This is a genomic window from Rheinheimera sp. (genome assembly GCF_037442525.1).
In the GTDB taxonomy this organism is placed as follows: Bacteria; Pseudomonadota; Gammaproteobacteria; order Enterobacterales; family Alteromonadaceae; genus Pararheinheimera.
The window spans coordinates 56131-112685 of sequence record NZ_JBBIQD010000004.1 but is presented as its reverse complement, the minus strand read 5'-3'; the positions used below and the strand labels follow the sequence as shown (position 1 = coordinate 112685).

Sequence of the window (56555 nt, the reverse complement as noted above, 5' to 3'; positions counted from 1 at the left end):
GATGGATCTGATACTGACCACCCCGTGCGGTAAAATAGCGCTCTTTCAGACCTGCCGGGCAACCACGGAACGAATAATCCCGAAACAGCCCCTGCTCAGCCTGCGCCAGCACTTTGGTGTTGATATCCAGGGCATCAATCTGAAACTGATTCGGCTGATAGCCCTGCTGCATCAGGGTGATCGCCAGTGAATAGGGTTCTTCGCCTGTGGAACAGGGTAAACACAACACAGCCAACCTGGCTGACGACTGGCGGGTCAGCAGATGAGAGGCCAGCTCAGCAACCAGACGAAAGGATTCGGGGTAACGGAAAAACCAGGTTTCAGGCACCACCATGGCTTCTACCAGCGAGGTCCACATCGGCTCTGACACGGGCAATTGGTGCTGGTAGTCTGCCAGATTACAGCTGAATTTTTGCAATTCAGCTGACAGCACCCGCTGCAGGGTCTGCCGCCCGACAGAGCGGATATCCATGCCAATGCGTTGTTGCAACAGTTGTTCAATCAGCACTGTCATGGCCACAACCTCAGCGCTGAGCTGGTGGGAATAGCACCTGCTGGACATCGACAGGCAGCAGATCAGCCAGCCGCACCTGCTGGATCAGCCCCAGTCCGTCATGCTGCTGCACCTGTCCCAGATACTGGTGGTCCGGCAGCAGCAGCCTGCTGTCCTGCCACAGCTGGTCCGTCAGACGCTCAAAACGATGCACCTGCTCCAGCAGCAAGCCTAACAACTGCTGTTTGTAATGCACTAACACCAGCCGGGTGCTGGTTTGCCAGCCAGCTTCCCGCTGCAGCAGCCGCTGGTACAGGTCCAGTACTGGCACAGTACTGCCCTGATAATGCAGCAGTCCGGCCACCCAGTGTGGCGCCGCCGGGCATTGTTTCAGCGCAGTCCGGCGCAGCACCACCTGGATCTGCGCGGCTTCAATGGCATACAGATCATGCTGCAGACGAAATAACAAATGCAGACTGCTGCTTGTGGCCGCAGGGGGGATCATGAATCACACCTTAAATCTGTTGACGCCGGAGCGTAATTTACTGGCAATGTCGGTCATATTGTCGACCGTGGCCGTGGTCTGTACCAGAGATTCCACGGTTTGCGAGGTGGCATCTGTCAGTTGGCTCAGCGCCAGGTTAATTTGCTCTGCCCCTTCGGTTTGCTGGCTCATGCCTTCATTCACCTGCTGGATATGGGGGGCCAGCTCCTGAACCTGTTCAATAATCCGCGACAGCTGTTCACTGATATGCACCATATCGGCGGAACCCCGGCGTACTTCTTCCGAAAACTTGTCGATACCCATGACCCCGGCGGCCACTGCAGACTGAATTTCACGTACCATCTGTTCAATATCAAAGGTCGCTATGGCGGTCTGGTCGGCCAGGCGCCGGATCTCGTTGGCCACCACGGTAAACCCTTTGCCATACTCGCCGGCTTTTTCCGCTTCAATAGCCGCATTCAGTGACAGCAGGTTGGTCTGGTCTGCCACTTTCATAATGGTGATCACCACCTGATTAATGCCGGTCGCCCGTTCGTTCAGCAGTGCCAGTTTGCCGGAGACCATCTCTGCGGCAGACGATAACTGGCGCATCACATCATCCATATTGCTGACGGAGGTCTGGCTGGTTTGCGCCAGCCGGGCTGTTTGATCGGCGGTTTCGGCGGTTTCATTCACTGTTTGCAGCAACTGTTTGGCGGTAGCGGCAATTTGTTTGGACGTGGCGCCAATTTCAGCTGTGGTGGCAGCGGTTTCGGTGACTGTGGCCTGTTGTTGTTTCGAGGTGGCAGCCAGCTCGGTAATGGAGGTGGCCAGTTGTACCGCCGAGCCCTGGGTTTGCAGTACCAGCTCTTTCAGTGATTCGGCCATTGAATTAAAGCCTTTGATGATGGTGCCAAATTCGTCGTTGTTGTGCTCTGCAATACGGTGAGTTAACTCGCCTTCCCCCATTTTCTGCATACCGGACAACACAGAGGCGATAGGGGCCATAATGGCGCGGCGCAGGAAAAAGCCACAGGCTAAGGCGATCAGTATGGCCATGAGGATGCCGCTGAACACCACATAGACATTACGTGTAATGCCTGCCTGCAACAAATCCAGATTGGTGTTAAAGCTGTTTTCATTCAGGTTCACCATCTCATTCAGGGTGTCACGTACAGTAAACCAGGCTTGTTTCCCTTGGCTTAATGCGTGAGTGAGTGGTTCATTTGTGACGGCTTCAGTTTGTTTCAGAGTGGTTTTACTGAGCTCAAAATACAGATCCAGCTGATTTTGTAGTTCTTTGTATAGGACACTGTCCTTTTCCAGCGTGATGGTAGTTGCATACTCTTGGTAAGAGGCATGAATATTTTTTTCCATCGACTGGAGCCTGGTGCTGCCACTGGCTAAGACTTGCGCGCTATTTTCAGGTGCCAGTTTCACATCGAGCACAATCTGGTTTAGCTCAGTCCAGTGATCGGCCGTTTCGCGTCGGATATCTCTGGCCATATCCATGCCTTTAAAATCAGATTGTTCAATGGACCTGACATTCGCTTCGTTAATTTGTGCTCTTTGGTAAAACAAAGCGCCACAGAGCATAATGGCACCTACAATCAATAAAAAACTCAGGTAAATACGTTGGCTCAGACTGACATTTTTCATCTGTATTTCCTTTCACAACCTATGTGAATACTCTAAGCAGTTCAACCTGGGATTTCCACATTTATCAGATTAGCGGGTGCAACTTGGGCAAAGAATAGACTGTTCCCGTGCAGGTAACACAGATTTGACCAGGGCCTGCTGTCCGGCACATACTGGACTGAAGGAATAAAAACCGGGAGTCTACTGTGCCACTTAAACTTCTGATCACTGATTTAACTCAGGAAAATTCTTGTTCAGAGGTGGAAGCCAAGCTGCAATCCGCCGGTTACAAAACCACCTTGGCAACCAGCCTGACTCAGGGCGTGGAGTTGGCGCTGGTGAGTCATTTTGATGCCATGTTATGCCTGGCGGATGGGCCCCAGCCAAGCCTGAACGAAAATCTGCACCTGATCCGGCAGGCCGGTTACGATATTCCGCTGGCGATCTTGTGTTGGGAACCCTGCCATGTGCCTGCGGCCACCCAGCATTATATGGCGCCCTGGAACTGGGCTGAGATCCACGCCTGGCTGGGCTCGCTGACCCGGATTAAACTGCAGAAAATGTCGGTACCGGATGATTTGCAGCAGCTGTTTTTGAAATCGCTGACTCAGGCGGGCATTGAGCTGGAAGTGGCCTTGGTGGCCGACGACTGGTTGACCATCAAACATATTGTGCACCGGCTCAAAGGCAATGCCGCCTGTTTTGGTGAAGGCGAAGTGACAGCTCTGGCCAACGAGCTTCAGCTGTTATGGGAAGAACAAAAAATTCAGCCGCAGGCTGAACAGCTCGGGCCTTTGCTTGCCGCCCTGAAAAGCAGGGGTACTTTATGAGGCGTGAGACCCACACCGTATTATTGGTGGACGATCAGGAGTTTACCCGCCAGCTGTTGCAAAATAATCTGACGCATCTGAAGCTTGAAGCCCGGCTGGAAAAGTACATCTGGAGTTTTCAGCATGCGCACAACGCTTCCTTGGCCCTGAAACTGTTTAACATGTATCAGCCAGAACTGGTGTTTCTGGATATTGAGCTACCTGATCAGTCAGGTTTGCAGTTATTACGTCGTTTTAAGGAAATTAACCCGGATTGTTTTGTGGTGATGGTCAGTGGGGTGAGTACGCTCAACAATGTGAAAGAGAGTATCAGTAGCGGCGCTTCCTCTTTTGTAGTGAAACCTTTTTTTGGGGAAAAGATTTTGTCGGTGCTGAGCAAATTCAAACAGCACTGCGCCAAAGCCTGACCGCCTTCACGACTTTCGCCAAAGCGCTCTATACTCGTTTTATAGTGGATGCGGAGGTGGGTATGTTAGTCACTTTTTATTCAAAAAATTCAGCCCCTGTCACCATGTTTGGTCAGGTTGCTGTCCAGTTGCTGCATATGCTTGGCCACAGCGGTAAAGTACCGGGCGCGTTTTACGCAGAAGATGTTGCTGCTCATTTAGCCAGCCTGCAAGACAAACTGCAGCACTGGCCGGAAGAAAGCGCCATCGCCAAAACCGGCCATGAGCCGGATGCGCCTGTCAGTTTACGCCACCGTGCTGTGCCTTTGATTGAACTGCTGCAAAGCGCTGTGCAGGGCGGCAATAATGTCAGTTGGGAGTAGACAAAGGTAACAGAAGGTAATTTTTTGTTGATACCGGTATCAATTGACCTGGAATAGTGCGCAACAACACCCCTCCCGCTAGCCGTCAGATCAGCGCCCTGTGAGGGGTTAGTTTTTTGCGGCACAGCAAAAGGAATGCAGTTCACAAAATCTCCTCTCCTGAATGCAGAACTAAGCCTGCCTGGTCCATCGCCGGATACGTTCTTTTTCTTTTTTTACGATCTCTTTACGCCCTGAGCCCAAAGCCCTCTGGAGACTTTACGGCCGGTTTTTTTAAGCTTGATGTGATGTTGTTTAACTAAGGATCAGGCGTATGAGCTGGTTGTTATTGCTGTTGGTGGTGGTGCTGGGTGCGCTGCTGTGTTACGCCATGATGGCTCCTGAAAAGTTTTAAGGAGCCATCATGGAAATTCTGTTGATTCTGACGCTGGCGTTACTGCTGGCCTGGCCTTTGGGCCTGTATATGACCGGGATTTTTTCCGGCCAGGCGCATTGGTCGGACCGGTTGTTTTTACCGCTGGAAAACGCCCTCTTTAAGGTGCTGGGCGTCAACCCGCTGCAGGGGATGAACTGGAAACAGTACGGGGTCGCTTTTTTGCTGACCAACCTGGTGCTGGGTCTGATTGCCTTTGTGCTGTTGCTGGTGCAGCACCAGTTACCGCTGAACCCGGATGGTGTGGGCCCGCTGAGCTGGGATTTAGCGCTGCATACGGCGGTATCCTTTTTAACCAATACCAACCAGCAGCACTATTCCGGCCAGGCGCAACTGACCCTGTTCAGCCAGTCGGTGGTCCTGGTGACGCTGCAATTTGTCACCCCCGCTTTTGGCCTGGCGATTTGCCTGGCGGTGCTGCGCGGTTTAACGGGCGGCCGCAATCAAGAGCAGGCCAAAGAAGGTGATGAACGGGACCTTGGCAACTTCTATCAGGACACTGTGCGTTCTGTGCTGCGCCTGTTGTTGCCTTTGGCCGCTATGCTGGCGCTGGCGTTAGCCAGTCAGGGGGTGCCTGCCAGTTACAGCAAAGCACAACAGGTGGAGTTACTGCAGCCCACCGGGCAAATGCAGCAGCAACACATTCCGCTGGGGCCTGTGTCGGCTATGGTGGCTATTAAACAGCTGGGCACCAATGGGGGCGGTTGGTATGGGCCGAACAGCGCCAACCCGCTGGAAAACCCGACACCGGTCAGTAACGCGTTGCAAAGCATTGCGATAGTGCTAATCCCGATGGCCGTGGTCTTTATGGCCGGGGGGTTGCTGCGTAACCATGGTTTTGCCCGGATGAGCCTGGGGGTGATGGGTCTGCTTTGTGTGCTGGGTATTGGGGCTGCCGTCTGGAGTGAACAACAACAGAATGCCGCTTTTGTCGGTCTGGCTGCAGAGCAAGGCAATATGGAAGGTAAAGAGGTGCGTTTTGGCACCGACTTGTCGGCGCTTTGGGCCAACCTGACCACCCAGACCTCCAATGGCTCCGTCAATGCGATGCATGATTCACTGAATCCTGTGGCAGGGCTGGTGACCCGCGCCAATATGCTGATCAATGCCATCTGGGGTGGGATTGGCTGTGGTTTTGTTAACTTTATGGTGTATGTCTGGCTGGCGGTGTTTCTGGCGGGCCTGATGATTGGCCGTACGCCGGAAATCTTTGGCCGTAAGCTGGAAAAAACCGAAATCAGCTGGCTGGGTGTGTTGTTGGTGTTGCCCAGCCTGGTGATCCTGACCTTTACCGCTATCACTGTGGCTATTCCTGCGATTACAGGCAACAGCAACCCCGGCCTGCATGGCATCAGCCAGGTGTTTTATGAGTACACCTCTGCCTTTGCCAACAACGGCTCTGGTTTTGAAGGTTTGGGCGACAACACCTTGTGGTGGAACCTGAGCACAGTGATCACCCTGATTCTGGGCCGTTACCTGCCGCTGTTGATCCCTCTGCTGGTGGCTGGCCGTCTGGCCAGTAAACGTCTGGTTCCGCAAAGCGCGGCGACCTTACCGCTGAACAGCCTGGTGTTTGCGGTCACCCTGGTCACAGTGATCCTGGTGCTGAATTTCCTGTCGTTTTTACCTTCTATGGTGCTTGGCCCAATCGGCGAAGCGCTGCAATAACGCGGAGTTATCTATGAGTACTGCAGTTTTAGTCAGTAAAGATCAGCTGAAACAGGCCAGTCGGGATGCCTGGGTACGGTTGCACCCCAAATGGGCCGCACGTAATCCGGTGATGTTGCTGGTCTGGGTCGGCACCCTGGTTGCTTTGTTATTAACGGGCAAAACGCTGGTACAGGGCAGCAACGCCGGCTTTGAGCTGGTGTCCAGTCTGGTGCTGTTATTTACCCTGTGGTTTGCCAATTTTGCCGAGGCCATTGCCGAAGCCCGTGGCCGGGCTCAGGCGTCCAGCCTGAAAGCCACCCGCCGCGATTTAATTGCACTGCGCCTGCTGGACAATGGCCAAATCCATCAGCAAAACGCCAGTCAGCTGAAAGCCGGTGATCTGGTGCTGGTCCGGGCCGGTCAGCTGGTACCGGCCGATGGCGAAATTATCCAGGGTGTGGCCACCATCAATGAATCGGCCCTGACCGGGGAGTCTGCCCCTGTGTTGCGTGAAGCCGGGACCGATCACTCCGGGGTGATCGCCGGCACCACAGTGCTGACCGGTGAAATCAAGGTTCAGGTGACGGCAGAAGCCGGTCATAGCTTTCTTGACAAAATGATCAGTCTGGTCGAAGGCAGTAACAGACAAAAAACACCGAACGAGCTGGCGCTGACTGTGTTGCTGGCGGCACTGACGCTGGTGTTTCTGATTGCGGTGGCGACTCTGCCTGCGCTGGCTGGTTTTGTTGGTATTGAACTGGACCTGCTGATGCTGATTGCGCTGTTGGTCTGTTTAATTCCGACCACCATTGCCGGATTATTGCCCGCTATTGGTATTGCCGGGATGAACAGAGCGCTGGCCGCCAATGTGCTGGCAAAATCCGGTAAAGCGGTGGAAGTGGCGGGTGACATCGATACCCTGCTGCTGGACAAAACCGGCACCATTACCTTTGGTGACCGTCAGGCCACCGCCTTTTTCGCCCTGCCTGGTATCAGTCAGTTGGAACTGATGCAGGCGACCCAGCTGTGTTCACTGCAAGACCCGACCCCTGAAGGTAAATCTGTGGTGCGGCTGGCGCAGGAGCTGGGGGTAACAGCGCAGAGTCTGCCGGACAATGCCGAGTTTATTCCGTTCAGTGCCCATACCCGCTTGTCCGGCGTGCAGCTGGATAATGGCGACGCCGTGATGAAAGGTGCCGCAGACGCAGCAAAAAAATGGGCACAAAGCCGGGGGTTGGCAGTGCCAAATGCACTGGAGCCGCTGGTCAGCAAAGTAGCCCGTCAGGGGGCCACTCCCCTGGTGGTGGTGAATCAACGCCATGTTCTGGGGGTGATCCAGCTGTCGGACGTGATTAAGCCTGGGGTGGCCGGACGTTTTGCCAAACTGCGGGCTATGGGGGTGCGCACTGTGATGGTCACAGGCGACAACCCGGTGACGGCCGGCGCTATTGCTGCTGTGGCCGGGGTGGATGACTTTATCGCCGAAGCCAAACCTGAAGACAAACTGGCGCTGATCCGCAAAGAACAGGCTGCTGGCCGGCTGGTGGCCATGGTTGGGGATGGCACCAACGACGCGCCGGCGCTGGCTCAGGCGGACGTGGGTCTGGCGATGAACAGCGGTACTCAGGCCGCCAAAGAAGCAGGCAATATGGTGGATTTGGATTCAGACCCGACCAAACTGCTGGCTGTGGTGGAAGTGGGCAAACAATTGCTGGTAACCCGTGGCGCTTTAACCACCTTCTCCTTAGCCAACGATATTGCCAAGTACTTTGTGATTGTGCCGGCTGTATTTGCCAGTGCGCTGCCGGGGATTGGCGCTTTGAACATTATGCAGCTGCCCGACCCTGAACTGGCGGTGCTGTCGGCACTGATTTTTAATGCGTTAATTATTCCAGCCTTAATACCGCTGGCGTTAAAAGGCGTGACGATAAAGGCGAAGTCAGCCGCACAGCTGCTGCGTAACAATATGCTGGTGTTTGGTCTGGGCGGTATTCTGCTGCCATTTGTGGCGATCAAACTGATTGATATGTTCCTGAATGTTCTCTGGTGATGGTCATGACAAACTCAATGAAAACGGCGCAAATCAGCCAATCTTTCCAAAGCACGCACTCTGCTTCCAACTGGCGGCCGGCACTCACCTTATCTGCACTGATGTTATGGATTTGTGGTGGCTTGTACAGCGCCAGCCTGACTTCTGTGGCAGGGCTGCTGTTTCCACAGCAGGCGACGGGGTCCATACTGCAGCACAATGGCAAAGCCGTGGGGTCGGTTCAGGTGGCACAGCCCTTTACTGCGGCCACTTATCTGCACAGCAGACCCAGCAGTGTGGGTTATGACCCTATGGCGACGGGGGGCAGCAATATGGCGCCGGACAATCCGGCGTTGCGTGAACGGGTGGCGGCAGAGTCACAGCGTCTGACCGCCCTGTATCAGGTGAGCGCGGCAGAGTTGCCGGTGGATTTACTGGCCAGCTCCGGTGCTGGCCTGGACCCGCATATCAGCCCAGCAGCAGCGCAACTGCAACTGGCGCGAATTGCAGAAGCCCGCGGCCAGCAACTGTCAGTGCTGCAAGCGCTGCTGACGAAGCAGACTGAACAAAAACAGTGGGGTTTTTTTGGTCAGCCCAGGGTCAATGTTCTGCAATTTAACCTGGCATTGGATCAGCAGTTTCCGCTCGCAGCCAGCCAACCCTAACCCGGTTTTCGCTGCAGGGTAACGGGAAGCTGCAGCGCTGCCTGGTCTTGTGCTGGTCTGGAACAAGGCCGGGCAGGTTTTTCCCGGCAATCAAGGATAAATCATGATGTTGAAATCAATGTTGGCAGCCGCTTTGTGTTCTGTGCTGCCTGTTGCTGTGTCGGCAGCCCCGGTGCAAAGTTCTGGCAACCTGACGCTGGTGTCGGACTATCTTTACCGCGGTATTTCACAAACCAACGAAGGGCCAGCCCTGCAGGGGCAACTGACCCTGAATCAACAGGATGGCTGGTACCTGACAGCCTGGGGCTCCAATATCAAATTCGGCGATGGCAGCCTGGAGCTGGACCTGTCCGCTGGCCGCACTTTTGCACTGAACGATGAGTGGACGCTCGACCTGGGGTTAATGAAATACTTTTATCCCAAAGGCCATAACAGCAGCAATGGCTATAACTTTGTGGAGGCCTATGGCAAGCTGATTTATGGTCAGGCCAGTCTGATGTTGGCGGTGACAGACGACTATTTTGGCACCGGCGTGTCGTCTTTCGCCTACCTGAGTGGAGATTACACTCAGGATTTAACTGACCATCTGCAGCTGGTCTGGCATCTTGGCTACAACCATTTTGACAGCGCTGACGATTTTCAGTTGTTTTTAGGTGCTGCAGAGCCGGATGACTCTTCCTATCTGGATTGGAGTCTGAAGCTGCAAACCAGCTGGGCTGATATGCAATGGGCTGTCGCTTATGCCGACACCTCGGTCAGCTCAGCGGCCTGCAGCGCGCTTTGCGATAAGCGCTGGGTACTCAGTGCCAGTAAAAGCTTTTAATCCGGAGTCAGAATAATGAATGCCGATCCGCGCCGCCAGCAAGCCGACGCGCTGCTGAAAAACCTGCAGCAGACACAAGGCGGGCAACTCAAAATATTTCTGGGTGCAGCGCCTGGTGTAGGTAAAACCTGCGCCATGCTGAATGCGGCGCGTGAGCGGCAACAACAAGGCTGCAAGGTGGTGGTGGGGCTGGTGGAAACCCATGGCCGTGCCGACACTGAACAGCTGTTGCAAGGCTTTGAATTATTGCCACGGCGTGAGCTGAATTATCAGGGCCAAAGCCTGACCGAATTTGATCTCGATGCGGCGCTGGCACAAAAGCCGGAACTGCTGCTGGTGGATGAACTGGCACATACCAATGTGCCGGGCAGCCGGCATAAACGCCGTTATCAGGACATTGCCGAATTACTGGCGGCGGGCATCGATGTGTACACCACATTAAATGTGCAGCATATTGCCAGCCTGAACGACCTGTTATTGCAAATTACCGGTATCCGGGTACGGGAAACGGTGCCGGATGCCTTTATCGACAGTGCCCAGCAGCTGGTGTTTGTTGATTTGGCACCCAACCATTTGCTGGAACGCCTGGCTCAGGGCAAAGTCTATCTTGCTTCTGTGGCGGCTCAGGCGCAGCAGCAGTTTTTCCAGCTGGAAAGCCTGACTGCGTTGCGTGAACTGGCGATGAAAAGGGTGATGAACCATGTGGACAGCCAGCTGAAAACTGAACAGCAGGCGAAAGCCCGCCATAACGATTACCTGCTGCAGGACAAGCTGCTGGTGCTGATCTCCAACCGGCGTGACCATGAGTACCTGATCCGGGCCGGGCGGCGGGTGGCGGAAAAACGCCAAATTCCCTGGCTGGTGGTTTGGGTCGATACCGGCGCCTTGCAAACTCCTCAGGCTCAGCAGCGGCTGCAATCGGCTTTTGAGCTGGCACGGGAGCTGGGGGCTCAAACGGACATTTTGCGTGGCCCTTCAACCTACCAGATGGTGTTGCCTTATATTTCTGACCAGCGCATCAATACCGTCTTGGTTGGCGCCGGTCAGAAAAGACGTTGGTTGCCCTGGCGCCAGCCTTTGTATCAGCAACTGATCCGCAGTGGCTTGCCACTGGAAGTATCGGTGTTTCGTGCCACTGAACGTGACAAATCGGCGGTGACGCCGCCTGCGGCGCCGCTGTTCGGCCAAAAAGCCGGTTACATGTTTGGTGTATTGACCACAGCGCTGGCCAGTGTGGTCAGCGTCGGACTGCAGACTGTGTTGCCCAGCGGCAACCTGGTGCTGATTTATGTGCTGGCTGTGGTCAGCTGTGGCCTGAAATACGGCGCCCGGCCAGCGCTTTTTACTGCCTTATTGGGTTTTGTCAGCTTTAACTTCTTTTTGACGGAGCCTTATTTCACCCTGAATGTGAACAAAGGCGATGACGTAGCCACCCTGGTATTTATGTTGCTGATTGGCCTGGTCTGTGGCCCGGCGGCTTCGCGTATCCGCCAGCAGTTGCTGTTGCTGAACGCCGCCAACAGACGCAGTGAACTGCAACGGGATTTTGCCCGTCAGCTGACACTGGTGCACCAGCAACAGGACTTATGGCGTTGTCTGGCCAGTCAGCTGAAACAGGCGCTGGGCTGCCCTGTTCACCTGCTGTACTGGCCGGATGAAAGCGCTGCTATTGAGCCGGTGCCGGAGCAACCTCTGCTGGCGCTGGACTGGGCGGTAGTGGACTGGTGCCGCCGCCATCAGCAAACGGCAGGCCGCTTCAGTCAGACGCTGAATGCCAGCCGCTGGACAGCACTGCCGCTGCAATCTGACCAACAAACAGTCGCGGTTATGTTGGTTGATTTTCCGGCCTCCGTAGCGGTTCTGCGGCCAGATGAGCACGACTTAATGCAGAGTTTTTGCCAGCAGGCCGTGCAGGTCTGGCAACGCCTGCAAATCAGCTCAGAGCTGGAAAGCTCCAGAGTCAAAGCGGAGATGGAGCAACTGCGCTCAGCCTTGTTGTCGTCGGTGTCCCACGATTTACGGTCGCCGCTGGCGGCCATGATGGGCTCAGCCGAAAGCCTGCAGATGCTGGATGGGCAGTTATCGCCCGACGACCGGCATGAACTGCTGCAGACTATTTTGCTGGAGAGTCAGCGGCTGGATCGCTATATCCAGAACCTGCTGGATATGACCCGCTTGGGCCATGGTGGCCTCAAGCTGCAACGGGACTGGGTGGCACTGGATGATATTATTGCCAGCGCCCGGCAGCGGCTGAAACGTTTTTTCCCGCAGCAGGAGTTGTGGTACCAGACAGAAACCGACTTGCCACTACTGTATGTGCATGCCGCATTGCTGGAGCAGGCGCTGTTTAATATTCTGGAAAACGCTGCCAAATACAGCCCGCCGGATCAGGCCATCAAAATCTGGGCCCGCGCCAACAGCGAACAGCTGTGTATTGAAATTGAAGACAGCGGCCCGGGTATCCCGGCGGCACTGCGGGAAAAAGTCTTTGATATGTTTTATGTGGTGGCTGACGGCGACAGCAAAAGGCACAATACCGGCATGGGGCTGGCGATTTGCCGTGGTATGGTGGGCGCTCACGGCGGCTCCGTGGTGGCCACTGCGGCCCGGTCCGGCAGCGGTTCGCGTTTTGTGATTGAACTGCCGCTTTCCAGTAACAGTAAGAGTATGGACTAGTTGAACGCACGAATTCTGATTATTGATGATGAAGCTCAAATCCGAAAAATGCTGCGTATTGCGCTGAAAAGTGTTGGATATGAGGTGATTGAGGCAGAAACGGCTGAAGTTGGTCTGGCCGCTTTAGTGCGGCAGCAGCCGGAGCTGGTGATCCTGGACTTAGGCCTGCCGGACGGCGATGGTCAGCAGTTGCTGGCCGAGATCCGTACTTTCAGTCAGGTGCCTGTGATGGTGCTGTCGGTGCGGCAGTCTGATACCGATAAAGTCAAGGCGTTGGACCATGGCGCGCAGGACTATGTCACCAAGCCCTTCAGTATGGAAGAGCTGCTGGCGCGGGTGCGGGCTCAACTGCGCGACCGGCTGCCCACAGTGGTGCAGAAAAGCCTGACTGACGGCGTGCTGGAGATTGATTTAAGCCGGCGGCTGGTACTGCTGCGCCAGCAGCAGGTGGATTTAACCCCGAAAGAATATGCGGTACTGGCCATGCTGGCGCGGCATCCGAATTGTGTGATAACCCAGACACAACTGCTGGAGCAGGTCTGGGGGCCCAGCCACAAGGAAGACAGCCATTATCTGCGGATAGTGATTAGCCATTTACGGCAAAAACTGGGGGATGACCCGACTGAACCCCATTACCTCAAGACCGAAGCCGGTATTGGTTACCGGCTGGTGCTGGGTTAGTTTTGCGCCTGCGGATAGAGCGGAAACCACAAAATAAAGGTGGTGCCGACACCGATTTCTGATTCGAAATCGATGCGGCCCTGCATCATTTCCACCAGGGTTTTGCTGATATTGAGCCCAAGGCCAGAACCCTGATTACTGCGGCTGTCGGAGCTGTCAGCCTGGGCAAATTTGTCGAATATTTTGCTGCGAAAGGATTCGGCAATACCACAACCTTTGTCCTGCACCCGGATTTCAATGCCTTGCCCGGCCCGCTGATAACTTAACCACACAGTGGCATGGCTGGGAGAAAATTTCACCGCATTGGAAATCAGGTTCGACAGCACCTGCAACAACCTGAATTTGTCCAGATACAGGTGGGATCTGTGTAATTCCGGGCCTGTTTTCAGGCTTAGCTGCACCTGATACTGATCGGCATAGGCCTGGTTTTGCTGCAATGCTTCACGCATCAGCTCGGTAATATCCACTGCAGTGGTTTGCAGCTTTAACTGACCAAACTCCAGTTTTTCAATATCCAGAATGTCGTTGACCAGCCGGGTCAGCCGGTCGGTATTCAGTTTGGCGATTTGTACCAGTTGCGCGGCCTGGGGCGGCAAGGGACCAGTGACGCCACCAGCCAGCAAGCCCAATGAGCCTTTGATGGAGGTCAGTGGTGTCCGCAGTTCATGGCTGACGGTGGAGATAAAATCGTTTTTCATCCGTTCCACTTTTTTGCGCTCGCGCAGGTCGTGCAACATCAGAGTGAACAGATGTTTATCGGCCAGATCGACCCGGCTTAAACCGAGTTCTAACGGCAACTGATCGCCATTCTGATGCAGGCCTGTCAGCTCATGCATTTGCCCTACCCATTGCTGCAGTTGCTCCAGGCGCAAGGGTTGCAGCAACTGATGCTCGTTGTGCTCGGGCAAGGTGGCCAGCAGCTTACTGACCGGTGCCTTGAGCAATTCGGCAGCCGGATAACCAAATAAAGCCGATGTTTCCTTATTGACGCGCTCAATCAGGCCCTGATGGTCGACGATGATGATGGACTCGTTTGCATTGTCCAGGATGGAGCTCAGCTCTTTGGTACGTTGCGCGATCAGATGCTCTGTACGGGCAGAACGACCGGTCAGGATCAGTAAAAACACCCCCAATAAACTGCACAGAACCAGGCCGCCCGCCAGCACATACCAGCTGTGCATGCCGGAGTGTCGGTCCAGAAACTGCTGGCTGGGTTGCAGCCGCAGTTCCACCGAACGTCCGGCAAAGGACCAAATTTGATTCCAGTCCAGGTAGCGGGCATAAGCGGGCAGGGCCGCGGGCTGGTTGTGGTAATAAAGGTGGCTGGCCAATTCTTTGAGCGTCAGATGAAAGTTGTAGGTGTCAAATTGCTTCAGGCTGGCATTCACCAGTAAATCGGTACGAAAAACCCCGCAGATAAAGCCAGACAACTGCTGCCAGCGCTGCTCCGGGGTGAGCAGCGGACGGCCAGCTTTGAATATCGGAATAAAGATCAGTGCTGCAGGTTCGCCGGTCAGCAACTGAACCGGAGTGGTCATGCTGACCTGCCCTGAGAACACTGCGTAGTCCATGGCTTCTCGGCGTTGGGATTCTGACCACATATTCAGGCCTATCCTGGAGGTTTCTCCTGTGATGGTGGCGGTCAGCCGGATAATGGCGGCATAAGGCTGGGAGTCATCCGCACCGAAATTGCGCAGCACAATGGATGCGGGTAACTGACTGAGCTGGTCCTGATGCAGCCACTGCAGATAATCAAAGGACAGCACTCCGGCTTCGCTCCAGTTGTACCCGGCTAAAAACTGGCTGAACTGCTGTTGGGTCAGTTGTGGATTTAATGCCAGCAAGGACGACAGGGCCTGCATCTGTTGCAGTACCTTGCTGACTCTGAACTGAAACGAGCTGCTGACCTGCTTGGCCTGTTCAAAGAATTGCTGCCGGGTATTGTCCTGATGCTGTTGTTGCACCCTGCTGAACAGCGCTGTCACCAGCAACATGCTGATGAGCAGAGGCAGGCCCAGAGTCAGCATACGGGGTTGCCAGATACTGCGGGGTTTAGCCAGCAGGACAAAAACCAAAGGGACAAACAGCGTGACACCAAGTGCGTCACCGATCCACCAGGTCAGCCAGGTGATACTGAGCTGGCCAGCACTGATTTGGTTCCCATACAGCAACAACAGGGTGGACAGGCTGGCGCTGAGCAGACAACTGACCGGGCCTGCCAATACCACCAGCCCGAGAATACTGCGCTCAAAGGTCAGGGCCGGGTGGAAACTGGCGTAACGCCGCACCAGAAAGACGGCAAGGGCCACGGTCAGGCTGGTGCTGCAGGCGATGCCACAGGGGATCCACCATGTCAGAGCCGGCGCCGTGCTGAAGTTTAATAAAAAGGAACCAAGCCAGACGGCTGGCAGAATGCGATAGCCCCATAACAACGTCAGAGCCACGGCTACACCCACAGGTGGAAAAATCGCAGTGGCAAAACCTGGAGCAATAGCCAGCAATAAAGCCGCGTGCCCCAGCGCCAGATAACTCAGCACCATGGCGGCAACCTGGCCACAGGCACGCAATAAATTGGAGTTCAGCAAAGGCAAGGTCATCAGGCGAAGGTGCTATCTGGGTTGATCGGACTGCAGTTTTCAGCTTACTCCGCTTTTACAGGAACACAACAACTGCATTTGCAATTCGTGCACTGTTCACGCTGACCGCAAGCGGTTCAAACTCGTGATTAATTGTAATTTAGCTGGAATTCAGACAAAACCCTGGTTTAGAGTGCGACGTTTTTTTTGTTTGGGAATGCAACATGACATCAGTAGTAAAACAAAGCCTGCTGGGCCTGTCTTTATTGGCCGCCAGCCAGGCAGCTCACGCGACCATAGTTCTGGTGGAAACCAATATGGGTAATTTTGAAATTAACCTGCTTGATCAGAGCACCCCTGCCACAGTGCAGAACTTTTTAAGTTATGTAAAAGATGGCTCTTACGATAGTTCCGTCATCCACAGAGCGGAGAAAGGCTTTATGGTACAGGGGGGCGGTTACAAGACCAGCGGTAACAATGATGCATCACTGTTGACTGTCACTGCCAAAGCGACGGTAAAAAATGAGCCTAAATGGTCCAACGTGCGTGGCACCATTGCAATGGCGAAACGGGAATATTTACCAGACAGTGCCAGCAGTCAGTGGTTTATCAACCTGGTTGATAACAATGACCCGGGCAATAAGCTGAATCTGGACCGGCAAAACAGTGGTTTTACGGTATTTGGTATAGTCACTGGTTCGGGCATGAGCGTCATTGACCCGGTTGCCAGCCTGTATCAGCCAGGGACCGGGACTTTACCGAAATTCCCGCTGCGTAATTACAGTGCCGCAGATGCAGCAGCCAATGTGCCTATTACCCCAGCCAATATGGTGGTGATTGAAAAAATCACTGTGATCAATGATGCGCCAGACACTGCAGCAAGTCTGACTCTGAAGGCGAACACCCAGTACCATCTGGATGCGGAAGAGTCTGGCTCTTCAGGTTCCACCGGTTCTTCAGGGTCCTTGTCCTGGTTGTGGTTAATCAGCGGGGCTGCTCTGCTGGCTGGTCGTCGTCTGTTCCAGCGCCGTTAAGTGCTGAACCAGCAGCTGGCCTGCCTGCGCTATATGTGAGTGCAGCAGCGTCAGCGCCTGCTGGCTCTGGCCGTCGCGCAGCAACTGCAATAACTGCCAGTGTTCGGTGGCGCTGGTGTCGGTGTAGTTCAGTGCCAGCTCCTGAAACCCCAGATAACGTTCGACCTGCTGATGCACTCTGTGCAGCAGTTGCAGCAGTTGTGGGCTTTGGTCGCCCGCCTGATACAGCAAGGCATGAAACTGCCAGTTCATCGCGCCGCGGTCTGCCGCGGATAAATGCTGTTGCTGTTCAATCTGCTGCAATAAATCTTCAGCCCGCCCTAATTGATGAAAGCTCAGTGCTGGCAGGGCGCGCTCCAACGCCAATGGCTCCAGCGCCAAACGAATTTGGTAAAGCTCTTCGGCTTCGGCTGCAGAAAGCTCCGGCACTTTCAGGCTGGCTTTACCCGCCATCACCAGCAGGCCTTCGGCTTTCAGTTGCTGCAACGCGTCCCGCACCGGAATGCGGCTGACCTGGTAATAGTCCGATAACTTCTGTTGGTTCATCAGCTGGCCAGCGGGCCAAATGCCCTGACGGATATCCTGACGCAACTGTTGGTACAAACTCAGTGTTTTCATCCGGCTTTGACCTTCTGCAGCCCTTGTTGCAACCCATACAGCGCCAAACCTGCCACTAACCCCCAAAAGGCTGAGTTAATGCCAAAAAAGTTCAGGCCGGACACTGTGACCAATAAAGTGACCAGCCCGGCTTCTCTTGCTGGTCCGCTCTGCAGGCTGGCCCCCAGGTTGGTGCCGATGGTGCCAAGTAAGGCCAAACCGGCAATAGCGCTGACCAATACAGTCGGCAAGGCCAGAAACAAGGCCACCACAGCGGCACCGCACAGGCCACTCAGCAGATAAAACACCCCGGCGGCGATGGCGGCTTTATAACGCTGGGTCGGGTCCGGGTCTGCTTCCGGGCTGGCGCAAATGGCGGCGGTAATAGCGGCCAGATTCACCGAAAAAGCCCCCAGTGGGGCCAGTACTAAATTGCTCAGGGCACAACCGGCCAATACAGGCCGGGCAGGCACCTGATAGCCAGCGCTTTGCAGCACCGCCAGGCCAGGAATATTCTGTGAGGTCATAGTGACAATACAAAGTGGAACCGCAACGCCAATCAGTGCTGCCCAGGACCATTCTGGCATCACCCAGACCGGAACCGGCCAGCTTAAGCTCAGCGTCTGTGGCTGAAACTGCCCGCTCAGGCTGGCGTAGCCCAGTGCCAGCAGCAGGGTCAGTACAGTGGCGTAACGGGGCCAAAAGTGTTTGCTGATAAAAAAACACAACAGCATCAGCAGCACCAACACCAGATCCTGCTGCAAACCGCTAAAGAGCGCGACGCCAAAGTTAAATAAAATGCCCGCCAGCATGGCGCTGGCGACAGGCAGCGGAATACGGCGGGACAGGCTGTCAAACCAGCCGGTCAGCGCCAGCACCAGGCTGAGCAGCGCAGAGAGTACAAAAGCACCGCTGGCTTCGGCCAGACTTAACCCTTGCAGGCTGCTGACCAGCAGTGCGGCGCCAGGTGTCGACCAGGCGGTCAGCACCGGCATACGGAAATACCAGGACAGGCTGATCCCACTCAGACCCAGCGCCAGCCCCAGTGCCAATAACCAGGAATTCAGCACCGCCTGATCGGCACCGGCGCTGGCAGCGGCCTGAAACACAATAGCCACCGAACTGGCAAAACCCACCAAAACGGCGACAAAACCGGCGCTGATCGCAGGTAAATTTTTCAGCAGCACGCTCACCTCGAAATAGTCACTCTGAAATTATTTGTACACATTAATTAAAAATGTATACAAAAATCAAGATTGAGAGCTGAAAGCAGGACTTTTTCCGGTGATGGCTTGAACCTGTTACCGAAATCGAATATCTAGGAGGGAGCTTTGAAAGGGAAATCCGATGAAACCCACTGTACTGTTGATTGAAGATGATGAGCTGATAGGTAAATTGTTGCAGTTTATTCTACAGCGTGAAGGCTATCAGGTGGAGTGGCTGAAAGATGGTATTGCGGCGGAACAGCGTATTGCCGAGCCCGGGTTTTCTGCGGTAATTCTGGACCTGATGCTGCCTTTTCTGGACGGCGTGTATTTGCTGGAGCAGCTACGTAAGCAGCCGCACGGCCAGAAAGTTCCGGTGTTGATACTGACCGCCAAAATGGGCGAATCGGACATTGCCTCGGCCTTGAAAAAAGGTGCAGATGATTACCTGGTGAAACCATTCCAGCCCCATGAGTTCAGTGCCCGTTTAAAACGGCTGATGGAGAGGCGCTGATGAGATTGTTATGCGTGGCTGCGTTGGTACTGGCCCCTGGACTTGCAGGTGCGACGCAATTGGAAATAGGCTCGGGACAAGAGCAATTGAGCAATGGTCTGGCCGACGGCTGGTTTTATTTTGCCGGTCTGCGCCAGCAGCAGGACAGCTATGGCTGGGGTGGCCGTTATCAGCGCAGTGAACGTTTTGGCTTGCAGGATCAGGAGTGGTTATTCGATGGTAACTACAAACTGAACAGCGATCTGACCTGGTTATGGCAGGCGGCGTATAGTCCACAAAACCGGGTGCGGCCCGAGTTGAATTACGGCTCGCAGCTGGCCTGGTCCTGGACTCCGGGCTGGGTGGTGACGCCCGGCGTTATGCTGAGTCAGGACGACGAGCAGGACAGCCACAGTTACAGCCTGATGAATGAGCATTACATAGGCTCTTATCGGCTGGCTTATACCTTTTATCATTCAAGGCCGGAAGGTGCCGGGACCGCCAACACCCATTTACTGCAACTGAGTTACTACTTCAATGACACGGACGCCATCACACTGCTGGCAGTCCGAGGCAAAGAATTGGAGCGTTTACCTAACCGGGTGCTGGTGATGGATGTCAGCCGTTATGGGTTTTTTGGTCAGTTAGGGCTTAGCCCGAACTGGCAATTGCTCTACAACGCCAGTTGGTCTGAACAGGACGTGTTGTATGAGAAAACGGAGTATGGTCTGAGTGTCCGCTACAGTTTCTGATCCGCTGCTACAACTGGTCTGGTACAGCACCGCTGTGCTGTTGGTGCTGACCCTGCTGTTGTTAGTGCTGGCTCTGGTGATGCACAAGGAGCGGGACAAGCGCAACATACACCGTAAAGAAGCGACCGAGCAATGGACACCACTGCTGTTTAGCTGGATTTATGACACGGAACAATCAGCGGAGCCGCTGCCTTCACTAGACGCTGCTGGTTTTGGTGTGGTGGTGCAGTTGTGGCTGCAACTGGAGCAAACGGTGCGGGGCTCTGCGTCGGAGCGGCTAGCCGAGTTGGCACAACGCTTGGGTTTTGTGCCCGTGATGCACCAATGGCTGGATAGCTTTGACAATGAAAAAAAGCTGACGGCGATTATGACGCTCGGATTGGTGCAGGACAAAAAAGCCTTCGCCAAATTAATGCCTTATGTGATTGATTCCAGAACCCTGTTTTCGCTGGTGGCCGCCCGCTCCTTATTATCTATCGACCCCTGGCTGGGGCTGCCTGTGGTGCTGTCTCAGCTGCACAGGGACGACTGGTCGGTCAGCCGGTTGGCCGGGTTATTGGTGCGTTTGCCTTCGAAGCTAGTTGTCCGGGCGTTAACAGAAAGCGCTGAACGCGCCACAGTAAAAGAGCTGGGCCGCCTGATCAAGCTGATGTCCTTGTTGTCGCCGCTCGATTGTCAGCCGCTGGTGCTGCTGGCGCTGGAGAAATACCCGGACCAGATGGAGCTGATGACCACCGCCTGCTCCAGTACCATTTCCCCGGATCTGTTACCTGCGCTGCGTTTGTTGTATAACTCGCCGCACTGGCAGGTTAGAGTTCAATTGGCCAAAGCGCTGGGACGCTTGGGTAACAAAGAAGATGTGCCCTTGTTGCTGATCCTGTTACAGGATAAAAGCTGGTGGGTGCGGTATCGGGCCGCGCAGTCGCTATTGCAGTTACCGGATGTCAGTGCGCAAGAGCAGCAACATTGGTTGCAGCTGGATGACCCCTTCGCCCGGGATATTTTGCATCAGGTACTGGATGAAACAGAACGCATGAAGAGGACAGCATGGACTGGTTAACCCAGTGGCAGCAGGAGCTGCAGTTTGGCCTGGGCAGCCCGGTGGTGGCTGCACTGCAATGGCTGTTTATTGGTTATTTCGTGTTGCTGTCTTTAGGGTATCTGGCGCTGAACCTGATTGCGCTCTGGGTGATGCGTGGTCAAATTCAGTCGGCCCGCACTGAATTGATGCCAGCCAGTTATGCCAGCTTTTTACCGCCTATCTCGGTACTGGTGCCAGCTTACAATGAAGAAGCGACCATTTCTGGCTCTATCCACTCGCTGTTGCAGCTGACCTACCCCGAATACGAAGTCATAGTCGTTAACGACGGCTCAAAAGATTTAACCATGCAGGTGCTGAGAGAACAGTTTCAGCTGGTGCCGTCTTCAGCCACTTGCCCACTGCACCTGGCTTGCCAACCGATACAGGGAATTTACCAGTCCAGCCGTTATCCAAACCTGAAAGTCATCGACAAACAAAACGGTGGTAAAGCCGACGCTTTAAACGCGGGCATTAATTTGTCCAGGTTTCCGTTGTTTTGTGGGGTGGACGCCGATTCTATTTTGCAACGCGACAGTTTGCAGCGCATTATCCGACCTTTTCTGGATGATCCCTATGCGATTGCTGCCGGTGGCACGGTGCGCATTGCCAATGGCTGCGAAGTGAAAGACGGCTTACTGCTCAAGGCCGCGTTGCCGGAAAAATTGTTGCCTCAGTTACAGATCATAGAATACCTGCGCGGTTTTCTGTTCGGAAGGCTAGGCTGGTCGCCGCTGAACTGTTTATTGATTATCAGTGGCGCCTTTGGGGTGTTCCGTAAATCAGCGGTTATAGAAGCGGGTGGCTACCGGCATAACACCATTGGTGAAGATATGGAGCTGGTGGTGCGGCTGCATAAGTTGTTCCGGTTAACGCAGCGGCCGTACCGGGTTTACTTTATTCCAGACCCGGTGTGCTGGACTGAAGCGCCGGAAGACCTGGCGACACTGAGCAACCAGCGGGTACGCTGGCAGCGCGGCTTGCTGGAAAGTCTGATGGCCAACCGTTCCTTGTTATTTCACCGCAAAGCTGGCGCTGTCGGTTGGCTGGCTTATCCGTTTTCGCTAATTTTTGAAGCTTTTGGTCCTGCCATTGAAGTGGCTGGTTACCTCTTTATGTTGACTGCATGGCTGGCCGGCTGGCTGGATCCTGTGGCGATGCTGGCGTTCCTGGTGGCCACCATAGGCTTTGGTGTGCTGATCTCAGTGGTCGCTTTGGTGCTGGAAGAAATGTCGTACCCGGTGTACCCGGGACGGCGCAGCATTTTGCGGCTATTTAGCCTGGCGATTATTGAAAACTTTGGTTATCGCCAGCTGAACTCCTGGTGGCGGCTGAAGGGGTTGTGGCGTTGGATGCGCAACAGTAAAAGCAGCTGGGGCGCAATGAAGCGTTCAGGCCAGTGGCAACAAGCGGCCGCCCAAACCGCTAAAGCTGACGATAAATCCGACCCGCCTCAGGGCTGAACCGGCCGATAAATTTGCGGCTGTGCGTCGGCCTGTTGCTGCAGTTGTCGCAGGCAGCCCTCGCAGTAACACTGGCTGCTTTCAGGCAATTGGCCCTTTAAGGTTGCTGACAACGTCAGCAGCATACACCAGCAGTCCTGTGGCCTGTCAGTTTGCGCCATACAGGCATTGGGCTGGCTACAACGCGGGCATAATTTTATGTTCATTCAAAGTACTCTTACTTTTTTGCGCAGACTATAACTCAGCGGGCGGAAAAAGTCGGTCAGGGCCAGGCAAGTTTTGTTATGCTCTGCGCAATTAAATTTCAGGAGCCGGACATGAGCCGAATCGGAACACCAGGGGCAGCCAATGCCCATAAAGTATTGTTGCTTGGCAGCGGTGAGCTGGGAAAAGAAGTCTGTATTGAATTAAAACGTTTAGGTTGTGAAGTGATAGCGGTGGACAGGTACGCCAATGCACCGGCGATGCAGGTGGCCGATCGTCATTATGTGATATCCATGCTGGACCCTTCAGCGTTGCGCCAGATTGTGATTAAGGAAAAACCGGCGCTGATTGTGCCGGAGCTGGAAGCTGTCGCCACCAGTACGCTGGTCGAACTGGAGCAGCAAGGTTTTACTGTGGTGCCGACCGCCAAAGCGGCCAACCTGACGATGAACCGTGAAGGCATTCGCCGTCTGGCCGCCGAACAGCTGGGCTTGCCGACCTCCAACTACCAGTTTGCCGATGACAAAGCCAGTTATCTGGCGGCGGTTGCGGCTGTGGGTTACCCCTGTGTGGTGAAGCCTATTATGTCGTCGTCCGGCAAAGGTCAGTCGGTGCTGCAATCGGATGCGGATCTGGAGCACGCCTGGGCTTATGCGCAGGAAGGTGGCCGTGCAGGTAAAGGCCGGGTGATTGTCGAAGGCTTTATCGATTTTGACTACGAGATTACCCTGCTGACGGTGCGTTCTGTGTCTGGTACTCAGTTCTGTGAACCTGTTGGCCACCGCCAGGAGAAAGGCGATTACCGTGAATCCTGGCAGCCGCAGGCCATGTCGCCAAAAGCGCTGGAGCTGGCTCAGCAGTACGCCGCCAAAGTGACCGAAGCTTTGGGGGGCCGTGGCTTGTTTGGTGTGGAGCTTTTTGTCAAAGGCGACCAGGTCTGGTTCAGCGAAGTGTCGCCACGGCCTCATGATACCGGCATGGTCACGCTGATTTCGCAAAACTACACCCAGTTTGCTTTGCATGCCCGCGCTATTTTGGGTCTGCCTATCCCACAGATCCGCCAGTACGGACCGGCCGCTTCGGCTGTATTGCTGGTCGCCGGACAATCACGGGAAATTGGCTATGGCAACCTGGCACAAGCCTTAATGCAGCCCGACACCGACCTGCGGATCTTTGGTAAACCTGAAGTGCAGGGAGAGCGCCGGATGGGGGTCGCGCTGGCCTTAGGTGACAGTACTGACCACGCCAAACAAAAGGCGCTGGACGTGATCGCAAAAATTCAGCTGACGCTGGGTTAGGGTTGTTGTGTTGGGGGAGCGGTTTAACGCTCCCTGTTATCTGATATCCGCACTAGATATAAGCAAAAGCATCGGCAAACATTTGCTCGCGTTTGCCGCCTTGTTCTAAAAAGGCGGCCCGCACCACACCAGCCATGGCAAAAGGCCCGGCCAGATAAATGTCGTAGGCGTCCAGTGAGACAAAATCCTGCAGCACAGCTTCGTGCACCAAGCCTGTTCTGCCTTGCCAGTCCGCCGTCGGATTCTGTATCACAGGAATAAAGCGGTAGTGCTCGTCCGTGGCAGCCCAGGCGGCCAGTTCGGCCTGATGATACAAGGCCGATTCATCCCGCACGCCCCAGTACAGAAACACCGGGCGTTTCACAGTCGCAGCCGCTATGGCCTGGGCAATGCTGTAAACGTATGAAAAGCCAGTGCCACCGGCCAGCAGAATAATAGGGTTCTGACTGTCTTCACGCCAGAAGGCCTGGCCCAGGCCGACTTCAGCTGTAACTTCAGCGTTTTGCTGCAAATGCGCCAGAGCCTGGCTGGCGTACTGGTCGGTCACTGCGCCGCCAATATGCAGCTCCAGTTGCCCTTGCGCCGCAATGGACGCTATCGAAAAAGGCCGCTTGTCCTCGTCACTCAGCCAGATTTGCAGGTACTGACCCGCTTGGTAAAGTACTGGCTTTTCCGGCGTCAGCAACACCCGGGTGACCCCAGGGGTTAACGGCGATAACAGATCGACGGTACAACGAATTTTGCTCATGAATAACCCTGTGGCTTAACCACGAATAAAAGGATGATGTAACACCAGATCGCTGCTGGCAAAGGCCAGACAACAATAGGTAAAGTTCATGGATTTGTCCTGTGTACTCAAAGGCTCTGGCGGCAGATAAGTCACAGTGCCGGAGCGCAGACGACAAACGCAGGCAGTACAGACACCTTGCTGGCAGCGATGCGGGAAATCAATGCCCTGGCGCAGGGCGGCCTGCAGCACGGTTTCTGCTGGCTCCACCTGAAACTGCAGGCCACTGGGCTCTATGGTAACCAGAAAGCTCATTTGGGCTCCGGCAGAATAGCAAGCTGTTGCCAGATGGCGTCGACCCGCTGCTTGACTTCCGGCGTCATCACAATAGGTTCGCCCCATTCGCGATTGGTTTCGCCCGGCCACTTATTGGTCGCGTCCATGCCCATTTTGGAGCCTAACCCGGACACAGGCGAGGCGAAATCCAGGTAATCAATGGGGGTGTTTTCAATCAGCGTGGTGTCGCGTGCCGGGTCCATCCGGGTGGTAATGGCCCACATCACGTCTTTCCAGTCGCGGGCGTTGACGTCGTCATCGCAGACGATGACAAATTTGGTGTACATAAACTGGCGCAGAAAGGACCAGACCCCCATCATCACCCGCTTGGCGTGGCCTGGGTACTGCTTTTTCATGGTGACCACGGCCATCCGGTAGGAACAGCCTTCCGGCGGCAGGTAGAAATCGACAATCTCCGGAAACTGCTTTTGCAGAATAGGCACAAAGACTTCGTTCAGCGCCACCCCCAGAATGGCCGGTTCATCCGGTGGTCGGCCTGTGTAGGTGCTGTGGTAAATCGGCTGTTCTCTGTGGGTGAGATGGGTCACGGTAAAGACCGGGAACTGGTCCACTTCATTGTAATAGCCGGTATGGTCGCCATAAGGGCCTTCCGGCGCCATCTCGCCCGGCATAATGTACCCTTCCAGCACAAATTCGGCACTGGCCGGTACCTGCAAGTCGTTGCTGAGGCATTTCACCACCTCGGTGTTATCACCACGCAATAAACCGGCGAAGGCATATTCCGACAAAGTGTCTGGCACCGGCGTCACAGCACCCAGAATGGTCGCCGGGTCAGCGCCTAAGGCGACTGACACAGGAAACGGCTCCCCCGGATGAGCTTTTTGCCATTCAAAGAAATCCAGCGCGCCGCCACGGTGGGATAACCAGCGCATTATGACTTTGTTTTTCCCCAGCACCTGTTGGCGGTAAATACCCAGATTCTGCCGTTCTTTATGCGGGCCGCGGGTCACGGTTAAACCCCAGGTGATCAAAGGCGCCACATCGCCAGGCCAACAGGTCATCACCGGCAGTTTGGTTAAATCCACCTGGTCGCCGCTCAGCACTACTTGCTGACAAGGCGCTTTGCGCACCTGTTTGGCTGGCATATTCAGCACCTGCTTGAACACCGGCAGTTTGTCCCAGGCGTCTTTAAAACCTTTGGGGGGCTCCGGCTCTTTTAAAAAGGCCAATAATTTGCCCACCTCGCGCAGGGCTGACACATCAGTCTGGCCCATGCCCAGTGCCACCCGCTCTGCAGTGCCAAATAAATTCACCAGCACCGGAATATCAAAACCTTTGGGGTTTTCAAATAACAAAGCCGGACCTTCAGCACGCAGGGTGCGGTCGGCAATTTCAGTCATTTCCAGATAAGGGTCGACTTCCATCCGGATGCGTTTGAGTAAACCCCGCTGTTCCAGCTGGTCGATAAAGTCACGCAGATCGTTGTATTTCATAAAACATGGCCCGCAGAAGATTGCTGCCATTATACATGGCTGCCCGGCGCGGGCCAGTCTGGGCTTCCAGGCGGCTGGCAATGAAAGGCATGAATTTTATAATGGCGCCAGCAAAACAGCAGGGGCTGCGTCATGCATGAACAGGAAGGGGTGATTAAATTTCAGCTGAATTTTCAGCCTGGCGCTGTATTCCCGGCAGCACAGATCCGTGAAATCAACGCCTGGCGTACCCTGTTGCATCAATTGGGTATGCTGGGTCAGCACCCTAAGCGGTACGACAATTATGGCTTTGGCAACCTGAGTCAACGCTCTGGCCCGGCAGAATTTATCATCAGCGGCACTCAGACCGGTGGGCCAGAACAGCTCCGGGCGGCCGATTACGCGCTGGTGACCCAGGTAGATATTCAGCAGAACCAGCTTTGGGCCTGTGGGGGAACGGCGCCTTCGTCGGAGTCGATGACCCATGCCGCTGTGTATCAGGTGGATCCGCGTATTGGGGTGGTGGTGCATGCGCACTGCCCGGCAATCTGGCAACAGACAGCTGCACTGCAGCTGCCACATACAGCCGCCGACATTCCTTATGGTACTGTGGAGATGGCATTGGCGGTGCAGCAGTTGGTACGCCGGCAAGGAGAAGGGCCTGCACTCTTTACCATGTTGGGTCATGAGGATGGTGTGGTCAGTTACGGTCACTGCTTCAGCGAGGCGGTCAGTTTAGTTAGTCAGTACTATGCAAAAGCACTTGCCCTGGGGGCTCAACCTAACCTAAGGTAAAGTCAGTCCCAATTTTTGTATCATGCCTTATGGATTTCCCCACGCAAATCAAACAACAAAGCTGTATGGATTGCCTTAGCGGCAACTCTCTGGGTTTTGATATCAGGATGGCATTTCAGCCGATTGTGGACTGGGCCGCACAAGACATAGTGGGTTATGAAGCCTTGGTGCGAGGGCCTGAAGGTCAAAGTGCTGGTTGGGTGTTTGAACACATCAACGACAACAACAAATATTATTTTGATCAGGCCTGTCGGGTCAAAGCCATTGAAACAGCATCCAGGCTGGGGCTGGAAAAAGTGCTGAGCATTAACTTTTTGCCCAATGCGGTGTATAACCCGGAAACCTGCATTCGCGCGACCATTGAGGCGGCGGATCTGTTTGGTTTTGATATCAGACAGATTATGTTTGAAGTGACTGAAGGTGAACAAATTATCGACCAGGGCAAGCTGAAACGGATTTTTGAAAGCTATGCCAAACGGGGCTTTATTACCGCCATTGACGATTTTGGGGCTGGTTATGCCGGACTCGCCTGGCTCACTGCGCTGACGCCTGCGGTGCTGAAACTGGATATGGGGCTGATCCGAAATATCGATCAGGACCCGCTTAAGCAAGCTGTGTTAAAAGGCATTTTGACAGTGTGCCAGCAGCTGCAAACCAAGGTTCTGGCCGAAGGTATTGAATCGGAAGCTGAGCTTGATTATCTGTTCGCCCAAGGCATCCACTGGTTTCAGGGGTATTACTTTGCTAAGCCCGTCCTTGAGCAACTGATACAAAAAGATCAAATCCCTGTCTGGCTCTGATTTGCGAAATCAGGTAGCTTAATTGGACATCTGGATGTCTGGAGTCTTCTGTGAAAAAAGCAACGCAACTGATCCACGCCGGCCGTGGTAAAAAATGGACGGGCTCGGCGGTGAACCCGCCTGTGGTCCGGGCTTCCACCATAGTGTTTGACACGATGGACGAGCTGAAGCACGCCACCGCCAAACGCGGTGAAAGGGTGCCTTATTATGGCCGCCGTGGCACTGCCACTCACTTTGCATTGCAGGAAGCGATTTGTGAACTGGAAGGCTCAGCGGGCTGCGCTTTATACCCATGTGGCGCTGCTGCTATTAATGCGGCGTTATTGTCGGTGCTAAAGCAGGGTGACCATCTGTTGATGGTGGACACGGCCTACGAACCCACCCGGGCCATTTGCGACAAACTGCTGGTGGGCCTTGGCATTGAAACCACTTATTACGACCCGCTATTGGGTGCTGAAATTGCCAGCCTGATCCGTCCCAACACCACAGCTATTTTTCTGGAATCGCCGGGCTCACTGACCATGGAAATACAGGATATTCCGGCTATAGCAGCGGTGGCCAAAGACAGAGGCATTTGCCTGCTGCTGGACAATACCTGGGGCACCCCTCTGCTGCTGGATGCGTATGGGCTGGGCGTCGATATCTGTATTCAGTCGGCGACCAAGTACATTATTGGCCACTCCGATGCCATGCTGGGCATTGCCACTGCCAATTCTCAGTACTGGCCACAATTGCGTGAACAGAGTTATCTGATGGGCTATTGCGCCTCGGCTGACGATGCCTACCTGGCAAGCCGAGGGTTACGTACGTTAAAAATCCGGCTGGAACAACACCAGACCAATGCACTGAAAGTGGCACATTGGTTAGCGCAACAAGAGTGGGTGGAAACAGTGCGACACCCGGCTTTACCGGACAACCCTGGCCATCACTTATTTTTGCGGGATTTCAGTGGCAGCAATGGCTTGTTTTCTTTTGTATTAAAACAAGGCGACGCCAAAGCGGTGCAGGCCTTTATCGAAGGCATGGCGCACTTCAAAATGGGCTTTTCCTGGGGCGGCTTTGAAAGCCTGATTATTCCTAATTTAAGCATTCAGAAACTGCGCACCGCCAGTCAGTGGCCTTACGCGGGGCCGCTGCTGCGGTTGCATATAGGCCTGGAAGATCCGGATGATTTAATTGCCGATTTAGCTGCAGCTTACCAGCGCATGCAGTCGCTGCTTTAATGCAGCGGCTATTGGCGCAAAAAGTGTTCGACCGACTCGCCCGTCACTTTGCCAATCTGGTGGAACAGATAAAAAATGGCCACCATCAGCATCACCATCACAGGTAAGGCGATCACCGGGTAACTCAGCGCTGTCATTTGTGCCAGCTCTTCATTAAAGGCCGAGGTGCCTGGCTGGCTGACCAGCAGGTATTTGGCCAGGCCATAATTCATGGCCGATGAAAACACAAAAGCGGCACTGACCAGGTATGCGCAGTGTTTCAGCTTCTGCTCAAACAGGCCCTCGGCTTGTTTTTGCTGCAGGCTGTGCTGCAGTTTGTGCAGGTCCAGCAACTCATCATTCAGCAAAATTTTTTTCACCAGTGGGTACCTGGTGTATTGACTGACAAACACCGCCAGCGCAATGACACCCGGTACAGCCGCTTCTTTAATGGCGATATAAGCCGGGTCGAGCTGCAATAAACTGATACCGCCGGTCAGCAGTACACTGACAATCCCTAACACTGAGAAGAGATTCACTTTCCGGCTTTGTTTCAGCTCATACAGCCCAAAACAGACGGGAAAAGCCAAAGCGGCCACAAGAGCCCAAACCGGCCCCAACTGCTGCTCTTCGCTGAGTTTGCTCAGGATCAGCGTTGGAATCACAATGTTAAATAGTAAATTCAGCAGAAAACCCGGTGATTTTTTTTGGGTTGGTGCAGACATAAGACAGCAGCTCCGCAAGTCAGATGTGGCCGAGTATACCCAGTTTCGCCGGCAGGCCATAGCCGTTACGAAGAGCTGAAGATCGAAACTTAGCAAGAACTCTGGTATTAAAGCGAAGCGTTATCAATTGCATGTTGTTGATTTTATTCATGTTTTTTGTGTGTTTTGATTGATTTTATTTGTTTTCTGACTAAAATTGCTGCTATTGATGAAATAGCAGGAACTTGCGATGAAAGGCCAACCTTTGGTGCTTGCCAAACTGAACGAAGTACTGACCAGTGAACTGACGTCCATTAACCAGTACTTTCTGCATGCCCGTATTTATAAGAACTGGGGTTTGGCTCAGTTAAATACTGTTTGCTACAAAAAGTCGATCAAAGACATGAAGCAGGCGGACGAACTGATCGAACGTATCCTGTTCCTGGAAGGTTTACCTAACCTGCAGGCCCTGGGTAAGTTGCGTATTGGTGAAGACACAGAAGAAATGCTGCAATGTGATCTGGCGTTCCAGCATGATCAACTGCCGCTGCTGCGTGATGCTATTCAGCTGTGTGAGCAGCAGCAGGACTATGTCAGCCGCGAGTTGCTGCAGGAAATTCTGGAGTACGAAGAAGAGCATGTGGACTGGATTGACACCCAGCAACAACAAATTCAACTGGTAGGCCTGGAAAACTACCTGCAAACTCAAATGGGGTCAGGAGATTAATATGAAAGGCCATCCTCAGATTATTGCTGCCTTAAACGAGCTGTTAGCCAATGAGCTGACGGCAATGGATCAATACTTTATTCACTCCCGTATGTACCACGACTGGGGCCTGCATAAGCTGTTTGAACGTATTGACCATGAAGTGACAGACGAAAAAGCCCATGCCTCTGCGCTGATTGAACGCATTCTGTTTTTGGAAGGCATGCCTGATCTCAGCAAACGTGATCCGCTGCAGGTTGGCCAGGATGTGCCTTCAATGCTGCAAAATGATTTAAATGTGGAATACACAGTAGGTGCCTTGCTGAAGAAGACCATCGCACTCTGTGAACAACAGCAGGATTATGTGACCCGCGATATGCTGATGACCTTACTGGATGACACGGAAAATGATCATGCCCATTGGCTGGAGCAGCAACTGCGGCTGATTAAACTGATTGGCTTACCGAATTATCTGCAATCGCAGATGTAAGATGCAAAAAAGCGCCTTCAGGCGCTTTTTTCTTTTGGATCTGGAGCGGGTGATGGGAATCGAACCCACGGCACCAGCTTGGGAAGCTGGGGTATTACCATTATACGACACCCGCAATGGCTGCCAAAATAATGGGCCTTGGGCCGCTTGTCAAATGTCCTGAGTGGAATGGATGCATCCAAAGCGAATGCAACGACTCAGTGACATTTTCTGGGAATTGCCGTTTAATTTCAGTTATTCCTCACTTTTCAGACCTCATCTTTATGCACCATGCATCAGAAAATACAGTACAACAAGCGGCGGCAGAGCTGGCCCGTTACCGCCTGGCAAAGCAACAGGCCGCGGTTTTACCCGATGAGTTGAGACCTGCCACCTCACTGGCTGCTATTCAGATCCAGCTGCAGTTATTACACCAACTGATGCAGCCCGTCTGGGGCTGGAAAGCGGGTTTACCTTCGGAAAAAGGCTGGGTGATGGCCCCTATTGGCCGTTTGCAAAAAGGGCCGCAGTGCAACTTTGAATGGCCAGCCAGCGAGTACAGCATTGAGCCTGAATTTGCTTTTGTACTGGGGCAGGATTTACCACCAAGGGACGACCCGTACAGCGAGGCGGAGATTGATGCTGCAGTTGCTGCCACGCATCTGGCACTGGAGTTGATTATCCGGCCTTATGCCAGTGATGCAGGGGCTGAGTTTCTGGATAACCTGGCGGCAGGTTTATTTAACCAGGGCCTGTACCTGGGGCCGGAAGTGGCTGCCTCGCCCGCTGAAGTGGTCTTCACCTTAACGGTCAAAGGGCAAGCGCCCCTGCAGTTTGCCGGTAAGCATCCCAATGCGGATGCCAAAGCACCACTGTACTGGCTGGTGAATCAGCTGTCGCAGCTTGGAATTGGCCTGTTTCAGGGGCAGGCGATCATTACAGGCTCTTATGCCGGTGTCTGGACTATTCCGGCGGCAACCCCGGTCCGCATTGATTATCAACAGCTGGGCAGTATGCAACTGACGGCCCTTCCTTAAAATTATTTTCGGATTTCCAGACTTCTAAACTTCCATTTTGTTGTCGATTTTGTAATCTATCAGTGTTGAGTACTTTTGTTTTCCCAGTTAGGGTTGAGATAACAACACAAAAAATGACGACAGGCAGTGGAACGAGGAGAGTGGGATATGTCGGAATATGCTGCCTTGAGGGCAAACGTGGGTCTGTTGGGCACCCAGTTGGGTGACACTATCCGCAATCAACTGGGCGAGTCGGTACTGGAGCGAATTGAGCAAATCCGAGCTTTGGCCAAACAGGCCAGACAAGGTACTCAGTTGCAGGACCAGCAGCTGAAACAAATGCTGGTGAATCTGAGTGACGCAGAAATTCTGCCGGTAGCGCGGGCTTTTGCCCAGTTTCTTAACCTGGCGAACCTGGCAGAACAGCACCATACCATCAGTAAAGCCGGTCGTTTAACCATTGAAAAGCCTCAGCCTATCCAGGAACTGCTGAATTTGCTGCAACAACAGCAAGTGGATAAAGCCAAAATTGAAGCTGCAGTGAAAAACCTGTCGATTGAGCTGGTGCTGACGGCGCACCCAACCGAAGTGACCCGCCGCACCCTGATCCATAAACTGACGGAGATTGCGGCGGCTCTGGCACAACTGGAGCAGGATTTGTCTGCCGCCGAGCGTCAGGTGCTGGAAACCCGTTTGTCAGAACTGATCACCCAGGCCTGGCACACCAATGAAATCCGCGAACAACGTCCGACCCCAGTGGATGAAGCCAAGTCGGGTTTTGCCGTCATTGAAACCTCGTTATGGCAGGCGGTGCCGGCTTTTATCCGCGAACTGGAGCAGGAACTGCAACCTGTGCTCGGCCATGGTCTGCCACTGGATGCAGCGCCGGTGCGGTTTTCATCCTGGATGGGAGGGGACAGGGACGGTAACCCATTTGTGACAGCGAAAGTGACCCGTCAGGTGTTATTACTCAGCCGTTGGAAAGCCGCTGACTTATTCAGCCGCGATTTGGACACGCTGGCCAATGAGCTGTCGATGAGCCAGGCTAATGAGGCGTTGCGTGCTCAGGTGGGTGATGATTCCGAGCCGTACCGCAGGCTGTTAAAGGACGTACGACAAAAACTGATTTACACCCGCGACTGGCTCAGTGAAGCCTTGAAACACGACCGGCTGCAACGACCGGACGACTTGATTTGGGAAAACCAGCAACTGCTGGCCCCTTTATTACTCTGCTACCAGTCCTTACTGGATTGCAAAATGCAGGTGATTGCCAATGGCTTGCTGCGCGATACGATCCGCCGGGCTTATGCCTTTGGCCTGACCTTATTAAAGCTGGATGTGCGGCAGGAGTCTGGCCGTCATACTCAGGTGTTCAGTGAATTTACCCGTTATCTCGGTATTGGCGATTACGCCGACTGGGACGAAAGCAGCCGTCAGGCCTTCCTGCTTAATGAGCTTGCCAGCAAAAGGCCTTTATTTCCGCGCAATTGGCAACCCAGCCCCGAAGTCAAAGAGGTGTTGGATACCTGCGATATTGTTGCCCGTCATGGCCCCGAAGCGCTGTCGACTTATGTTATTTCGATGGCTGGCAAGCCGTCAGATGTGCTGGCGGTGCAGCTGCTGTTAAAAGAAGCCGGCATCAGCTTCCCAATGCGGGTGGCGCCGCTGTTTGAAACTCTGGCTGACCTGACCAACGCACCGGATTGTATCCGCAAGCTGCTGGCCATTGACTGGTATCGTGGTTATATCCAGGGCAAACAGGAAGTGATGATCGGCTATTCCGACTCGGCGAAAGACGCCGGTGCATTTGCAGCCGCCTGGGCGCAGTACAGTGCTCAGGAAGCTCTGGTGCAAATTTGTCAGGAAGCCCAGGTACAGCTGACTTTGTTCCACGGACGTGGCGGCACTATCGGCCGTGGCGGCGGCCCGGCTCATGCGGCTATTTTGTCACAGCCACCAGGTTCACTGGTGGGCGGCCTGCGGGTTACTGAGCAGGGTGAAATGATCCGCTTTAAATTTGGGTTAAGCGGTCTGGCGCAGCGCAGTCTGGCGTTATACGCCAGCGCTGTACTGGAAGGGTTACTGTTACCTCCGCCTGTGCCCCAGCAACCCTGGCGCGAGCTGATGCAGCAGCTGTCGGATATTTCCTGTCAGGCCTATAGGGCGATCGTGCGGCAACACCCTGATTTTGTGCCTTATTTCAGAGCCGCGACTCCAGAACTGGAATTGGGCCAGTTGCCGTTAGGCAGCCGGCCACCGAAGCGAAACCCCAATGGCGGGGTCGAAAGCTTACGGGCTATTCCCTGGATCTTTGCCTGGTCCCAAAACCGCTTGATGTTACCGGCCTGGCTGGGCGCTGGCAGTGCGCTGGCGGCTGTGGTGCAAGCAGGGAAGACCGAAGTACTTCAGCAAATGCGGGCGCAATGGCCGTTTTTCGCCACCCGTTTGTCGATGCTGGAAATGGTGTATTTAAAGGCAGACCCGGAAATTGCGGCCTATTACGACGAAAAGCTGGTGCCTGAAGCGCTGCTGCCACTGGGCCTGCAACTACGTTCACAACTGGAAGCCGACAAAAACCTGCTGCTCAAGTTGATCCACAGTGACACCCTGATGGCCAATGAAGCCTGGATCCGCGAATCCATTATGCTGCGTAATACCTATGTCGACCCGCTGCATATTTTGCAGGTGGAACTGCTGGACAGGGTGCGGCATGCGCCTGAAACGGTGAACGACAGCATCAAGCGGGCCTTGATGGTGACCATAGCTGGTATTGCGGCTGGTATGCGTAATTCGGGCTAAAGGGAGCGAAGTAAATAAAAAGGGCGTGTGATTTACACGCCCTGTTATTTTTGCAGTTATCGATTAATAAAAGCTTTTCTTAAACTCAATACCGTAAATACGCGGCTCATTGACAAAACCAGTCAGGTTATTGAAGTCAATGGCACCTTTCAGGTTGTCCTGATCGGTAATATTGCGGCCGAACAGTGCCAGCTCGTATTCGTTATCAAAGTTCAGGTAGCCAATCCGCAGACCGGCTTCGTAGTTACCATCTGTATGGAACTCTTCGGATTCATACAGGAACAGATTGGTTTTACCCTGATAAGCCACATCGGTGTAGAAATAGATTTCACCGCTGGGTACCGGAATATCGTAACGGGCATTCACTGTGGCAATGGTTTCCGGTGCCTGTGGGAACGGGTTACCGTCAATATAAGCACGGCCATTGGCGTCCAGTGGATCTGTTGGAGTACACATGCCTGAACCACAAGGTGCCACTAACAGATTGGCATCTTCCAGTTCAGTGTTGTTGTAGCTGAAACCACCACCTATCACCAGGTTTTTGCTGGCTCGCCATTCGGCGTCCACTTCAAAACCATAACCTGTGCCTTTATCGGCATTCAGTAGCTGGTTACCCTGCGACTGACCACCAATGGCAGACAGTTGGATGTCGTCAATGGTGTAATAGAACAAGGCGCCGTTTAAACGCAGGCTGTCGTCAAGCAGATCAGATTTCCCACCTACTTCAAACGACTGGATGGTTTCTGAATCAGCCACTGAAGGGGCGGATTCAAAAGCCACATCACGGCCTTGTATGGACTGAGCACGGAAACCGTTAGCCACGCGGGCGAATAAGCTGGTGCTTTCTGTTAAACGGTAGTTAGTGGCTAATTCCCAGCTCACCTGACCATCATCCACATTGATTGGGTCATAATCCTGCACAGCGGCTGCGCCAATCACCAAGGCAAAACCGTCTACGTTTTGCTGGCCTACCCAAAAATCTTTTTCATCGTAGGTGTAACGGATACCTGCTGTCACATCCCAACGGTCGTTCAGGTCATAAGTGCTTTGACCGAATACAGCCCAGCTTTTGTTTTCATGGTACACAGAGGTGGCACCAAAAAAGCCATCTATACTGGTCACCCCGAATGACGAATCAAAATAGAAGGCACCAACCTGCCATTCCAACCCTGTTTCGGTGTCACTGGCCAGACGGATTTCCTGAGTAAACTGCTCCAGGTCATCCAGCTGATCTTCAGTTACAGCCTGAAACGGGATAAAACCAGGACCGGCTTCAGTACCGCCGTCAATATCGCCTTTGCCGTTACCGTCTGCATTTTCCTGGGCTGTCACAGAGGTCAGGGTCATTCCATTGAAGTCATATTCCAGCGTCAGGGAGCTGCCGAAGTTTTCATACTTCTGGAAGTTACCGTCACCGTCGTTGTAGTACACAGTGTCACGGTCATAGTTTTCATTCAGCTCGTTGCTGCCTTTGGTCAGCACATTGGCACGGAAAACAGAGGAGGTGCCATCTAAATCGCGGCCATGGACATTTAATAAGGCTTTAAAATCACCAGATTCGTACTGCAGTTGCAAACGGGCGGCTTTTTCTTCATGACCACCAGTGAAGTCTTTTTCGCCGGTAAAACCGTTGTCGATATAGTCGTCACGGTTCTGGCTCAGCACGGATAAACGGGCCGAAATTTCGTCGGTTAAACCGCCGCTGGCCGCGCCTTCAAAATTCAGCGTGCCCAGGTTACCGACGCCCAGTTTGGTATAAGCTTCGAAATCCTGGGTGGGGCGGGCTGTGGTGAATTTCACCATACCGGCCGTGGTGTTACGGCCAAACAGCGTGCCCTGAGGGCCACGGATCACTTCGGCCTGAGCGATGTCGAACAACGGGAAACTTTTCAGGATCACGTTTTCCATCACCACGTCATCCATAATGACGGAAACCGGCTGCGAAGCGGCCAGGTCAAAGTCGGTGTTCCCTAAACCACGAATATAAAAACGTGGCGCGGCACGGCCATTCGATGATTCGGCATACAAACCTGGGATCTTATTCGCCAGCGCCTGAATGTCTTCACCACCGGAAAACAGGGCGTCGAATTTTTCGCCACTTAAGGTTGCAATTGAAATAGGCACTTCCTGAGTGCTTTGCACCCGGCGCTGCGCCGTCACCATTATACGTTCCAGTTTGGCTTCTTCCTGTGCCTGATCTTTGTCACTTTCCTGCGCCATCAGCGCTGGAGAAAGACCCATGGCAGCAGCAAACAGGCTGGCCTGAATACCCAGGGCCAGAACCGACTTTTTGCATGTTTTCATTAGTTATACCTTAGTGTTGAGGCTGTAATAGCTGTTATGACGCGTCCTGCATTTGTTGTGTGAAAAAGGCCCACCCAAACAAAACCTGGAGTGACCACAGGTTTTGTTGTTTCACGGCGCTACTATAGCATTTTGTCGCGCAAAATGCTGTTTTGGCCGCTGATTCGCCGGAAATTGGCGGATATTCAGACCTTAAAGAAAGAATGAAGCGACGACAAATGAAAGATTTTGTGCTGTAGCAGTTGCGCACGGCCAGTCGAAAAATCCGACTGGCCGGCAAGGGTTAAATCAGTTGGATTAACTCTGTGAGGCTCAGGCTGGAGCGCTGCATAATCAGCTGACGGCCCAAGGTCAGGGCTGCAGTTTCTGCTTTAGTTTTCTGACTCTGGTCCGCTATTTTTCTCAGGTCGGCGACCTGGGCCAGACCGACAGTACGGCGGATCAACTCACAGCCGGCATAACCCAGGCTATCCTGCCAGATCTGGTTTAAAAAGCGTTGCTGAAACAGTTTGTTCTGAAAAGTGGTATCAGCGGTTTCCTGCTGCATAAGGTGGTTAAACTCGTCGGAGAAGGTGGCCCAGAACAGTTCAATTTGGCCTTTCAGGTAGGACTGCTGCTCTATCGCTGTCGCTGGGTTCTGGCATAAGCCTGGTTGTGCCAGAGCACAGAGCAGCAGGTTGCCGATAAAACTGCCGCAGTCAAAACCTATAGGGCCAAAAAATCCAAATTCGGCGTCTATCACTTTGCTGCTGTCTGCTTTGACAAAAATGCTGCCGCTGTGCATGTCGCCATGCAATAACGCCTGAGGCTTGCTGAGAAAATCTGCTTTGAGCTGTGCCACTTCGGCCTGCAGTTCAATGTCCCGCCAGAGCTGTTGCGCTTCGGGTAACATGGCGGGACTGATGTTGTTGCGTTCGTGGTTGCAGTAAGGGTCGGTAAAAAACAGGTCTTCGGTGATCAGACAGAGCTCAGGATTATGAAACTGCAGCTGTAGGGCTTTTTTCACAGGCCCGGTCAGCACAAAGTCGCCGGTGTGGAACAGAACCTGTGCCAGATAGTGGCCAATATGTTGACCTAACAACGGGAAATGTTTGCCCTGAATTAACGCACTGCGGGCAATTTCATACTGATGCAGATCTTCCATCAGTATCGCCGCAAGCGTCGTATCATAGTGGTACACCTCCACCACATGGTCAGGGCAGATTTTCGCGTGCTTCAGTAACACTTCGGCTTCAATACGGGCTCTGTCCAGTGTCAGGGGCCAGGATTCACCGACGCAGCGCGCATAAGGCAAGGCCTGTTTGACGATCAGGCTGGTGCTTCTGTTATTTTTCACCCGGAACACCAGATTCAGATTGCCGTCGCCAAACTCCTGTGCAGTCAATTGGCTGTGATCCCCAAATAAATCGCTGTGCAGATCGGCAAAGCGGGCGGCCTGATCCGGGGTGAATGGGTGGTAGTCCGACATCTGAGGTTCCGTTTCTTGTGTTCAGCATAAGAGGGCCGCATAATCGCAAACCCGCATTTTCAGTGCAATGCCTTTCTCAGCAGGAGTTGTTCATGGTCAATCTGCAGGCCACCAGTCTGAAAGTTTTGAATAATCAGTTATATGTTTTGGATCAGACAGTGCTGCCGCAGCAGGAAATCTGGCTGCATTGCCAGTCAGTGCCTGCGATGGTGCAGATGATCCAAGGCTTGCAGCTGCGTGGTGCACCCGCTATCGGCATTGGGGCTTGCCTGCTGTTGGCGGTGCTGGCTGAGGCTGGTGAAAGCCGGGCCGGACTGCAGCAGGCGGCGCTGACGTTACGGGCGGCCCGGCCCACCGCCGTTAATCTGATGAACGCTATTGATGTGATGCTGGCCGCGTTAGGTCAGGCTGACTACCGGCAGGCCTGTATTACGGCGGCTGAGGCGCTTTTTGCGGAAGATGTTGCGCTTTGTCAGCGTATGGCTGAATTGGGCGCTGAGTTGGTGCATCAGGGCGACCGCATTCTGACCCATTGCAATACCGGCGGCCTGGCGACCGTTGGTATTGGGACTGCTTTAGGGGTGATCCGTACCGCGCATCAGCAAGGCAAAAACATTCAGGTGTGGGTCGACGAAACCCGGCCTTTGTTACAGGGCGGACGTTTAACGGCCTGGGAACTGGAGCAGCAGCACATTCCCTATCACCTGATTTGTGACAATATGGCGGCTATGCTGATGGCTCAGGGACGGGTGGATAAAATTTTTGTGGGCTCAGACCGCATTGCCGCCAACGGAGATTTTGCCAATAAGATAGGCACTTATAACCTGGCAGTCCTGGCCCATTACCATCAGGTGCCGTTTTATGTGGTCGCGCCTTATACCACTGTGGATCCTGAGTGTGCCACTGGTGCCGATATCCCTATTGAGCAACGTGCTGCGGCCGAAGTGAAAGGGGTGGCCGGTGCTTTTGGTCAGCTGTGCTGGGCACCGGAAGCGGCAGAGGTGTATAACCCGGCTTTTGATGTGACCCCTGCCAGTCTGGTCACGGGCTGGGTATTGGATACCGGGGTGTTCAACCAGCAGCAGATAGCCGCCGGTGCGTTAAATCGCCAGCCAGGCTAAGCTCGGCCTGGCAGAGGTCAAGTGGACGAATCCAACGCGGTAAACTTCAGCAAAGCCGCAGTGCGGGCTTTATAGAAGGTCAGTTCGTTGCCGTTAACGCTAAAGTTATCAATGCCTTGTAAAACTTGCAGGAACTGACTTTCCAGTTCGCCTCCAGCGCAGGCTTTCTGTGTGGTTGCCAGTGGCAAAAAGCGCAGGCGTAATCCTTCGGTTTCATAACCACCGGTAAACTGATTACAGCCGGAAAAACCACTGATCCGGCCATCGGTGCCGAATTCAATGTAGGGCCGCTGTGCCGGAGTGCCCTGTACCGGCTGGCCTGCCAGCTCCTGCAACTGCCAGCGTACGCCGGTCAGGCTGGGGGCCGAGTCATCGCTGCTACCGGCCAGCATCTGCAAATCCGGGTTTTGTTTGGTTAACTGGTAATGCGCCGCCAGTGCGCCGTCAATGGGGTTACCTGCCATATCCAATTGGAGCAAAAGGTTTTCCTGCACCAGGTACTGACTGGGGCCATCCTGCTCGGCCAATAAACGGATCTGCCGGCCTGTGCTGTCCCATTCAAACTGACCTGTGCTCTGGAACAACTCGTCACTTTCTCCGAGATACACCCGGCTCAGCTGGTACGTCTGGTCTGGGTGCAGTTCCAGAGTGGTCCGGATCCCTTCACAATCGGCGCAAGGCAATACGCCAAGGTAGCTGCCAGCCCAGTCCAGTGCATTCTGGCTGTTGTGTGCTGTATCTGTCGCTACTGTGGCTGCTTTGGTGGGGCCGCTTTCTGTCACTGGGCCACAGGCGGCCAGCGTCAGCAAGGCAACAAGGGCTATGCTGAATTGAATGGTCATGGCTTCTCTCCTTAGGCTGAGGGCAATGTGGTTCTACTGTAAAACCGCCTGGCTGTACCTTAACTGAACCAGAACTCTGGGCAGCCCGGCCCTGTATTCACCCCCACTAATCCCAGCCGGATGGCACAAAGCAGTGTAGTAGGTACAGTGCTATCGAGATTGAACTTGGAGTATTTTTTATGGATTTGACCCGGCTCAGTGTGAAAAGCCCGGCTGCAGTGGTGGTGGTCAGTCTGATTATGTTGGTCTTTGGTGCCCTGGCGGTGCTGAAATTGCCTATCCAGTTATTGCCATCCATTGAGCAGCCACAGATTTTTATTCAGAACGGCTGGCGGGCCGCGGCTCCTGAAGAAATGGAATCCACCATTATCGAACCCCAGGAGTCAGCGCTGCGTACCGTGCCGGGTGTTATTGAGAGCAGCAGTTTTATTGGCGCTGGTTTTGGTTTTATTACCCTGACCTTTGAAGTGGGTCAGGATATGCAGCAGGCCATGCTGAATGTCATTAACGCCCTGAACCAGGCCCCACCGCGACCACGGGAAGCAGCCGAACCTGTGGTCACTATTAACAGTGGGGCTGGTCCTGTCGCCAGTCTGCTGATCCGCAAGCTGGATGAACAGGCCGATGGTGATTTCACTGCGTTGCAACCTCTGATCGACGATGTGGTTTACCCCAAACTGAAAGCCATTTCCGGAGTGTCTCAGGTCGATCTGGCCAGCCGCCGGGCTAAAGAGCTGCATATAGTGTTCGACCCATACCGGCTGGCTGCGCTGGGACTGACGGTGGATCAACTGAGCAGCCGGATCAGCAGAGCCAGCAATGTGTCTGGTGGTTTTGCCGAAGTGGGCCGGCGCGAATACACAGTGCGTTTTGTTGGCCAGTATGACCCGTCGCATTACCAGCAGATGGTCGTGACCTATCAGAACGACCGGCCTGTATACCTGCATGAAGTGGCTGAAGTCAGTGTGGGTTATGCCGAACAGGGCGGCTTTACCAAACGCAATGGTTTTCCGGCCTTTTATGTGACGCTGCAGCGCAGCAGCGGTTCCAATACGGTGGCTATTCTGGATGAGCTGAACCGGGTCATTGCAGCGCTGAACCAGCAGGAGCTCAAAGCGGCCGGCATTGAAATTGTGCTGAGTTTTGATGCCTCTGTGCATATCAAACGGGCCATTGAGCTGGTAAACGGCAATCTGCTGCTTGGTATCGCGATGTCGCTGGCCATTCTGTATCTGTTTTTGCGTGGCTGGCAGGCGACGGTGCTGATTGGCCTGACCATTCCGGTGTCGCTGATGACCTCCATTGTCATTCTGGAGCTTTGTGGCCGTACTCTGAACGTGGTGTCGCTGGCTGGGTTGGCCTTTGCGGTTGGTATGGTGCTGGATGCGGCCATCATAGTGCAGGAAACCATAGTCCGGCTCAGTCAGCAGGGGCTTGCCCTGGCGCAGGCGGTGAAAAAAGGCTGCCGTGAAGTCAGTGCAGCGCTCTGGGCGTCCACTGCGACCACAGTGGCTATTTTTCTGCCCGTGCTCTTTATGCAGGGGGTGGCCGGGCAGATGTTTTATGATCTGGCATTAACCCTGGCGGTGGCGGTCACGGCCTCGTTGTTTGTGGCTTTAACTGTATTGCCTGTGGCCTCTTTGTATTGGCTGAAGCCCAAAGCGGCGGCACCTGAACAAGTGCATTTCTGGCAGGGGCTGGCAACCCGGCTGACGCAACTGACCAGCTCCCGCACCAAAGCCTGGCTTTGGTGTATGGCTCTGGTGCCAGGGGCCGCTTTGTTGGTGGTGTTGCTGTTGCCCAAAGCTGACTTTTTACCTCAGGCTTCTATTGATACCGTCTTTTCCGGTTTTTCCTTGCCACCAGGTGCCAATATGCAGGTGCTGGAACAGGAAGTGGGCGACCTGTTGGTGGAGCGGCTGCGGCCTTATTACCAGGATAAAAAGTATCCTTCGATCAAAGGCTATAACCTGTCGATTAACCGCGGTTTTAATGTGCTTTTTGTTTATGTGGACGACCCGGACAGCATTGACGACATGATTAAATTGCTGCGCGAAGAGATTCTGGTGGGCCTGCCGGACACCAGGGCCTTCAGTGTGCAGGGCTCGTTATTTAACTTTGGTTTTGGCAGTGGCCGCGAACTGAACCTGGATTTCCAGGGACCGGATGTGCCGGTGCTGATGCAGCAAGCGGCGGCGGTGATGCCTAAAGTCGAAGCTTTGCTGGCAGGTGCCACAGTACGACCTGTGCCGGACCTGGCCTTGGCCCAGCCAGAATTGCGCCTACTGCCGGATGAAGATCGTATTGCACAAAGCGGGATTGACCGCTTTACCGTCGCCAATATGGTGCGGGCTGTCACAGATGGTATCTATATAGGTGAGTATTTTGACGGCAATGAACGGATGGACATTATCCTGAAAGGTCAGGGTTGGGAGACGCCTGAGCAATTGTCGGCGACGCCTTTGCATACGCCTGCAGCTGGCAGCCAGACCTTAAGTCAGCTCAGCCAACTGAGTTACACCACAGGGCCAACGTCGTTGCAGCGTATCAACGGCTTACGCACCATCAGTCTGCAAATTACTCCGCCAGCGACCATGCCGCTGGATGAGGCGATGCAACTGCTGCAACAGCAGTTGCTGACCCCGCTGCGCACTGAGTTGCCGTCAGGCGTCTCAATGCAGTTTCGCGGTAATTCCGACCGTTTAGCCGGAGCTATGCAGGAGATGGGAACTAACTTTGTGGTGGCCATTTTTATTTTGTTCCTGCTGATGGCGGCGCTGTTCCGCAGCGCCAAAGACAGTGTGTTGGTCGTGTTGACCATGCCGATGGCCGTGGCCGGTGGGGTTCTTGCACTGCGAGGCCTGAATCTGGTGAGTTTTCAGTCGCTGGATTTACTGACCATGATAGGGTTTGTCATCCTGCTGGGGCTGGTGGTCAATAACGCCATTTTGTTGGTGGATCAATGCCGTCAGGCCGAACAGGCCGGCGCCAGCATTGATGAAGCCTTGTACCAGGCGGTGCTGACCCGGGCCCGGCCTATCTTTATGAGCACCCTGACCAGTATTTTCGGTATGTTGCCACTGGTGCTGGTGCCCGGTGTAGGTTCAGAGATTTACCGGGGCCTGGCGGCGGTAATAGTGGGGGGTATGGTGTTTAGTATGTGTTTTAGTTTAGTGCTGATGCCAGCACTGCTCAGGCTGACCAGCGGTCTGCAGCTGGCAGGCTGGTTGCAGAACAAGCAGGAGGTGTCCCATGCGGGCTAACGTAGCGATAGTGGTGGGATTGTGCAGTGTTGTGCTCTTGCATTCGTCATTGGCTCAGGCGCAGCAGGCGTCAGAAAAAGTGGTCAGTGTCGCCTTGGTCGAGCAGCAGGTGGTGGTGCCACAGACCACAGTATCGGCTCAGGTGCAAAGCCGTTATCAGGCCGATGTGACCAGCGGTGTCGAAGGACGGCTTCTGTGGTTGGCGGAACCCGGTACTGTGGTCAAACAGAATGACGTGATAGCCAGGCTGGACACAACGCCATTGCAACTGCGTGGAGATGAAATGCAGGCCCGCATCAGCAGGGCAGAAATCCAGTGGCAACGGTTGCAAAAAGATGCTGAACGTTTACTGGCCTTAAGTAAAAACAACAGTGTCGCTTTAACCCAGCTCGATCAGGTCGCGGCAGAGCGGGACAGCGCGGCGGCTGAACTGCGTTTATTGCAGGCGCAAATGGCGCAATTGCAGGATCAGATCAATCGAAGCACAGTCAAAGCGCCTTTTGCCGGCGTGGTCGCGCAGCGTTTTCACCAATACGGTGAAGACATCAGCAGAACGGACGCCTTGTTGCGGCTGGTCAATGTCAGTGATTTGGAGGTGGTGGTATTTGCCCCGCTGAAATACGCTGCTTTTATGCAAAGCCAGCAGCAGCTGCAGGTGTTTCACAGCGCCGGTCAGGCGCAGCTGGAAGTGCGTACCGTGATCCCGCTGTCAGACAGCCGCTCCCAAACTTTTGAAGCCAGGCTCAAAGTACCAGCCGAATTGCTGGAATATTTTCAGGTTGGACAGCTGGTCTCGGTCGCCGTGCCCACAGCGCTGGCGCGACAGCAGTTGCTGGTGCCACGGGATGCACTGGTAGTAAAAAGCGATGGTCAGTTTGTATTTGTGGTAGGGGCCGATCAAAAGGCCCGGCAGGAGCAGGTGCAACTGGGGCAAGGCGTTGGCAAACTGATTGCTGTGGATGCGGCTATTCAAGCCGGAGAGCAAGTGGTGATCCGGGGTGGGGACACCCTGACGTCCGGAGACAAAGTCAGGGTGCTGAGCAGCGACCAGTTTAAAGTCAAAACCTGATCAGGGCGCCTTCACTGGCGCCTGCCAGGCTTGCGTGCCCCACAAAGGCACTGTGCTGAGCGCATGTTTGTAACTGCCGGTGCTTTCTTTGGTGCTGTACGACAGATACATCAGGGTCTGATGGTTGGCATCATAAATCCGGCGGATTTTCAGATGTTTAAACAGAATGCTTTTGGATGTAGTAAAAATCACTTCGCCGTTTTTAGAGCGGTCGATACCGCTGAGCATTTCGGCAGTAATAGGGCCGGTCTGACGGCAGGCAATCGACATGTCGGACGGGTCGGCTAAATCCAGGTCAGCTTCAACATGGCTGATATGGCAGGTGACGCCACTGATTTTCGGGTCAGTAAAACTCTGAACCTTAATATCTTTGGTGGTAAAAAGCCCCAGACTGACGTCGCCGACTTCCTGTTTGGAGCAGGCGGTCAGCAGCAGCGCCACTGCAGCTACAGCAATCACTCGCAGCATGTTTTGTTTTCCTCCTTAAAAAGTAAAACGGAGCCTGTGGCTCCGTTGGTGGTTTAGTGACCGGCGTGGCCATCCAGGCCATGCACATGGCCGTGATCCAGCTCTTCCGGTGTGGCATCACGCACCAGTACAATTTCCACATCAAAGCACAGATCCATGCCAGACAGCGGGTGATTGCCATCCACCACCACTTCTTCGTCTGTCACCTCCAGCACGATCACCGATTGCTCACGACCGTCCGGGCCCGCAGCGCGAAAACGCATACCAACCTGCACGTCCATACCGTTAAACATTTCGCGGGGAACCGCCTGTGTCAGTTCGTCATGGCGTTCGCCATAGGCTTCGGCCGCAGCCACTTCCACCTGGAATTTATCGCCCACCTGTTTGCCCAACAGCGCGTTTTCCAGGCCCTGAATCAACGAACCTGTGCCGTGAATAAACACCAGCGGCTCGCCACCGGTTGAACTGTCCAGTTCATTGCCGTGTTTGTCGGCCACTGTGTAATGAATAGCAACTACTTTGTGCGCTGCAACGCTCATAAAAAACCTCGTTAAGTCAGTGAATAGGGCAAAGGCGCTGCCTGCAGGGCCGATGCTTCCGGAGTTGCCAATCGCAGTGGATCAGCAGGGTCGAGATCGTTTGGTAACACCGCCAACACCCAAAGTTGCCCCTGAATATTCACCGCATTAATTACCTGGCCTACCCGCCGCCAGTTGTCTGACCATTGTACTTCAATATCGGTGCCGCTGGCCGGAGTTTCTGTACTGGGGCCCTTGAGGATATAAGCGGCTCTTTTGTTTTTCCCCAGATACTTCATACGGGCGACCGTTTCCTGGCCTATGTAACAGCCTTTGGTAAAACTGATGGCGTTCAGGCTTTGTAAGTTCAGCATTTGCGGCACATATTCGCCAATCACCGCCTGCTCCAGATATGGCAGACCGGCCTGAATATGCCGGGCCAGCCAGACGGTGGGGGCGGCCCAGGGTAAATCGCTGCGGCTGGCCAGCGCCTGTGCTTCGGCTACTGGCAGCACCACTAAATAATGCTCTGCTGCCAGCGCCAGAATTTTGCCGCCTGACCAGTGGCTGCTTTGGCCTTCAGCCGGAGCTGTAGCGCCGAGCCGCTCTAACAGTGTTGTTGCGCCAGCGCCGCTGACACCCAGGGTCGCCAGGCTGTCATGGGCCAGCTCGAAACTGATTTTGGAAAACACCCCAAATTTCTTCAGTTGCAGCATCGAGGCCTGCAGTTCATCCCGAAAGGCGGTGTACCACAGCTCGTCGTGTTGCTGGCTCAGATGAAACACCGCCCACATTTTGCCTTTGGCGTCACAATGGGCGCCCCGCAGAAAATTATCTGCAGTCAGTTGATTCAGATCGCAGGTGGTTTGTCCCTGCAAAAATTTACGTTGATCCGGCCCGGTGATCCGCAGGGTTTCAAACGCAGGGAGAGGGCTCAGGCTGGCGCCTGTATGTTGGGTTGATAAGGCCGCCAGTTGTTCGGCACTGATCCAGCTTGCTTGCATTGGGGTCACTTCAGTTCAATGGTTCTCTGGCGATCATTGGGCGAAATCGGCAAAAGCTCAACCCCTCTGGGGGTTTTTTGTTAGAATCCGCCAGTTCTCAGGTGGATCGGATAATGAAATGGCAGAGTTAATGAGTAAGGCCCGGTTACGTTGGGCTTGTCGTCGCGGTATGCTGGAACTGGATGTGCTGCTGGCGCCTTTTGTCGAGCAGGGGTATGACGGCCTGACAGAGCAGCAAAAGGCAGAATTTGAACAACTGCTGGCCTGCGATGACCCGGATTTGTTTGCCTGGTTTATGGGCCATGCCAAATCTGATAAGCCTGAACTGCAGGCATTGGTGAACCTGATTGTTCAACGGGTACGGGTATAACTTAAAAATTCAGCCAAGCCGCTGGCGGCGGTGGCGTTGCCGGCTTCAGCTACTGGCGGTGTTGCTGTTGTTTGCCGTGCACCCTGTGTATGGCTGGTGGTGGCTGCTGCTCTGGCCCGCGCTGTTTTTCTGCTTTTATCAGTTATTGCAACAATGGCGCCAGCCAGTTCCGGCTGAGCAATGCTGGCTGGCTGAACATGGCCAGATCCGCTGGGCGGATGACGCATTGGCCGCAGGGCAAATTCAGTCACAGAGTTTAATCAGCCAGTATGGGGTCTTACTGCGCTGGCAAGACCCACAGCAGCAACAGCACCAACTCTGGTTATACCGGGATAATTTCAATGAGGCCGACTTTCGTGCCTTGTGCCGGGTCTGCCAGACCGTGCAGTGGCAAGGCCACAGTTCAGAACCCCGGCGTTAAGATAGTCGGCTGTGGCGCGTCCAGCAAAGCCGGGTGATCCAGGTTGTAATGCAGTCCGCGGCTTTCTTTACGGGCCATCGCACTGCGGATAATCAGCTCCGCCACCATGGTCAGATTACGCAGTTCCAGCAGGTTATGGCTGACACGGAAGTTGCGGTAATAATCCTGGATTTCCTGCTGTAAAAGCTCTACCCGGTGCAAGGCCCGCTCCAGTCGTTTGTCGGTGCGCACTATGCCAACATAATCCCACATAAACATCCGAAGCTCATGCCAGTTGTGGGTAATGACAATTTCTTCGTCCGAATCTGTCACCCGGCTTTCATCCCAAACAGGTAATTCCGGTGGCTCACAGGACTTTGCCAGTTCGGCCTTAATTTCTCTGGCGGCGGCCTGGGCAAAGACCACACATTCCAGCAGTGAATTGCTGGCCATGCGGTTGGCGCCATGCAGGCCGGTGTAAGCCACTTCACCTATTGCAAACAGGTTAGGAATATCGGTCTGGCCTTTGAGGTTGGTCATCACGCCGCCGCAGGTGTAATGAGCCGCAGGCACCACTGGAATTGGCTGTTTGGTAATGTCGATGCCCACACCCAGGCATTTGGCATAAATGGTCGGAAAGTGTTCAATAATAAAGTCTTTCGGCTTATGGCTGATGTCCAGATACACACAATGGGCACCAAGTTTTTTCATTTCAAAGTCGATGGCGCGGGCGACAATATCCCGAGGTGCCAGTTCGGCCCGTTCATCAAAATCTGGCATAAAGCGGCTGCCATCCGGCCGTTTCAAATAAGCGCCTTCACCACGCATGGCTTCAGTGATTAAAAAATTCTGGGCGTCCGGGTGGTACAGGCTGGTTGGGTGAAACTGGTTAAATTCCATATTGGCGACCCGGCAACCGGCGCGCCAGGCCATGGCAATGCCGTCACCACTGGCCACATCCGGGTTGGAGGTGTACAAATACACTTTACTGGCGCCGCCTGTGGCCAGCGCAATAAACTTGGCACCTATCACTTCCACCTGTTCGGACTGCAGGTTCCAGACATAAGCACCATGGCATTTTTCGGTATGCCCCCCCAGTTTGCGTGCTGTAATGAGGTCTATAGCGTTGTAGTTTTCCAGTAAGCGGATATTCGGGTGGTTTTTGACCTGATCGACCAAAGTGATCTGCACAGCACGGCCTGTGGCGTCGGCGGCGTGCAATATACGGCGGTGGCTATGACCGCCTTCGCGGGTCAGGTGGTATTTCAGCACACCGTCTTCGTCACGGTACTGATCAAAAGGCACGCCCTGCTCAATCAACCATTGCATCGCAGATTTAGCGTTTTCTGCGGTGAACTGCACAGCGGCCTGTTCGCACAAACCGGCTCCTGCAATCAGAGTGTCGTCGACATGAGAGGCGATACTGTCGTTTTCATCAAAGACGGCTGCAATGCCACCCTGGGCATAGAGGGTCGACCCTTCACGTAATGCGCCTTTACTGAGCACTATCACCTGCGCAGCGTCAGCCAGATGCAATGCCAGCGACAAACCAGCGGCACCACTGCCAATGATCAGTACGTCACAAAGATGTTTTTTTTGTTCAGGCATCAGATACACTAACTCCGGAAAACACAGTGAACTGTCAGAAATTTGGGTCTTTATACACTTCTAACCGCCGGCACGCCGGGTAAATCGTCGCAATTGTAACTTTTTTTTGCAAAGTTACAGAACTATTTACCTGAAGGCGCGTCTCAAGGGTACGCCTGATGAGTGCCAGTGCAAAAAAGAAGTAGTAGTTAGCTTTAGGGGAAAAGCTCGGATGAGCGAGCAGGAATTGGACTGGCAAATTGTCCAGCGGGTACAACAAGGGGATAAAGCAGCCTTTAATCTGCTGGTGCGTAAATATCAGCACCGAATCGCTAACCTGGTGTCACGTTATGTGTCAAACCATGGCGATGTCGCTGATGTCGCTCAAGAAGCTTTTATCAAAGCTTATCGTGCGATCCCTGGGTTTCGGGGGGAAAGTGCCTTTTATACCTGGTTGTACCGTATAGCTGTAAACAGCGCAAAGAATTACCTGGTGGCGACTGGCCGTAAACCACCGTCAACAGATGTGGATGCCGACGATGCCGAATTTTTTGAAGGCTCAGACGCTTTAAAAGAACAGGACTCGCCGGAAAAGCTGTTGTTGTCCGAGGAGATCCGTGAAGTTGTATTTACGACCATAGAAAAACTGCCGGACGAACTGCGTACCGCAATAACCTTGCGTGAACTGGATGGTCTGAGCTATGAAGAAATTGCGGAAGTGATGGGCTGTCCAATAGGCACAGTCAGAAGTCGAATCTTCCGTGCGCGTGAAGCTATTGATGCGCAGTTGAAACCGCTCATTAGCTGACCCATAAGTGAACAGGAATCAGTATGTCGTTAGAAAAATCAGATTGGCTCTCGGCGGCGGGTGATAATCAGGCGATAGCTCCGGAGCAATTGGATACATTGCTGCAAGACACTGAATTGCAACAAAGCTTTGCGCGTTACCACCTGATTGGCGCAGCCATTCGCAATGAATTACCGGCGCAGATTGATCTGGATTTCGCGGATCGTTTTGCGGCTGTACTGGAACAGGAAACTACCTATCAGTTAACAGCTGTGACGCCTTCAGTCGTGAACAGCAGTTTATGGCAAAAACTGGCGGACGCAGCCAATAACAGCTGGGCCCGCATGGGCATGCAAGGGGCTGTCGCTGCGGCGGTAGCCCTGATGGCTGTGGTGGGTGTGCAGCAGTTTCAGGCGGCAGGTCCGGATGCGGATTTGAACACGCCACTGCCCGTACTGCAGACTCAACCTGTTGCTGGTTTTGCCACTCCGGTCAGCTTAAGCCAGACCTCGGTGGATTCCCGCTTTGAGCAGGAACAGCGTCAGGCGATGCTGGAACAACAAAAACGTTTGCAACAACTGTTGCAGGCGCATCATCAGCAAATTCGCGTGATGGAAACCGCGCAGCATCAGGCGCCAAAAGCGCCGGTTGAGGCTGAAAAACAAGAGAACTAATCATGCATTGGCAAGGCGTTTGTTGTGCCTTCATTCTTCTGACCTTTTCCGGTCTGAGTCAGGCAGATGACTCAGGCTGGACTTGGTTTCAGCGCTGTCAGCAGGCCGTCCGGCAATACAATTTCGAAGCTTCTTTTGTGGTGATCAAACCCAACCAGGTGGACAGCTATCGCTGGCTGCATGGCGTACAGGGGGACGATGAACTGGAACAACTGATGCCATTGGAGCAGGCCGGACTGGAAATTCTCCGTCGCAATGACAAGGTGTATTATTTTGCGCCTGAGCGTTCGGCGATGGCGACCAATAACCAAAGCATTAAAGAGCTGCCGGCGCTGTTGTATCAGGACTTAGACCGCATCCAGCAGTTATACGATGCAGTGGCCGGTGGTGTGACTCAACTGTCCGGTCGCAATGCCCAATTGCTGCGGCTGACTGCTTTTGATAACGACAGGCCTGGTTACTGGTTGTGGCTGGATGCACAAACAGGTTTTCCACTGAAAATAGACACCATTGGCCAACAAAAGGACCCGCTGGAGCGTTGGGTGGTGACCCATATTCAGCCGCTTGAACAATTTCCGGCCGCACTCACGCCGGCCTTGACTGCACAATTACCGCAAAACATCCCGCCGCTGCCGGACCAGCAAGTGCCACAAAGTCCGCTGGAACTGGCCTGGTTACCTGCAGGTTATCAGGCGTTGCCTGTCGCTTCTGTCGCTCAGCCAAATCAGGTGATGGAGCAATGGTTGCTGTCAGATGGGTTGCATCAGGTGTCCGTTTTTGTGCAGCCGACGGCTCAGTTGCCGGCCCAGGCGTATCGGGATGGTGCCACCACTATTTTTGTGATGCCAAAAAACCAGTTTGACGTCACAGTGATTGGTCCTGTTTCCATTGAAGTGGCACGGCAGATTGCTGAATCGGTGCAATAAATGCTGGAAGAAATTGCTGTTGTAGTAAAGACGGATGCAACCGGAGTCTGGCTAAAAACCCAGGCCAAAACCAGCTGCAATGCCTGCCAGGCCCATGACAACTGTGGCACAGCTGTGGTGGCTAAAGCCTTAACGCCAAAAGAGAATGTTTTTTTCGTCTCCGGCCATACCGAGTTACTGGCCGGACAAACAGTGCAAATCGCTGTCACTGAACAGCAACTGCTCAGTGCCGCCGCTCTGGTGTACCTCTGGCCTCTGGCCTGCCTTATCCTGATGGCGTTGTTATTGCAGCATCTGCAGTTCCCCGATGGAACTGTTGCTTTGGGGTCTCTGTCGGCTATGGGCCTGGCTTTTGCCCTGGTCCGGCTGCGCCGGCAGCAGTGTGCCGCTGAACCCGTACATATCCTGAAGGTGTTACCGCAAATCAGTCTGCAGCATCACTGAAACCGCTTGTTCTGTTACAACTGCATACGTAGCAACCAAAGCTGAGATCGAGTACAATCCGCGCCAAATTGTTCTGAATTAACCATCAGGCCGTCTTCCCCGCCATGCTGTGGGGCGCCTTAGCAGCTTTAACGGAAAAAATGCCAAAATTAACTCATATTCGTAACTTCTCGATCATTGCTCACATTGACCATGGTAAATCGACCCTGTCTGACCGGTTGATCCAACACTGTGGTGGCCTGAGCGACCGTGAAATGCAACAACAGGTGCTGGACTCCATGGACCTGGAGCGTGAGCGTGGCATCACCATTAAAGCGCAGTCGGTGACCTTGCACTACAAAGCCAAAGATGGTGAAACTTACCAACTGAACTTTATCGATACGCCAGGCCATGTCGACTTTACCTATGAGGTATCCCGTTCGCTGGCAGCCTGTGAAGGGGCGCTGCTGGTGGTAGACGCTGGTCAGGGTGTAGAAGCGCAGACGGTTGCTAACTGCTACACGGCGCTGGAGCTGAACCTGGAAGTGCTGCCTATTCTGAACAAAATCGATTTGCCTCAGGCGGACCCTGATCGGGTGGCGCAGGAAATTGAAGACATTATCGGTATTGAAGCCATAGGTGCTGTGCAGTGTTCTGCCAAAACCGGTATTGGGATTGAAGATGTGCTGGAGACCATTGTTGCCAATATTCCATGCCCGGAAGGGGATGTGGATGCACCCACTCAGGCGCTGATTATCGATTCCTGGTTCGACCCCTACCAGGGGGTTGTGTCGTTGGTGCGGGTCAAACATGGTGCTATTCGTGCCAAAGACAAAATCAAAGTGATGTCGACCGGCCAGACCTATGAAGTGGACAAAGTGGGTATTTTTACGCCCAAGGCCAATAACACCGGCATTCTGAGCGCCGGTGAAGTAGGTTTTGTTATCGCCGGTATTAAAGAAATCAAAGGTGCGCCGGTAGGCGACACCCTGACGCTGGCACGGAACTCAGCCACTCAGGCGCTGCCTGGTTTTAAACGTATTAAACCTCAGGTCTATGCCGGTGTGTTCCCGGTGTCCACCGACGACTACGAAGATTTCCGTGACGCGCTGGAAAAACTCAGCCTGAATGACTCTTCATTATTTTATGAACCAGAAAACTCCACAGCACTGGGCTTTGGTTTCCGTATTGGCTTCCTGGGGATGCTGCATATGGAAATTATTCAGGAGCGTCTGGAGCGGGAATACGACCTGGATTTGATCACCACAGCGCCGACTGTAGTGTACGAAGTGGTGCAGAAAAACGGTGAAATCGTGATGGTCGACAACCCGTCTGATTTACCGCCAGTCGGCAATATTGATGAAATCCGTGAACCTATTGTGGAGGCCCATATTCTGGTGCCGCAGGAATATCTGGGCAACGTGATCAACCTCTGTATTGAAAAACGTGGTGTGCAGATCAATATGACCTATCACGGCCGTCAGGTGGCTGTGGTGTATGAACTGCCAATGGCCGAAGTGGTGATGGACTTCTTTGATCGCCTGAAATCCACCAGCCGTGGTTATGCGTCGCTGGATTACAGCTTTAAGCGCTTCCAGGTGTCAGATATGTCGCGGGTCGATATTCTGATCAACGGCGAGCGGGTCGACGCACTGGCCATTATCAGCCACCGGGACTTTGCCCAAAGCCGTGGCCGTGAGCTGGCCGAAGCCCTGAAAGAGCTGATCCCGCGCCAGATGTTTGATATTGCCATTCAGGCGGCCATCGGTGCGCACGTGATTGCCCGCACCACGGTAAAACAGTTACGTAAGAACGTACTGGCCAAGTGTTATGGCGGTGACGTCAGCCGGAAGAAAAAGCTGTTGCAGAAACAGAAAGAAGGTAAAAAACGTATGAAGCAAGTAGGGAATGTGGAAGTTCCACAAGAAGCCTTCCTTGCTATTCTGAAAGTCGGTAAATAAACCAAAGGATCTGTATGGCGGGTTATTTCGCAATCTTTTTAGTGGTACTGACAGTTGCCAGTGGTTTGATCTGGTTATATGACGCTATGGTGCTGGCACCCAAACGCAAGCTGAAACTGGTGCAGGCTGAAGCTGCTGCCGGAGGGGCGCTGCCACCTGAAGCTGCGGGGCTGATTCAATCCCGCTCTTACATTGCTGAAACTGCAGCTGAAATTTTCCCGCTGATTCTGGCTATTACCCTGATCCGCTCCTTTTTATATGAGCCGTTTCAAATTCCGTCCGGTTCGATGATGCCTACTCTGCTGGTGGGTGATTTTATTCTGGTGGAAAAATATTCCTACGATATCAAAGACCCGGTCTGGCGCAAAACCCTGTACAGCAACGGCAAACCGGAACGTGGCGATGTAGTGGTGTTTAAGTACCCTGAGCAGCCGACTGTCGATTTCATTAAACGGGCTATTGGCTTGCCTGGCGATCGCATTGTTTATAAAAACAAGCAGTTATTTATTCAAAAAGCCTGTGACAAGGCGGATAAAGCCCAGTGCCCTGCTTTAGAACCGGTGCCGCTGACTTTGCAGGCGGAAGGCGAGTTTATGGACGGTGAGTTGCCCACCAAACGTTTTACTGAACAGCTGGGTGAGCATAAACACGATATTCTGCAGCATCCGTTTAAACCTGAACAACTGATGCATTATTACAAACAGCCTGGCACCGGTATTGAAGAGTTTGTGGTGCCGGATGGCCATTATTTTGTGATGGGTGATAACCGCGACAATAGCCGAGACAGCCGCTTCTGGGGTTTTGTGCCGGAAGACAATCTGGTCGGTAAAGCGGTGTTTATCTGGATGAGTTTTGAATTCAGCAGCGATCCGGACAGCAGCCTGCCTTCCTGGGTGCCGGTGGGTGTGCGTTTTGAACGCTTAGGTAAAATTCAGTGATTACACAACCTGTCACTGGCCTGATGAAAAAACTGGGGTATCAGTTTCAGCAGGCCAGCCTGCTGGAACAGGCCCTGACCCACCGCAGTTGCAAAGGCGCCCATAATGAGCGCCTTGAATTTTTAGGTGACGCCATCTTAAGTCTGGTGATTGCCGAAGCGCTGTTTCAGCATTTTCCCAAAGCCCGTGAAGGTGACCTGACCCGGATGCGTTCATCCTTGGTCAAAGGAGTGACGTTGGCGGAAATTGCCAAAGAACTGGGCATTGCAGAGTATTTGCGGCTTGGGCCCGGCGAAATGAAAAGCGGTGGCCTGCGCCGGGAGTCCATTCAGGCGGATGCTGTCGAAGCCATCTTAGGCGCCATTTATCTGGATGCTGGCATTGAGGTGTGCAGAGAGCGGATCCTGACCTGGTACGGCAGCCGGCTGACAGTGATTCAACCTGGGGTGCAAAAAGACAGTAAAACTCAGCTGCAGGAATACCTGCAGGGGCGGCGGTTGGCGTTGCCTTTGTATGAAGTGATCGACACCAAAGGCGACGCCCACGATCAAACCTTTACAGTACGCTGCACAGTGGCAGGCCGGGAACCTGTGATTGCGACCGGCAGTTCGCGGCGTAAAGCCGAACAGGACTGCGCCCATATTTTATTGGAACAAATTAACCATGAGCGCTGAAACTTACGCCGGGCTGGTGGCCATTGTTGGCCGACCTAATGTTGGCAAGTCCACTTTGCTGAATCAGCTGGTTGGGCAAAAAGTCAGTATTACCTCGAAAAAACCCCAGACCACCAGGCATCGTATTATTGGTATTGATACCAAAGACAACTACCAGACGGTTTATGTTGATACGCCGGGCTTACACAGCGACGAAAAACGCGCCATCAACCGCCTGATGAACAAAGCGGCCGCCAGCTCTATTCTGGATGTGGAGCTGGTGATTTTTGTCGTCGATGGCAGCAAATGGACGGATGACGACCAGATGGTGCTGAACCGCTTAATTGCGGCGCAAAAACCTGTGATTCTGGTGGTGAATAAGGTCGACCAGTTTAAAGACAAAGAAGAGTTGCTGCCGCATTTACAGTGGTTGGGTACCCAGCTGTCCTTTAAAGAAATTATTCCGGTGTCGGCACAAAAAGGCACTAACGTGGACCGTCTTCGTACTTTGGTGCAAAGCAGCCTGCCGCCTTGTGAGTTTTTCTTTCCGGAAGATTACATTACAGACCGCTCCAGCCGTTTTATGGCGTCTGAAATAGTGCGGGAAAAACTGATGCGTTTTTTAGGCGACGAGCTGCCTTATTCCGTCACTGTGGAAATTGAACGCTTTAAATGGGAAGAAAAACACTACCATATTGCGGCCTTGGTGCTGGTGGAGCGCGACAGCCAAAAACGTATGGTCATTGGCAATAAAGGTGAGCGGCTGAAAACCATTGGCACTGAAGCTCGCAAAGATATGGAAGCCCTGTTTGAACAACCGGTGTTTCTGCAAATCTGGGTCAAGGTGAAATCAGGCTGGGCCGACGACGAACGGGCGCTGCGCAGCCTGGGTTACGGCGAAGACTAAATGCAAGGCAACGT

53 protein-coding genes and 1 tRNA gene (2 of these 54 only partly in view) are annotated in these 56555 nt (G+C 53.8%); 36 read left to right on the top strand and 18 right to left on the bottom strand.

Annotation, left to right across the window (positions count from 1 at the left end):
- The 3 genes in view from WKJ03_RS08830 to WKJ03_RS08820 are tightly spaced (at most 10 nt apart) and all read right to left on the bottom strand, a layout consistent with a single transcriptional unit that may run on beyond the window.
- Window positions 1-514, bottom strand: the 5' portion of a protein-coding gene (locus tag WKJ03_RS08830) for a protein-glutamate O-methyltransferase CheR (protein WP_337841825.1). 722 nt of this gene lie to the left of the window's left edge; 514 of the gene's 1236 nt are visible here — the first part of the coding sequence; its start codon is at window positions 512-514; its stop codon lies off the left edge, out of view.
- A 10-nt stretch (window positions 515-524) separates the two neighbouring features.
- Complete coding sequence (locus WKJ03_RS08825) at window positions 525-998, bottom strand: chemotaxis protein CheW (RefSeq protein ID WP_337841824.1); 474 nt, start codon at window positions 996-998, stop codon at window positions 525-527.
- Window positions 999-1001: 3 nt separating this feature from the next.
- Window positions 1002-2636: a methyl-accepting chemotaxis protein gene (locus tag WKJ03_RS08820; protein ID WP_337841823.1), complete on the bottom strand. Its 1635-nt coding sequence runs from the start codon at window positions 2634-2636 to the stop codon at window positions 1002-1004.
- A gap of 185 nt (window positions 2637-2821) precedes the next feature.
- Here WKJ03_RS08820 and WKJ03_RS08815 point away from each other — a divergent pair, with 185 nt between their 5' ends.
- The 9 genes from WKJ03_RS08815 to WKJ03_RS08775 all read left to right on the top strand — a co-directional run bounded on the left by WKJ03_RS08815 (window position 2822) and on the right by WKJ03_RS08775 (window position 13171).
- Entirely contained in the window at window positions 2822-3445 is a 624-nt protein-coding gene (locus WKJ03_RS08815; protein ID WP_337841822.1) for an Hpt domain-containing protein, read from the top strand.
- A complete protein-coding gene (locus tag WKJ03_RS08810) occupies window positions 3442-3852 on the top strand; it encodes a response regulator (RefSeq protein ID WP_337841821.1) in 411 nt (136 codons plus the stop codon). Before WKJ03_RS08815 ends, WKJ03_RS08810 begins: the two co-directional genes overlap by 4 nt.
- A 62-nt stretch (window positions 3853-3914) precedes the next feature.
- Window positions 3915-4214, top strand: coding sequence for a DUF1840 domain-containing protein (locus tag WKJ03_RS08805; RefSeq protein ID WP_337841820.1), 300 nt, complete (start codon window positions 3915-3917; stop codon window positions 4212-4214).
- Between the two features lie 403 nt (window positions 4215-4617).
- Window positions 4618-6315, top strand: a complete 1698-nt coding sequence (gene kdpA, locus WKJ03_RS08800) for a potassium-transporting ATPase subunit KdpA (RefSeq protein ID WP_337841819.1) — start codon at window positions 4618-4620, stop codon at window positions 6313-6315.
- Window positions 6316-6328: 13 nt separating this feature from the next.
- Entirely contained in the window at window positions 6329-8347 is a 2019-nt protein-coding gene (kdpB, locus tag WKJ03_RS08795) for a potassium-transporting ATPase subunit KdpB (RefSeq protein WP_337841818.1), read from the top strand.
- Window positions 8348-8352: 5 nt separating this feature from the next.
- Window positions 8353-8991: a potassium-transporting ATPase subunit KdpC gene (gene kdpC, locus WKJ03_RS08790; protein ID WP_337841817.1), complete on the top strand. Its 639-nt coding sequence runs from the start codon at window positions 8353-8355 to the stop codon at window positions 8989-8991.
- Between the two features lie 103 nt (window positions 8992-9094).
- On the top strand, window positions 9095-9814 hold the full coding sequence (locus WKJ03_RS08785) for a TorF family putative porin (RefSeq protein ID WP_337841816.1): 720 nt from the start codon (window positions 9095-9097) through the stop codon (window positions 9812-9814).
- 15 nt (window positions 9815-9829) lie between these two features.
- The gene (locus tag WKJ03_RS08780) at window positions 9830-12490 is read left to right on the top strand and encodes a sensor histidine kinase KdpD (RefSeq protein WP_337841815.1); all 2661 of its coding nucleotides are present in this window, start codon (window positions 9830-9832) and stop codon (window positions 12488-12490) included.
- Window positions 12491-13171, top strand: a complete 681-nt coding sequence (locus tag WKJ03_RS08775) for a response regulator (RefSeq protein WP_337841814.1) — start codon at window positions 12491-12493, stop codon at window positions 13169-13171. It abuts the gene before it with no gap.
- Here WKJ03_RS08775 and WKJ03_RS08770 read toward each other — a convergent pair.
- A complete protein-coding gene (locus tag WKJ03_RS08770; RefSeq protein WP_337841813.1) occupies window positions 13168-15768 on the bottom strand; it encodes an ATP-binding protein in 2601 nt (866 codons plus the stop codon). The two genes, WKJ03_RS08775 and WKJ03_RS08770, sit on opposite strands and share 4 nt — an antisense overlap.
- Window positions 15769-15971: 203 nt before the next feature.
- On the opposite strand from WKJ03_RS08770, the gene WKJ03_RS08765 reads away from it, so the two are divergent.
- Window positions 15972-16781 carry a peptidylprolyl isomerase gene (locus WKJ03_RS08765; RefSeq protein WP_337841812.1) on the top strand — a complete coding sequence of 270 codons (810 nt, stop codon included), beginning with the start codon at window positions 15972-15974 and terminating at the stop codon, window positions 16779-16781.
- On the opposite strand, the gene WKJ03_RS08760 is transcribed toward WKJ03_RS08765, so the two are convergent.
- Together WKJ03_RS08760 and WKJ03_RS08755 are read right to left on the bottom strand one after the other, a co-directional pair.
- Entirely contained in the window at window positions 16728-17399 is a 672-nt protein-coding gene (locus tag WKJ03_RS08760) for a GntR family transcriptional regulator (RefSeq protein ID WP_337841811.1), read from the bottom strand. The two genes, WKJ03_RS08765 and WKJ03_RS08760, sit on opposite strands and share 54 nt — an antisense overlap.
- Complete coding sequence (locus tag WKJ03_RS08755) at window positions 17396-18565, bottom strand: benzoate/H(+) symporter BenE family transporter (RefSeq protein WP_337841810.1); 1170 nt, start codon at window positions 18563-18565, stop codon at window positions 17396-17398. The genes WKJ03_RS08760 and WKJ03_RS08755 overlap by 4 nt, the downstream gene beginning before the upstream one ends.
- 160 nt (window positions 18566-18725) lie before the next feature.
- Here WKJ03_RS08755 and WKJ03_RS08750 point away from each other — a divergent pair, with 160 nt between their 5' ends.
- From WKJ03_RS08750 to purT, 5 genes are all read left to right on the top strand, one after another.
- Complete coding sequence (locus WKJ03_RS08750; RefSeq protein WP_337841809.1) at window positions 18726-19097, top strand: response regulator; 372 nt, start codon at window positions 18726-18728, stop codon at window positions 19095-19097.
- On the top strand, window positions 19097-19828 hold the full coding sequence (locus WKJ03_RS08745) for a YaiO family outer membrane beta-barrel protein (protein ID WP_337841808.1): 732 nt from the start codon (window positions 19097-19099) through the stop codon (window positions 19826-19828). The genes WKJ03_RS08750 and WKJ03_RS08745 overlap by 1 nt, the downstream gene beginning before the upstream one ends.
- Window positions 19809-20888, top strand: coding sequence for a HEAT repeat domain-containing protein (locus WKJ03_RS08740; RefSeq protein WP_337841807.1), 1080 nt, complete (start codon window positions 19809-19811; stop codon window positions 20886-20888). The genes WKJ03_RS08745 and WKJ03_RS08740 overlap by 20 nt, the downstream gene beginning before the upstream one ends.
- Window positions 20876-22369, top strand: coding sequence for a glycosyltransferase (locus WKJ03_RS08735; RefSeq protein ID WP_337841806.1), 1494 nt, complete (start codon window positions 20876-20878; stop codon window positions 22367-22369). Before WKJ03_RS08740 ends, WKJ03_RS08735 begins: the two co-directional genes overlap by 13 nt.
- A 317-nt stretch (window positions 22370-22686) precedes the next feature.
- Window positions 22687-23871, top strand: a complete 1185-nt coding sequence (purT, locus tag WKJ03_RS08730; protein ID WP_337841805.1) for a formate-dependent phosphoribosylglycinamide formyltransferase — start codon at window positions 22687-22689, stop codon at window positions 23869-23871.
- Between the two features lie 52 nt (window positions 23872-23923).
- Here the strand turns inward: purT and fre are convergent, their stop codons facing one another.
- Genes fre through ubiD form a run of 3 tightly spaced genes read right to left on the bottom strand, consistent with a single transcriptional unit; the run spans window position 23924 to window position 26388 of the window.
- Entirely contained in the window at window positions 23924-24619 is a 696-nt protein-coding gene (gene fre, locus WKJ03_RS08725; RefSeq protein ID WP_337841804.1) for an NAD(P)H-flavin reductase, read from the bottom strand.
- 15 nt (window positions 24620-24634) lie between these two features.
- On the bottom strand, window positions 24635-24913 hold the full coding sequence (locus tag WKJ03_RS08720) for a 2Fe-2S iron-sulfur cluster-binding protein (protein ID WP_337841803.1): 279 nt from the start codon (window positions 24911-24913) through the stop codon (window positions 24635-24637).
- Window positions 24910-26388, bottom strand: a complete 1479-nt coding sequence (ubiD, locus tag WKJ03_RS08715) for a 4-hydroxy-3-polyprenylbenzoate decarboxylase (protein ID WP_337841802.1) — start codon at window positions 26386-26388, stop codon at window positions 24910-24912. Before ubiD ends, WKJ03_RS08720 begins: the two co-directional genes overlap by 4 nt.
- Window positions 26389-26520: 132 nt before the next feature.
- On the opposite strand from ubiD, the gene WKJ03_RS08710 reads away from it, so the two are divergent.
- The 3 genes from WKJ03_RS08710 (at window position 26521) to metC (ending at window position 29185) form a co-directional block, all read left to right on the top strand.
- Complete coding sequence (locus WKJ03_RS08710; protein ID WP_337841801.1) at window positions 26521-27162, top strand: class II aldolase/adducin family protein; 642 nt, start codon at window positions 26521-26523, stop codon at window positions 27160-27162.
- Window positions 27163-27269: 107 nt separating this feature from the next.
- Complete coding sequence (locus tag WKJ03_RS08705; RefSeq protein ID WP_337841800.1) at window positions 27270-27962, top strand: EAL domain-containing protein; 693 nt, start codon at window positions 27270-27272, stop codon at window positions 27960-27962.
- A gap of 50 nt (window positions 27963-28012) precedes the next feature.
- Window positions 28013-29185 (top strand): cystathionine beta-lyase, encoded by a 1173-nt coding sequence (metC, locus tag WKJ03_RS08700; protein WP_337841799.1) that lies wholly within the window; start codon window positions 28013-28015, stop codon window positions 29183-29185.
- Window positions 29186-29193: 8 nt separating this feature from the next.
- Here the strand turns inward: metC and WKJ03_RS08695 are convergent, their stop codons facing one another.
- On the bottom strand, window positions 29194-29889 hold the full coding sequence (locus tag WKJ03_RS08695; RefSeq protein ID WP_337841798.1) for a VC0807 family protein: 696 nt from the start codon (window positions 29887-29889) through the stop codon (window positions 29194-29196).
- 229 nt (window positions 29890-30118) lie between these two features.
- Here WKJ03_RS08695 and bfr (WKJ03_RS08690) point away from each other — a divergent pair, with 229 nt between their 5' ends.
- Together bfr (WKJ03_RS08690) and bfr (WKJ03_RS08685) are read left to right on the top strand one after the other, a co-directional pair.
- Window positions 30119-30595: a bacterioferritin gene (bfr, locus tag WKJ03_RS08690; RefSeq protein ID WP_337841797.1), complete on the top strand. Its 477-nt coding sequence runs from the start codon at window positions 30119-30121 to the stop codon at window positions 30593-30595.
- Between the two features lies 1 nt (window position 30596).
- Window positions 30597-31064 carry a bacterioferritin gene (bfr, locus tag WKJ03_RS08685; protein ID WP_337841796.1) on the top strand — a complete coding sequence of 156 codons (468 nt, stop codon included), beginning with the start codon at window positions 30597-30599 and terminating at the stop codon, window positions 31062-31064.
- Between the two features lie 41 nt (window positions 31065-31105).
- On the opposite strand, the gene WKJ03_RS08680 is transcribed toward bfr (WKJ03_RS08685), so the two are convergent.
- Window positions 31106-31179: transfer RNA gene (locus WKJ03_RS08680), tRNA-Gly, on the bottom strand.
- Between the two features lie 148 nt (window positions 31180-31327).
- Between WKJ03_RS08680 and WKJ03_RS08675 the strand changes: the two genes are divergently transcribed.
- Both WKJ03_RS08675 and ppc read left to right on the top strand, forming a co-directional pair.
- Complete coding sequence (locus WKJ03_RS08675) at window positions 31328-32080, top strand: hypothetical protein (RefSeq protein WP_337841795.1); 753 nt, start codon at window positions 31328-31330, stop codon at window positions 32078-32080.
- Between the two features lie 147 nt (window positions 32081-32227).
- Entirely contained in the window at window positions 32228-34858 is a 2631-nt protein-coding gene (gene ppc / locus WKJ03_RS08670) for a phosphoenolpyruvate carboxylase (RefSeq protein WP_337841794.1), read from the top strand.
- A 63-nt stretch (window positions 34859-34921) separates the two neighbouring features.
- On the opposite strand, the gene WKJ03_RS08665 is transcribed toward ppc, so the two are convergent.
- A complete protein-coding gene (locus tag WKJ03_RS08665) occupies window positions 34922-37162 on the bottom strand; it encodes a TonB-dependent receptor (protein WP_337841793.1) in 2241 nt (746 codons plus the stop codon).
- A 283-nt stretch (window positions 37163-37445) separates the two neighbouring features.
- Window positions 37446-38630, bottom strand: a complete 1185-nt coding sequence (mtnK, locus tag WKJ03_RS08660) for an S-methyl-5-thioribose kinase (protein WP_337841792.1) — start codon at window positions 38628-38630, stop codon at window positions 37446-37448.
- Between the two features lie 92 nt (window positions 38631-38722).
- Here mtnK and mtnA point away from each other — a divergent pair, with 92 nt between their 5' ends.
- Window positions 38723-39751: an S-methyl-5-thioribose-1-phosphate isomerase gene (gene mtnA, locus WKJ03_RS08655; RefSeq protein WP_337841791.1), complete on the top strand. Its 1029-nt coding sequence runs from the start codon at window positions 38723-38725 to the stop codon at window positions 39749-39751.
- A gap of 17 nt (window positions 39752-39768) precedes the next feature.
- On the opposite strand, the gene WKJ03_RS08650 is transcribed toward mtnA, so the two are convergent.
- A complete protein-coding gene (locus WKJ03_RS08650) occupies window positions 39769-40593 on the bottom strand; it encodes a copper resistance protein NlpE N-terminal domain-containing protein (RefSeq protein ID WP_337841790.1) in 825 nt (274 codons plus the stop codon).
- Window positions 40594-40772: 179 nt separating this feature from the next.
- Here WKJ03_RS08650 and WKJ03_RS08645 point away from each other — a divergent pair, with 179 nt between their 5' ends.
- Together WKJ03_RS08645 and WKJ03_RS08640 are read left to right on the top strand one after the other, a co-directional pair.
- Window positions 40773-43856: an efflux RND transporter permease subunit gene (locus WKJ03_RS08645; RefSeq protein WP_337841789.1), complete on the top strand. Its 3084-nt coding sequence runs from the start codon at window positions 40773-40775 to the stop codon at window positions 43854-43856.
- Entirely contained in the window at window positions 43846-44925 is a 1080-nt protein-coding gene (locus WKJ03_RS08640) for an efflux RND transporter periplasmic adaptor subunit (protein ID WP_337841788.1), read from the top strand. The genes WKJ03_RS08645 and WKJ03_RS08640 overlap by 11 nt, the downstream gene beginning before the upstream one ends.
- Here WKJ03_RS08640 and WKJ03_RS08635 read toward each other — a convergent pair whose 3' ends face one another.
- From WKJ03_RS08635 to ygfZ, 3 genes are read right to left on the bottom strand one after another with little or no spacing between them, the layout of a single operon-like run.
- A complete protein-coding gene (locus tag WKJ03_RS08635; protein WP_337841787.1) occupies window positions 44926-45393 on the bottom strand; it encodes a CreA family protein in 468 nt (155 codons plus the stop codon). It lies immediately after the preceding gene.
- Window positions 45394-45446: 53 nt separating this feature from the next.
- Entirely contained in the window at window positions 45447-45932 is a 486-nt protein-coding gene (locus WKJ03_RS08630) for a peptidylprolyl isomerase (RefSeq protein WP_337841786.1), read from the bottom strand.
- 11 nt (window positions 45933-45943) lie between these two features.
- Entirely contained in the window at window positions 45944-46915 is a 972-nt protein-coding gene (ygfZ, locus tag WKJ03_RS08625) for a tRNA-modifying protein YgfZ (RefSeq protein ID WP_337841785.1), read from the bottom strand.
- A 118-nt stretch (window positions 46916-47033) separates the two neighbouring features.
- Here ygfZ and WKJ03_RS08620 point away from each other — a divergent pair, with 118 nt between their 5' ends.
- Window positions 47034-47285 (top strand): succinate dehydrogenase assembly factor 2, encoded by a 252-nt coding sequence (locus WKJ03_RS08620; RefSeq protein ID WP_337841784.1) that lies wholly within the window; start codon window positions 47034-47036, stop codon window positions 47283-47285.
- Window positions 47263-47706 carry a protein YgfX gene (locus WKJ03_RS08615; RefSeq protein ID WP_337841783.1) on the top strand — a complete coding sequence of 148 codons (444 nt, stop codon included), beginning with the start codon at window positions 47263-47265 and terminating at the stop codon, window positions 47704-47706. Before WKJ03_RS08620 ends, WKJ03_RS08615 begins: the two co-directional genes overlap by 23 nt.
- Here WKJ03_RS08615 and nadB read toward each other — a convergent pair.
- A complete protein-coding gene (gene nadB, locus WKJ03_RS08610; protein WP_337841782.1) occupies window positions 47689-49293 on the bottom strand; it encodes an L-aspartate oxidase in 1605 nt (534 codons plus the stop codon). The genes WKJ03_RS08615 and nadB overlap by 18 nt on opposite strands.
- A gap of 211 nt (window positions 49294-49504) precedes the next feature.
- On the opposite strand from nadB, the gene rpoE reads away from it, so the two are divergent.
- The 9 genes from rpoE to recO form a co-directional block, all read left to right on the top strand.
- Window positions 49505-50080, top strand: a complete 576-nt coding sequence (gene rpoE, locus WKJ03_RS08605; protein WP_337841781.1) for an RNA polymerase sigma factor RpoE — start codon at window positions 49505-49507, stop codon at window positions 50078-50080.
- A gap of 23 nt (window positions 50081-50103) precedes the next feature.
- Window positions 50104-50733: a sigma-E factor negative regulatory protein gene (locus tag WKJ03_RS08600; protein ID WP_337841780.1), complete on the top strand. Its 630-nt coding sequence runs from the start codon at window positions 50104-50106 to the stop codon at window positions 50731-50733.
- Between the two features lie 2 nt (window positions 50734-50735).
- Window positions 50736-51659, top strand: a complete 924-nt coding sequence (locus WKJ03_RS08595; RefSeq protein WP_337841779.1) for a MucB/RseB C-terminal domain-containing protein — start codon at window positions 50736-50738, stop codon at window positions 51657-51659.
- A complete protein-coding gene (locus WKJ03_RS08590) occupies window positions 51660-52103 on the top strand; it encodes a SoxR reducing system RseC family protein (protein ID WP_337841778.1) in 444 nt (147 codons plus the stop codon).
- Between the two features lie 140 nt (window positions 52104-52243).
- Window positions 52244-54043, top strand: coding sequence for a translation elongation factor 4 (gene lepA, locus WKJ03_RS08585; protein ID WP_337841777.1), 1800 nt, complete (start codon window positions 52244-52246; stop codon window positions 54041-54043).
- Between the two features lie 14 nt (window positions 54044-54057).
- On the top strand, window positions 54058-54981 hold the full coding sequence (gene lepB / locus WKJ03_RS08580) for a signal peptidase I (RefSeq protein ID WP_337841776.1): 924 nt from the start codon (window positions 54058-54060) through the stop codon (window positions 54979-54981).
- 23 nt (window positions 54982-55004) lie between these two features.
- Complete coding sequence (rnc, locus tag WKJ03_RS08575) at window positions 55005-55655, top strand: ribonuclease III (protein ID WP_337841941.1); 651 nt, start codon at window positions 55005-55007, stop codon at window positions 55653-55655.
- Window positions 55645-56541 carry a GTPase Era gene (gene era / locus WKJ03_RS08570; protein ID WP_337841775.1) on the top strand — a complete coding sequence of 299 codons (897 nt, stop codon included), beginning with the start codon at window positions 55645-55647 and terminating at the stop codon, window positions 56539-56541. The genes rnc and era overlap by 11 nt, the downstream gene beginning before the upstream one ends.
- Window positions 56542-56555, top strand: the 5' end (the start) of a protein-coding gene (recO, locus tag WKJ03_RS08565; protein ID WP_337841774.1) for a DNA repair protein RecO. Its footprint extends 670 nt past the window's final position; the window shows 14 of its 684 coding nt (coding positions 1-14); it begins with the start codon at window positions 56542-56544; its stop codon lies off the right edge, out of view. It begins immediately after the preceding gene.

What these genes read in the sequence shown, in the direction of transcription:
- WKJ03_RS08760 (WP_337841811.1), bottom strand. Translation starts at nt 17,399, where the DNA reads ATGAAAACACTGAGTTTGTACCAACAGTTGCGTCAGGATATCCGTCAG.
- WKJ03_RS08720 (WP_337841803.1), bottom strand. Translation starts at nt 24,913, where the DNA reads ATGAGCTTTCTGGTTACCATAGAGCCCAGTGGCCTGCAGTTTCAGGTG.
- WKJ03_RS08675 (WP_337841795.1), top strand. Translation starts at nt 31,328, where the DNA reads ATGCACCATGCATCAGAAAATACAGTACAACAAGCGGCGGCAGAGCTG.
- WKJ03_RS08770 (WP_337841813.1), bottom strand. Translation starts at nt 15,768, where the DNA reads ATGACCTTGCCTTTGCTGAACTCCAATTTATTGCGTGCCTGTGGCCAG.
- kdpB (WP_337841818.1), top strand. Translation starts at nt 6,329, where the DNA reads ATGAGTACTGCAGTTTTAGTCAGTAAAGATCAGCTGAAACAGGCCAGT.
- WKJ03_RS08785 (WP_337841816.1), top strand. Translation starts at nt 9,095, where the DNA reads ATGATGTTGAAATCAATGTTGGCAGCCGCTTTGTGTTCTGTGCTGCCT.
- WKJ03_RS08665 (WP_337841793.1), bottom strand. Translation starts at nt 37,162, where the DNA reads ATGAAAACATGCAAAAAGTCGGTTCTGGCCCTGGGTATTCAGGCCAGC.
- mtnA (WP_337841791.1), top strand. Translation starts at nt 38,723, where the DNA reads ATGGTCAATCTGCAGGCCACCAGTCTGAAAGTTTTGAATAATCAGTTA.
- WKJ03_RS08705 (WP_337841800.1), top strand. Translation starts at nt 27,270, where the DNA reads ATGGCATTTCAGCCGATTGTGGACTGGGCCGCACAAGACATAGTGGGT.
- WKJ03_RS08640 (WP_337841788.1), top strand. Translation starts at nt 43,846, where the DNA reads ATGCGGGCTAACGTAGCGATAGTGGTGGGATTGTGCAGTGTTGTGCTC.
- WKJ03_RS08645 (WP_337841789.1), top strand. Translation starts at nt 40,773, where the DNA reads ATGGATTTGACCCGGCTCAGTGTGAAAAGCCCGGCTGCAGTGGTGGTG.
- WKJ03_RS08810 (WP_337841821.1), top strand. Translation starts at nt 3,442, where the DNA reads ATGAGGCGTGAGACCCACACCGTATTATTGGTGGACGATCAGGAGTTT.
- ppc (WP_337841794.1), top strand. Translation starts at nt 32,228, where the DNA reads ATGTCGGAATATGCTGCCTTGAGGGCAAACGTGGGTCTGTTGGGCACC.
- kdpC (WP_337841817.1), top strand. Translation starts at nt 8,353, where the DNA reads ATGACAAACTCAATGAAAACGGCGCAAATCAGCCAATCTTTCCAAAGC.
- WKJ03_RS08820 (WP_337841823.1), bottom strand. Translation starts at nt 2,636, where the DNA reads ATGAAAAATGTCAGTCTGAGCCAACGTATTTACCTGAGTTTTTTATTG.
- WKJ03_RS08650 (WP_337841790.1), bottom strand. Translation starts at nt 40,593, where the DNA reads ATGACCATTCAATTCAGCATAGCCCTTGTTGCCTTGCTGACGCTGGCC.
- lepA (WP_337841777.1), top strand. Translation starts at nt 52,244, where the DNA reads ATGCCAAAATTAACTCATATTCGTAACTTCTCGATCATTGCTCACATT.
- bfr (WP_337841797.1), top strand. Translation starts at nt 30,119, where the DNA reads ATGAAAGGCCAACCTTTGGTGCTTGCCAAACTGAACGAAGTACTGACC.
- WKJ03_RS08750 (WP_337841809.1), top strand. Translation starts at nt 18,726, where the DNA reads ATGAAACCCACTGTACTGTTGATTGAAGATGATGAGCTGATAGGTAAA.
- nadB (WP_337841782.1), bottom strand. Translation starts at nt 49,293, where the DNA reads ATGCCTGAACAAAAAAAACATCTTTGTGACGTACTGATCATTGGCAGT.
- WKJ03_RS08710 (WP_337841801.1), top strand. Translation starts at nt 26,521, where the DNA reads ATGCATGAACAGGAAGGGGTGATTAAATTTCAGCTGAATTTTCAGCCT.
- WKJ03_RS08825 (WP_337841824.1), bottom strand. Translation starts at nt 998, where the DNA reads ATGATCCCCCCTGCGGCCACAAGCAGCAGTCTGCATTTGTTATTTCGT.
- purT (WP_337841805.1), top strand. Translation starts at nt 22,687, where the DNA reads ATGAGCCGAATCGGAACACCAGGGGCAGCCAATGCCCATAAAGTATTG.
- rpoE (WP_337841781.1), top strand. Translation starts at nt 49,505, where the DNA reads ATGAGCGAGCAGGAATTGGACTGGCAAATTGTCCAGCGGGTACAACAA.
- WKJ03_RS08590 (WP_337841778.1), top strand. Translation starts at nt 51,660, where the DNA reads ATGCTGGAAGAAATTGCTGTTGTAGTAAAGACGGATGCAACCGGAGTC.
- mtnK (WP_337841792.1), bottom strand. Translation starts at nt 38,630, where the DNA reads ATGTCGGACTACCACCCATTCACCCCGGATCAGGCCGCCCGCTTTGCC.
- lepB (WP_337841776.1), top strand. Translation starts at nt 54,058, where the DNA reads ATGGCGGGTTATTTCGCAATCTTTTTAGTGGTACTGACAGTTGCCAGT.
- WKJ03_RS08595 (WP_337841779.1), top strand. Translation starts at nt 50,736, where the DNA reads ATGCATTGGCAAGGCGTTTGTTGTGCCTTCATTCTTCTGACCTTTTCC.
- WKJ03_RS08695 (WP_337841798.1), bottom strand. Translation starts at nt 29,889, where the DNA reads ATGTCTGCACCAACCCAAAAAAAATCACCGGGTTTTCTGCTGAATTTA.
- WKJ03_RS08735 (WP_337841806.1), top strand. Translation starts at nt 20,876, where the DNA reads ATGGACTGGTTAACCCAGTGGCAGCAGGAGCTGCAGTTTGGCCTGGGC.
- kdpA (WP_337841819.1), top strand. Translation starts at nt 4,618, where the DNA reads ATGGAAATTCTGTTGATTCTGACGCTGGCGTTACTGCTGGCCTGGCCT.
- bfr (WP_337841796.1), top strand. Translation starts at nt 30,597, where the DNA reads ATGAAAGGCCATCCTCAGATTATTGCTGCCTTAAACGAGCTGTTAGCC.
- WKJ03_RS08630 (WP_337841786.1), bottom strand. Translation starts at nt 45,932, where the DNA reads ATGAGCGTTGCAGCGCACAAAGTAGTTGCTATTCATTACACAGTGGCC.
- ygfZ (WP_337841785.1), bottom strand. Translation starts at nt 46,915, where the DNA reads ATGCAAGCAAGCTGGATCAGTGCCGAACAACTGGCGGCCTTATCAACC.
- fre (WP_337841804.1), bottom strand. Translation starts at nt 24,619, where the DNA reads ATGAGCAAAATTCGTTGTACCGTCGATCTGTTATCGCCGTTAACCCCT.
- ubiD (WP_337841802.1), bottom strand. Translation starts at nt 26,388, where the DNA reads ATGAAATACAACGATCTGCGTGACTTTATCGACCAGCTGGAACAGCGG.
- WKJ03_RS08620 (WP_337841784.1), top strand. Translation starts at nt 47,034, where the DNA reads ATGGCAGAGTTAATGAGTAAGGCCCGGTTACGTTGGGCTTGTCGTCGC.
- era (WP_337841775.1), top strand. Translation starts at nt 55,645, where the DNA reads ATGAGCGCTGAAACTTACGCCGGGCTGGTGGCCATTGTTGGCCGACCT.
- WKJ03_RS08600 (WP_337841780.1), top strand. Translation starts at nt 50,104, where the DNA reads ATGTCGTTAGAAAAATCAGATTGGCTCTCGGCGGCGGGTGATAATCAG.
- WKJ03_RS08805 (WP_337841820.1), top strand. Translation starts at nt 3,915, where the DNA reads ATGTTAGTCACTTTTTATTCAAAAAATTCAGCCCCTGTCACCATGTTT.
- WKJ03_RS08765 (WP_337841812.1), top strand. Translation starts at nt 15,972, where the DNA reads ATGACATCAGTAGTAAAACAAAGCCTGCTGGGCCTGTCTTTATTGGCC.
- WKJ03_RS08745 (WP_337841808.1), top strand. Translation starts at nt 19,097, where the DNA reads ATGAGATTGTTATGCGTGGCTGCGTTGGTACTGGCCCCTGGACTTGCA.
- WKJ03_RS08635 (WP_337841787.1), bottom strand. Translation starts at nt 45,393, where the DNA reads ATGCTGCGAGTGATTGCTGTAGCTGCAGTGGCGCTGCTGCTGACCGCC.
- WKJ03_RS08780 (WP_337841815.1), top strand. Translation starts at nt 9,830, where the DNA reads ATGAATGCCGATCCGCGCCGCCAGCAAGCCGACGCGCTGCTGAAAAAC.
- rnc (WP_337841941.1), top strand. Translation starts at nt 55,005, where the DNA reads ATGAAAAAACTGGGGTATCAGTTTCAGCAGGCCAGCCTGCTGGAACAG.